General features: G+C 68.7%; 49 protein-coding genes and 1 pseudogene (2 of these 50 cut by a window edge). 28 read left to right on the top strand and 22 right to left on the bottom strand.

The annotated features are described in order from the left end of the window. The 3 genes from MTS1_RS11990 to MTS1_RS16525 form a co-directional block, all read left to right on the top strand. Positions 1-37: the 3' portion of an O-antigen ligase gene (locus MTS1_RS11990; protein ID WP_023954177.1), read on the top strand. The gene continues 1,232 nt to the left of window position 1, outside the view; 37 of the gene's 1,269 nt are visible here — the last part of the coding sequence; the start codon falls outside the window, past its left edge; it ends in the stop codon at positions 35-37. Between the two features lie 43 nt (positions 38-80). Next, positions 81-1,751, top strand: a complete 1,671-nt coding sequence (locus tag MTS1_RS11995; protein WP_023954179.1) for a hypothetical protein — start codon at positions 81-83, stop codon at positions 1,749-1,751. A gap of 144 nt (positions 1,752-1,895) precedes the next feature. After that, positions 1,896-4,082, top strand: coding sequence for a putative dehydrogenase (locus MTS1_RS16525; protein WP_023954181.1), 2,187 nt, complete (start codon positions 1,896-1,898; stop codon positions 4,080-4,082). A gap of 681 nt (positions 4,083-4,763) precedes the next feature. Here the strand turns inward: MTS1_RS16525 and MTS1_RS16340 are convergent. The 6 genes from MTS1_RS16340 to MTS1_RS12030 form a co-directional block, all read right to left on the bottom strand. Next, positions 4,764-5,633 carry a glycosyltransferase gene (locus tag MTS1_RS16340; protein ID WP_081731789.1) on the bottom strand — a complete coding sequence of 290 codons (870 nt, stop codon included), beginning with the start codon at positions 5,631-5,633 and terminating at the stop codon, positions 4,764-4,766. 170 nt (positions 5,634-5,803) lie between these two features. Beyond that, a complete protein-coding gene (locus MTS1_RS16345) occupies positions 5,804-6,964 on the bottom strand; it encodes a glycosyltransferase family 4 protein (RefSeq protein WP_023954187.1) in 1,161 nt (386 codons plus the stop codon). Next, a complete protein-coding gene (locus MTS1_RS12015) occupies positions 6,961-7,974 on the bottom strand; it encodes a glycosyltransferase (RefSeq protein ID WP_233494924.1) in 1,014 nt (337 codons plus the stop codon). Before MTS1_RS12015 ends, MTS1_RS16345 begins: the two co-directional genes overlap by 4 nt. Before the next feature lie 100 nt (positions 7,975-8,074). Beyond that, complete coding sequence (locus MTS1_RS12020; protein ID WP_023954191.1) at positions 8,075-9,031, bottom strand: NAD(P)-dependent oxidoreductase; 957 nt, start codon at positions 9,029-9,031, stop codon at positions 8,075-8,077. After that, a complete protein-coding gene (locus MTS1_RS12025) occupies positions 9,028-10,035 on the bottom strand; it encodes a GDP-mannose 4,6-dehydratase (RefSeq protein ID WP_023954193.1) in 1,008 nt (335 codons plus the stop codon). Before MTS1_RS12025 ends, MTS1_RS12020 begins: the two co-directional genes overlap by 4 nt. Before the next feature lie 32 nt (positions 10,036-10,067). Beyond that, a complete protein-coding gene (locus MTS1_RS12030; RefSeq protein WP_023954195.1) occupies positions 10,068-11,624 on the bottom strand; it encodes a sugar transferase in 1,557 nt (518 codons plus the stop codon). A gap of 140 nt (positions 11,625-11,764) precedes the next feature. Between MTS1_RS12030 and MTS1_RS12035 the strand changes: the two genes are divergently transcribed. Continuing rightward, entirely contained in the window at positions 11,765-13,594 is a 1,830-nt protein-coding gene (locus tag MTS1_RS12035) for a DUF4012 domain-containing protein (RefSeq protein WP_023954197.1), read from the top strand. 217 nt (positions 13,595-13,811) lie between these two features. On the opposite strand, the gene MTS1_RS12040 is transcribed toward MTS1_RS12035, so the two are convergent. Next, complete coding sequence (locus tag MTS1_RS12040) at positions 13,812-15,296, bottom strand: MFS transporter (RefSeq protein ID WP_023954199.1); 1,485 nt, start codon at positions 15,294-15,296, stop codon at positions 13,812-13,814. 140 nt (positions 15,297-15,436) lie between these two features. Between MTS1_RS12040 and MTS1_RS12045 the strand changes: the two genes are divergently transcribed. Next, positions 15,437-16,108: a cysteine hydrolase family protein gene (locus MTS1_RS12045; protein ID WP_023954201.1), complete on the top strand. Its 672-nt coding sequence runs from the start codon at positions 15,437-15,439 to the stop codon at positions 16,106-16,108. A gap of 27 nt (positions 16,109-16,135) precedes the next feature. Here MTS1_RS12045 and MTS1_RS16145 read toward each other — a convergent pair whose 3' ends face one another. Beyond that, positions 16,136-16,717, bottom strand: coding sequence for a PadR family transcriptional regulator (locus MTS1_RS16145; RefSeq protein ID WP_023954203.1), 582 nt, complete (start codon positions 16,715-16,717; stop codon positions 16,136-16,138). 147 nt (positions 16,718-16,864) lie between these two features. Between MTS1_RS16145 and MTS1_RS12055 the strand changes: the two genes are divergently transcribed. From MTS1_RS12055 to MTS1_RS12075, 5 genes are all read left to right on the top strand, one after another. Next, entirely contained in the window at positions 16,865-17,842 is a 978-nt protein-coding gene (locus tag MTS1_RS12055; RefSeq protein WP_023954205.1) for an ABC transporter permease, read from the top strand. Beyond that, positions 17,839-18,726 (top strand): ABC transporter permease, encoded by an 888-nt coding sequence (locus tag MTS1_RS12060; protein ID WP_023954207.1) that lies wholly within the window; start codon positions 17,839-17,841, stop codon positions 18,724-18,726. The genes MTS1_RS12055 and MTS1_RS12060 overlap by 4 nt, the downstream gene beginning before the upstream one ends. Further along, positions 18,723-19,691 (top strand): ABC transporter ATP-binding protein, encoded by a 969-nt coding sequence (locus MTS1_RS12065; RefSeq protein ID WP_023954209.1) that lies wholly within the window; start codon positions 18,723-18,725, stop codon positions 19,689-19,691. The genes MTS1_RS12060 and MTS1_RS12065 overlap by 4 nt, the downstream gene beginning before the upstream one ends. Beyond that, the gene (locus MTS1_RS12070) at positions 19,688-20,443 is read left to right on the top strand and encodes an ABC transporter ATP-binding protein (protein ID WP_023954211.1); all 756 of its coding nucleotides are present in this window, start codon (positions 19,688-19,690) and stop codon (positions 20,441-20,443) included. The genes MTS1_RS12065 and MTS1_RS12070 overlap by 4 nt, the downstream gene beginning before the upstream one ends. A 65-nt stretch (positions 20,444-20,508) precedes the next feature. After that, a complete protein-coding gene (locus MTS1_RS12075) occupies positions 20,509-22,101 on the top strand; it encodes an ABC transporter substrate-binding protein (RefSeq protein WP_023954213.1) in 1,593 nt (530 codons plus the stop codon). Positions 22,102-22,273: 172 nt separating this feature from the next. On the opposite strand, the gene MTS1_RS16150 is transcribed toward MTS1_RS12075, so the two are convergent. Next, a complete protein-coding gene (locus MTS1_RS16150; RefSeq protein ID WP_023954215.1) occupies positions 22,274-22,729 on the bottom strand; it encodes a GtrA family protein in 456 nt (151 codons plus the stop codon). A gap of 64 nt (positions 22,730-22,793) precedes the next feature. Here MTS1_RS16150 and MTS1_RS12085 point away from each other — a divergent pair, with 64 nt between their 5' ends. Together MTS1_RS12085 and MTS1_RS12090 are read left to right on the top strand one after the other, a co-directional pair. Beyond that, entirely contained in the window at positions 22,794-23,585 is a 792-nt protein-coding gene (locus tag MTS1_RS12085; RefSeq protein ID WP_023954217.1) for a glycosyltransferase family 2 protein, read from the top strand. Position 23,586: 1 nt separating this feature from the next. Further along, complete coding sequence (locus MTS1_RS12090) at positions 23,587-25,053, top strand: hypothetical protein (RefSeq protein WP_023954219.1); 1,467 nt, start codon at positions 23,587-23,589, stop codon at positions 25,051-25,053. 77 nt (positions 25,054-25,130) lie between these two features. Here the strand turns inward: MTS1_RS12090 and MTS1_RS12095 are convergent, their stop codons facing one another. Together MTS1_RS12095 and MTS1_RS12100 are read right to left on the bottom strand one after the other, a co-directional pair. Continuing rightward, entirely contained in the window at positions 25,131-26,591 is a 1,461-nt protein-coding gene (locus MTS1_RS12095; protein WP_036304785.1) for a polysaccharide biosynthesis tyrosine autokinase, read from the bottom strand. A gap of 92 nt (positions 26,592-26,683) precedes the next feature. After that, positions 26,684-28,054: a polysaccharide biosynthesis tyrosine autokinase gene (locus MTS1_RS12100; RefSeq protein WP_023954223.1), complete on the bottom strand. Its 1,371-nt coding sequence runs from the start codon at positions 28,052-28,054 to the stop codon at positions 26,684-26,686. 107 nt (positions 28,055-28,161) lie between these two features. Here MTS1_RS12100 and MTS1_RS16720 point away from each other — a divergent pair, with 107 nt between their 5' ends. After that, complete coding sequence (locus tag MTS1_RS16720; protein WP_023954225.1) at positions 28,162-29,409, top strand: hypothetical protein; 1,248 nt, start codon at positions 28,162-28,164, stop codon at positions 29,407-29,409. 109 nt (positions 29,410-29,518) lie between these two features. Here the strand turns inward: MTS1_RS16720 and MTS1_RS12110 are convergent, their stop codons facing one another. Continuing rightward, positions 29,519-30,115 carry a low molecular weight phosphatase family protein gene (locus MTS1_RS12110; RefSeq protein WP_023954227.1) on the bottom strand — a complete coding sequence of 199 codons (597 nt, stop codon included), beginning with the start codon at positions 30,113-30,115 and terminating at the stop codon, positions 29,519-29,521. Between the two features lie 207 nt (positions 30,116-30,322). On the opposite strand from MTS1_RS12110, the gene MTS1_RS12115 reads away from it, so the two are divergent. The 3 genes from MTS1_RS12115 (at position 30,323) to MTS1_RS12125 (ending at position 33,680) form a co-directional block, all read left to right on the top strand. Then, positions 30,323-32,029, top strand: a complete 1,707-nt coding sequence (locus MTS1_RS12115; RefSeq protein WP_023954229.1) for a LuxR family transcriptional regulator — start codon at positions 30,323-30,325, stop codon at positions 32,027-32,029. 176 nt (positions 32,030-32,205) lie between these two features. Then, a complete protein-coding gene (locus MTS1_RS12120) occupies positions 32,206-32,559 on the top strand; it encodes a PadR family transcriptional regulator (RefSeq protein ID WP_023954231.1) in 354 nt (117 codons plus the stop codon). Continuing rightward, positions 32,556-33,680, top strand: a complete 1,125-nt coding sequence (locus MTS1_RS12125; protein ID WP_023954233.1) for a hypothetical protein — start codon at positions 32,556-32,558, stop codon at positions 33,678-33,680. The genes MTS1_RS12120 and MTS1_RS12125 overlap by 4 nt, the downstream gene beginning before the upstream one ends. A gap of 116 nt (positions 33,681-33,796) precedes the next feature. Here MTS1_RS12125 and MTS1_RS12130 read toward each other — a convergent pair whose 3' ends face one another. The 4 genes from MTS1_RS12130 to MTS1_RS12145 form a co-directional block, all read right to left on the bottom strand. Then, complete coding sequence (locus MTS1_RS12130; RefSeq protein WP_023954235.1) at positions 33,797-34,690, bottom strand: carbohydrate ABC transporter permease; 894 nt, start codon at positions 34,688-34,690, stop codon at positions 33,797-33,799. Beyond that, positions 34,687-35,622, bottom strand: coding sequence for a carbohydrate ABC transporter permease (locus MTS1_RS12135; protein WP_023954237.1), 936 nt, complete (start codon positions 35,620-35,622; stop codon positions 34,687-34,689). The genes MTS1_RS12130 and MTS1_RS12135 overlap by 4 nt, the downstream gene beginning before the upstream one ends. Before the next feature lie 71 nt (positions 35,623-35,693). Continuing rightward, a complete protein-coding gene (locus MTS1_RS12140; RefSeq protein WP_023954239.1) occupies positions 35,694-36,953 on the bottom strand; it encodes an ABC transporter substrate-binding protein in 1,260 nt (419 codons plus the stop codon). A 59-nt stretch (positions 36,954-37,012) separates the two neighbouring features. Then, complete coding sequence (locus MTS1_RS12145; RefSeq protein WP_023954241.1) at positions 37,013-38,053, bottom strand: nucleoside hydrolase; 1,041 nt, start codon at positions 38,051-38,053, stop codon at positions 37,013-37,015. 150 nt (positions 38,054-38,203) lie between these two features. On the opposite strand from MTS1_RS12145, the gene MTS1_RS12150 reads away from it, so the two are divergent. Next, the gene (locus MTS1_RS12150) at positions 38,204-39,232 is read left to right on the top strand and encodes a LacI family DNA-binding transcriptional regulator (RefSeq protein ID WP_052007695.1); all 1,029 of its coding nucleotides are present in this window, start codon (positions 38,204-38,206) and stop codon (positions 39,230-39,232) included. A 148-nt stretch (positions 39,233-39,380) separates the two neighbouring features. On the opposite strand, the gene MTS1_RS12155 is transcribed toward MTS1_RS12150, so the two are convergent. From MTS1_RS12155 to MTS1_RS12165, 3 genes are all read right to left on the bottom strand, one after another. Then, the gene (locus MTS1_RS12155) at positions 39,381-39,836 is read right to left on the bottom strand and encodes a MarR family winged helix-turn-helix transcriptional regulator (RefSeq protein WP_023954245.1); all 456 of its coding nucleotides are present in this window, start codon (positions 39,834-39,836) and stop codon (positions 39,381-39,383) included. Between the two features lie 111 nt (positions 39,837-39,947). After that, entirely contained in the window at positions 39,948-40,703 is a 756-nt protein-coding gene (locus MTS1_RS12160) for an SDR family NAD(P)-dependent oxidoreductase (protein WP_023954246.1), read from the bottom strand. A 31-nt stretch (positions 40,704-40,734) separates the two neighbouring features. Then, positions 40,735-41,292 (bottom strand): TetR/AcrR family transcriptional regulator, encoded by a 558-nt coding sequence (locus MTS1_RS12165; protein ID WP_023954248.1) that lies wholly within the window; start codon positions 41,290-41,292, stop codon positions 40,735-40,737. Positions 41,293-41,380: 88 nt separating this feature from the next. Between MTS1_RS12165 and MTS1_RS12170 the strand changes: the two genes are divergently transcribed. Beyond that, on the top strand, positions 41,381-42,328 hold the full coding sequence (locus tag MTS1_RS12170) for a hypothetical protein (protein WP_052007697.1): 948 nt from the start codon (positions 41,381-41,383) through the stop codon (positions 42,326-42,328). Positions 42,329-42,404: 76 nt separating this feature from the next. After that, positions 42,405-42,671, top strand: coding sequence for a hypothetical protein (locus MTS1_RS12175; protein ID WP_023954252.1), 267 nt, complete (start codon positions 42,405-42,407; stop codon positions 42,669-42,671). 39 nt (positions 42,672-42,710) lie between these two features. On the opposite strand, the gene MTS1_RS12180 is transcribed toward MTS1_RS12175, so the two are convergent. Beyond that, on the bottom strand, positions 42,711-43,088 hold the full coding sequence (locus MTS1_RS12180) for a MerR family transcriptional regulator (RefSeq protein ID WP_036304788.1): 378 nt from the start codon (positions 43,086-43,088) through the stop codon (positions 42,711-42,713). 140 nt (positions 43,089-43,228) lie between these two features. On the opposite strand from MTS1_RS12180, the gene MTS1_RS12185 reads away from it, so the two are divergent. Further along, on the top strand, positions 43,229-44,755 hold the full coding sequence (locus MTS1_RS12185) for a SulP family inorganic anion transporter (protein WP_023954256.1): 1,527 nt from the start codon (positions 43,229-43,231) through the stop codon (positions 44,753-44,755). A gap of 27 nt (positions 44,756-44,782) precedes the next feature. Here MTS1_RS12185 and MTS1_RS12190 read toward each other — a convergent pair whose 3' ends face one another. Together MTS1_RS12190 and MTS1_RS12195 are read right to left on the bottom strand one after the other, a co-directional pair. Continuing rightward, a complete protein-coding gene (locus MTS1_RS12190; RefSeq protein WP_023954258.1) occupies positions 44,783-46,756 on the bottom strand; it encodes a sigma-70 family RNA polymerase sigma factor in 1,974 nt (657 codons plus the stop codon). 56 nt (positions 46,757-46,812) lie between these two features. Further along, the gene (locus tag MTS1_RS12195; protein WP_023954260.1) at positions 46,813-47,355 is read right to left on the bottom strand and encodes a hypothetical protein; all 543 of its coding nucleotides are present in this window, start codon (positions 47,353-47,355) and stop codon (positions 46,813-46,815) included. A 200-nt stretch (positions 47,356-47,555) separates the two neighbouring features. Between MTS1_RS12195 and MTS1_RS12200 the strand changes: the two genes are divergently transcribed. The 8 genes and pseudogenes from MTS1_RS12200 to MTS1_RS12235 form a co-directional block, all read left to right on the top strand. Continuing rightward, on the top strand, positions 47,556-48,998 hold the full coding sequence (locus tag MTS1_RS12200) for an HNH endonuclease signature motif containing protein (protein WP_023954262.1): 1,443 nt from the start codon (positions 47,556-47,558) through the stop codon (positions 48,996-48,998). 219 nt (positions 48,999-49,217) lie between these two features. Beyond that, entirely contained in the window at positions 49,218-50,606 is a 1,389-nt protein-coding gene (locus MTS1_RS12205; RefSeq protein WP_233494925.1) for a helix-turn-helix transcriptional regulator, read from the top strand. Positions 50,607-50,705: 99 nt separating this feature from the next. Further along, positions 50,706-51,002: a hypothetical protein gene (locus MTS1_RS12210; RefSeq protein WP_023954266.1), complete on the top strand. Its 297-nt coding sequence runs from the start codon at positions 50,706-50,708 to the stop codon at positions 51,000-51,002. Between the two features lie 118 nt (positions 51,003-51,120). Beyond that, the gene (locus MTS1_RS12215) at positions 51,121-52,608 is read left to right on the top strand and encodes a UDP-N-acetylmuramoyl-L-alanyl-D-glutamate--2,6-diaminopimelate ligase (RefSeq protein WP_023954268.1); all 1,488 of its coding nucleotides are present in this window, start codon (positions 51,121-51,123) and stop codon (positions 52,606-52,608) included. A 70-nt stretch (positions 52,609-52,678) separates the two neighbouring features. Next, positions 52,679-53,047, top strand: coding sequence for a hypothetical protein (locus tag MTS1_RS12220; RefSeq protein ID WP_036304791.1), 369 nt, complete (start codon positions 52,679-52,681; stop codon positions 53,045-53,047). 143 nt (positions 53,048-53,190) lie between these two features. Continuing rightward, positions 53,191-54,210, top strand: a complete 1,020-nt coding sequence (locus MTS1_RS12225; RefSeq protein WP_023954272.1) for an SDR family oxidoreductase — start codon at positions 53,191-53,193, stop codon at positions 54,208-54,210. A 96-nt stretch (positions 54,211-54,306) separates the two neighbouring features. After that, the gene (locus tag MTS1_RS12230; RefSeq protein ID WP_023954274.1) at positions 54,307-55,212 is read left to right on the top strand and encodes an endo-beta-N-acetylglucosaminidase H; all 906 of its coding nucleotides are present in this window, start codon (positions 54,307-54,309) and stop codon (positions 55,210-55,212) included. A 374-nt stretch (positions 55,213-55,586) separates the two neighbouring features. Next, positions 55,587-57,671: pseudogene (locus MTS1_RS12235) on the top strand (glycoside hydrolase domain-containing protein) (its annotated part continues 213 nt past the right edge of the window); the annotation flags it as partial.

Genomic DNA, 57,671 nt, shown 5'->3' on the forward strand with positions numbered 1-57,671 from the left:
CTCACCGAGCGAGTCCCTCATGGGGCACTCACGTTGACGTCGCACCGCGGAGTCTGCCGGGAGCAAAGAAAGCCGGTTAGATGAGTCAGCAGGACACGAACGAGAGCAGCTCCTGGTTCTCGCGTCCTTCCACGCGCCGGGAGACACTACTCGCCGGAGCGTCCATTCTCGCCGTCGGCGGTGTCGGTGCCGCGATCGGCAGCCCACTTGCGCAATCCACCCCGGGGGCAGGTGCCCCGAGTGTGACGGTGGACCCCGGCGGCGGTTGGGGAGTGTACGTCGCGTCTGACGGTGACGACGGCAACGGCGGTATCACCAGAGACACCCCGGTTTTGTCGATATCGCGAGCGGTCGCTATCCTCGGAGCTCAGGCGGGAGTCATCTATCTCAAGCCCGGCGACACGATCCAGCTGGCGAACACGTTGAAGATCGATGTATCGCTCCATCGGATCGTAGGAGAGCGTACGGTCATCGACGCCACTGGACTATCGCCCGCAGACACGGCCGTCCAGCTTTTCTCGTCGATGGTTCAGCCGCTTTTCCAGCCGTGGCAGATCCTGACCGGAGTGCGCCTACGGGGACCGGGCAGGTCCACTGGGTCCGTCGGCATCGAGATGTCGAACCCGACCGTAGAGGGCAAGTCTGCGGTCGCTCACATCATGCTTTCCAACGTCGCGGTCGAGGGCTTCGGAACAGGCGTTGCGATCGGTAGTAACGCCTACTGCGTCACGTTGCTCAACTGCATGATCGGCAAGTCGGGCACTTGCCTGCTCGTGCGCGAGGACACTTTCAACTCGGGCGAACGTATCGAGCTTCTCTCATCCACAGTCTTCGACTCGGAGGTCGGAATCGAGATTCGCTCGCGGTCTGCCGAGGTGTTCGTGATCGGGACTTCCGTCGACTACTGCGACGTGCTCATTCGAGCAACGGAGGGACGTGCCCACGTGGTGGCCTCCCACCTCGAGTACAACAAATCCACCGAAACGGTGCCGATCCAAGTGTCTGGGACCACAGGCGGGGTGGCGATGCAGCTGGGAAAAATCACCGCAGTGGGGAAGTCGGGGCCGGCTGCCACTCCGTACATACTCTCGAACGACTCGTCGGCCGTCGCCGGTAGCATCTTCGAGAACGTCTGGATGACCAACCTTTCAACCACGACCGAGTACTTCGCATCCGGCAAGGGATACACATCGGTAAGAGGCGAGTTGACGGAGGGTGTGAAGTACCGCAGCTTCACAGTTGTCAGTGAGTCGTCGAACCTGCTCGCCGATGGGAACTTCAAGAAGGACGTGGTCGTTGATGACTGGTTCTTCATCCAGGGCGACGTCGTTAGAGCCCCCGGTAAGTCGGAAGGTTTCTCAGTGCGGCAAATCGGGAAGGCCCGCTGTCTGGAGATCAGGAAGCAGAGCTCTCGTTCACTTGAGGTAGGGCTCGCCGTTCCGATGGGCCGAGGCGAGATCCCTAGAGTGCGGCTCGAGTATGGTTTCTCCGATCAGTCCTCGGGCGGGGTCGCGTCGTTCGAGGCCGCGGTTCTGCGAGGGGGGACGCACCAGGTCGTGAGATCAGAGTCGATCGGGCCGTCGACCAGGCTGAAGCCACACGGCGACTCTGATTGGACAGTTCTGAGATCGCCGTTACCGGTATCGCGTCTGCCCGAGTGGGCTACACATCTGGTCGTTCGATTCGAGCTCGACGATCTTCACTCGGGAGAGTCTCTCAGGGTGCGGGAAGCTGTAGTGTCGGCAACCTAGGGATTGTCGTCGAGCTAGACCTCGCTTCGGAGGGTTGTCGTGCATCACACCCCGCATTGGGACCCCGCTTCACCTCAGGGACGTCGTGGCGCGGTCCACGGGCGTCGTGGATTCATAGCCGCCAGCGTCGCAGGCGTCGCGGGAGTGACGGCTTGGGGCACGTTCGGGTCGCCGGAGTCCGCGCGCGCGGCGGGGGAGGTCACTTCGGTCAACGCGCAGACCGGCGACGTGGTCCTGACGGCACAGGACGTGGGCGCCTTATCGAGAGCTGATTACGACGGATTCGTCACTGTTGCGAACCCGGAGTCCTTCCCGGGATTGGACCCTTCAGGCGCGGCGGAGTGTTCAGACGCTATGCAGGCGGCTCTCTCGGCGGTGGCGCCGGGCGGAACCCTTTTCATCCCTCCTGGCCGCTACCGGATGGGTAAGTCGCTGGAAGCTCCCGCGAACATCACGATCTCCGCAGCTCACGGACAGGCTGTGCTCGTTCGTGACGGACACAATGGGATTCAACTGCGCGCGTACGGTTCTCACAGCGCGCCGGTGCCCATCACGGGTCAAGTTGTTACTGAGCAGATAGAGGTAGACGGCGTCGCGACCGGTGTGACGCGGATCACCGTCGCCACCCAGCAAAGCTGGGTACCCGGCGACCTGGTCAAGCTGCTCGGGGACGATGAGATCCCCGGTGCACGAGCCAGACCGGGTGCATCCTCGGTGCCCCGAATCGGCGAGTACATGAGAGTACTGGCGGTCTCAGGTCGAAGCTTGACGCTGTCGGGCCAGCCGATTGAAGACTATAGGACGAATGTCAGAGTCGCGCGTCTAGACGATAAGACGATCACGGTCGTCGGGCTGGCGTTCGACGTGAGTGATGCGACCTACGCCATAAACACAACGCCAGAATGCACCATCAGATGTGATTCGTTGCGAGCGCCTCATCTCGTCGGCGTGCGTATCATCCGCGCCGTCGGCATCGGTATTCAGATGCGATCATGCGTCGGATATCATATAGAGAACGCCGATCTGGGAAATGCGGTGAACAGGCCGGCAGCGTCCGTCTTCGGGTACGGCATCCACGACGTCGGTAGCTCGGGTGGTGTCATCGTGGGTGGCGTCGCTCGGTTCGTCCGTCACGGTTACTCGGACAAGTCCACCGAAACCACTGCGAATTCGCCATACCCTTCGTTCTACGGTCGCACTTTCTTCGCGAAAGTTGTCGCGATGGAAGTGGCACATCCTTCAGGGTCGGCGTTCGATACCCATCACGAGTCTTACGGTGTGAGTTTCGAAGGTTGCGTGGCACGAGTCACCACTTCTTCGGGGTTCGCCCTCCGTGGGTCGGGGCACCGTGTCGTCGGCTGTGCCGTGTACGGTGGCGATGTCGCATTGAAGGTTTTCACGGAGGTCGGTGGCGGAGTTGGCACCGGAGAGAGTCGAGAGATATACGTATCGAATTTTCTCGCGGAAGGATCTCGTGTAGCGCTGCAGACATCCATCAGGGAGAGCTCTCATGTGCGGCAGGGAATCCAGGACGAGAGGCAGAATCTCACTGTAGACGGGATTGTGGCACGCGGGGTGGCGCGGTTCGCAGTCTTCACCAATTCGCGAGTGCGGGTCCGAAACTTCGAAGCCGTCGCTCGTGATCTGCCGATGTTTGTGTTCGTGCAGAACACGAACTCGCGGCTGGAGATCTCCGGGGGTGTTTTCGATTTCGAGGCCGTCGCGCGGGTCGAAAACAACCGCAACCGAATCTTCCGTTCTTCCGCATCAACACCTTCTCCCTACTCCCTCGTGATCATGCGAGATGTTCGCGTGAAAGCAAGCAGCTTCTTTGCGACACAATGCGCTATCGGCCCCTTCGAGACCGACGCCAATACGGATATCGACGCGCGTGTGGAAATGGAGCGTCCATTCCCGGTCATGCCTGGCCCTATCGCCGACACCGCGAGGTGCACATTCGGGTGGAGCACCCTGGTCGTCAACGATTCATCGCGCGCGTCGCTGTCCTCTTCGGGGTCGGTGACCGTGGACAACGCCGGTTTGACGGCCCCGATGAACGCCATCACCCGTGCTCCCGACAGCAATCTTGTGCTACTGGCGAATCTGAGCGATGGCACCTCTCGGGTATTGGGAAAGCTGGGCAAGGCTCGTGCGATCGGTCAAAGGTTGACGATTCTCGTTGCGTCGACGCGGAACGATGCAGTACTCACTGTCAGGAGCGGGTCGAACTACGGTACATCGCTCAACGGCGTAACGAGTCGCGACTTGAGAGCCGGTGGCCAGCTCCATCTCGTTTGGACAGGGACATCATGGCGAGAGCTTTCGGTCTGAGGCCGGCTGTCGGCATCCAGGGGGCCACCACGCCAGGGGGAGGAGCAGAGAGTTGCTTCTCACTGTGACCGTCGCCGCAATAGTCCTGACGCTGATCTTGTGCTCGACTGCAGTTTGGATCGCAGTATCCGGCGATCGTCGTGTAACGGATGGCGAGCTCACATGGCGTCGGTCACGTGTGCTGGCGGCTGGACCAATGAGCCTCACTCTGCTGGGGTTGGGTGTGGTATGCCTCAGCGTTGCCGTAGCTTTGGTCGTGCTTCCCTCGATGCTCCGGCAACTGGCCGAGCCTAGTTCGGCTGAGTCGGCTCCGGTGGCGAGCGTTCCCGGGGATGCGGCGGGTAGTGGTCGGAGCGATCAGCAGGTCGTAGACGAGCTCCCCGTGGACGATCGTGGTGTGCGCGAGATAGAGGAACCTGCCGAAGTCGATAGCACCTCGTCTGAGGACCTCTTCCTCGCTCTGGTGAGAGACGATCTTCCCGCCGATACCGTGCTGGCGCAGGCTTCGGACGCAGACCTCCTGAGCTTCGGCCGCGAGGCGTGTAGTCGCAGGACTGATGCGGACCCGGAGTCCTGGACACAGGTGGTCGATGGGAGCCCTGCGGATGGTCTTGTCGTCTTCAACGCCGCCGTCCGCTCCCTTTGTGTTTGACGAAGCTTGCTCCCGGGTGATCGCCCGCTTCAGCGAGTCATCCGGGCGTCGGCTGCCGCTTGCACCTCCGCGACGGATGCGTAAATGGTCAGACGCCGAGCGTTCTCTTGCGCGTGTAGTGAGGCTTCTGTTCGGAGATCGTCGTCCTGATGGAGTCGAAGGAGAACCCGTTGCCAGGCTCGGGGATCGCGCGACTCCACCACCATCTCGCGCCTGAGCGTGACGTCCGTATAAAGCATCTCCGCGCATCCAAAGGCGTCCGACACGACGGGCGGTACCCCAAGCATGGCTGCCTCGACTGCACTGCGTCCGAATGCTTCGCGAGTGGACGTGCCGACATAAGCTCGTGCTTCACGCCAAAGCGTCCCGCGGTCTGCCCAGCCTGGGACCGAGACATTCGATGGTGCGTAGGCGCGTAGTTCATCTTCCAACGGGCCCGAGCCGTACATCACTCCGCCGAGGGAAGTTCCCCGCAGGGCATCGGCGAAGAGCTGAGGGTCTTTGTCGGCGGAGTATCGAGCCGCCCAAACGAACATTTCGCTTCCGTCGGCCGGGCCATCTGACGAGTCCGGGCTGGCGATTCCGGGAGGCACCAATCGGTTGACGACGGCGCCCGTCTCACGGGCGAGGAGCGGCGTGGTGGCCCAGACTTCACGCGCGCGACGGAGGGCCAGGTTCTCTAGAACGCGCCACACCACGGACTTTGCGAGCCCCGCCTCGCCTCTGGCCGGCCAGGGGAGTCCTCGTAGATAGGCGACCCATGGCATATCGGTGAGAGCCAACGCCATATCACTTTGCGGAACCAGGGTCACGATGAGGTCCGCAGATCTCACGTCCTCGAGAGAAAGAAGTCGGTGGGCGAGCCTCCTCACCCCGACGAAGCCACCCGGTTCGGTCACGATCTCAGTGATGCCTGGCTCATCCCGAGACGAGACACCAGCCGCGGCCGAAGAAACTCCGAGCACGGCGGACCATTCGTACCCTGAACTGCGCGCGGCCCGCACGAGCTCGGTCGCAGAGTTGTAGACCCCGCTCCGAGCAATCAGCGGAGCAGCTACGAAACAGATCTTCACGACCGCCGCCCGCTAGCTGCTTCGAGGACACCCGTGATCTCACGAGCTACGCTGCTGTCGTCGAGGAGGTCAGGAGTTCGTCGCGCTGCGATCGCCAACTTCGAACGCAGCTCCCCGTCCGCGGCGAGGCGCCGCAGCGAGTGCGCGAGAGAAGATCGATCTCGCGCTGAGAACACGAGGCCGTTCACCTCGTCCTCTACCCACTCAGCGGGGCCGCCTTCACTCGAGACGATGCTGGGCTTGCCGGCCGCTAGGTACTGGAGGACGTTTTGGCCCAATGGCTCCGGGCGGAGCGAGCACTGGACGCAGATGTCGAGCGACTTAATGGCTGCTTCAACATCCGACACGTGGCCCGGCAGGTCCAGCCTGTCGGCTACACCACGCGATCGAGCCAGCTCCTGGAGCCGATCGACAAATCCCTCATGTCCGAAGGACGGTCCGCCGAACAGTACGAGTCGCACGTCGCCGTCGGGAAAGGCATCTGCGAACGCATCCACGAGCAGCTCCTGACCCTTCCACGGATCCAGCCGGGCAACCATTCCGATAGTTCTCGGTTCCCTTGAGTCAGGGCGAGGGTCATCGTCCGATATCGTCAAACCGGCCGGGCTCGGGACCACGGCGCCCAACGCGCCTTTGTGAAGGAACGGGGACACAAGCGATAGAGACGCCCGAGAGTTCGCGATCACGGCTGACGCGCGTGGCAATACGATCCTTCTCATCAGGGCAGTGGCAGCGGAACCCACACCGTCGCTGTTCACGAGGTCGCGAATATGCACGACGTAAGGCTTCCTGAGGACTGTGCAAGCCAGCGCGGTATACACGGCGGACCTGGTGGTGTTGGCAACCACCACATCTGCATTCCTGACCGCGCGCGCCGCGGCGAGGGTGGATGCCGACCGGAGTAGACGCGCCGCGAGGAGGACGTTCGCCCTCAAGCCCTTCCCCGTGATACCCCGAGCGGTGTGTCGTGGGCCCCGGCGGAGAACGGTCACGCGCGGGGGAATGTTAGCAAACACATCATCGTCGCCAGCGCTTGCCGGCGGGACGATCAGGGTGGCAGTCCAACTCGGGTCCGCGACAGACAGCAGCCTCGCCAGTGCGAATTCTGCTCCCCCTCGCTCGCTGGAATGGTCCACGAAGACAACGTTTAGAGTCATCGGGGCCTCGAGGCTTCGATAGTCTTAATTTCTTCGCGCAAACGCTGCGCGAAGTGTTCCTCAGAGAACAGCTCGGTGTGGCGGCGAATGAGGTCCGCATCCCAATCGATGGAGCGGCTTGCTTCGACGCCCGCGGCCACTTGCTCAGCTGTGGGCGCGTCGAAGTACACGCCAGTTTCTCCCTCTCGGATGGTGTCGAGAAAACCGCCCCACCTCAAGACGACGGAAGGCTTGCCGTAGGCAGCGGCCTCGATAGGCGTGAGCCCGAAATCCTCGTAGCTCGCAGAGACGACTGCCTCAGATCTCTGATACAGCCATCGGATCTGTCCATCGGTCAAATCCTTCAGCATCACGATATTCGGTCCAGCAAGGCCTGCAAGACGCTTCTCCTCGGGGCCCGCGCCGACGACCACGAGCGGATGCCCCAAGGTGTTGAATGCCTCAACGACGGCATCAACGTTCTTATACGGAAGCAGTCGTGAGATGCAGAGATAGAACTTCTCGGGTGACCCGATCGAGGAGAGATCTGCTGGTTCTTGCGGCAAGGCAATGTCAACTGAATGCGGTGCCGGAAGGACCTCTGCCTCAATTCCGTAGGCGTCTCGTATCCGCTCTTGAACGACTGTCGATATAGCGAAATATTTAGTGGCGGTAGTCGCCTTGCTCCGGTCCCAACGCTTCAGGGGTCCCGATAGAGCGCGCAGCGCCAAGCGCTGCATGCTCATCTTCGTTGTGCCGAGATAGGCGTCACTCTGGTACAGCCAGCGCGCAGGCGAGTAGCAGTAGACGATCTTACTGCCGGTTGTCCGGAACCCGTGAGCCCAACCGCTCGAGCTTACGATCGTGTGTTTCGCGGGAACGCGCACGCTGTTGGCCGCGCGGGCGAGGAAGGGCAACGCGAGTCGATGCGATCTACGGAAGAGGCCGACCCGATTCAGTCTCGAGGGTACGACCTTCACGTCTGCGAACTCTGGGTAGGTGAGGGTGGGCTCATACAGCGTGGTGTACACAGGGGCCTCAGGGAAGGCTCGGTGCAGCGCGAGGACCACCTTCTCCGCGCCCCCGCGCTGCGTTATGTAATCGTGAGCGATTGCGACTGAGCGCACCAGCTCATCCGGGGTAGAAGGCATGACGGTTCTCCACTTTCGATTTTTCGCCCAGGAAGTCGGCGATTGAGCGCTTCCAATGCATCTCCGGCTCCCAGCCGAACTCACCGCGTAGGCGTTCGGCATTGCCCGCAATACGCATGGGATCGGTCGGTCGCAGCTTGCTCGAATCGATGCGAACTTCCGGTACCGGACGTTCCATGAGCTGGCAAAGTGTCTCGAGCACATCGAACCCGCTGTGCGCCACCCCGGACGCGACGTTGTATGTCTGATGCTCGTGAGATGGCGCCAACGCCAATGTGAGATAGGCATTCGCCACGTCTCGGACGTCAGTGAAGTCCCGGGCCGCATGGAGATTCGCTGCGTGCATCACCTCGCCCACTGGCAGTGATTCCAGAGCGAGCGTCAGGTCCGGGACCAGAAATCCGGTGTTCTGGCCGGGGCCGATGTGGTTGAAGGGTCGCGCAACGACCGTGTCGAGTCCGCGATTCGAATAGTAGGCGGCCTGATTCTCCACGAGCATCTTGGCTACCGCGTACGGCGAGTTCGCGATTAAGGGGGAGGACTCATCCAGCGCTTCGTCTTTGTCCTTGGGGGGAGCGTAGACCGACCCCGAACTCACAACTACTATGCGCGGCTTCTTGTCCTGGCGGACAAACGCCTCGCACATGTTGGTCATGATGCTGCTGTTGACAGAGATGTAGCGTTGAGGGCGATCGAAGGAGAGCCCCACTGCTGCGAGTCCCGCTAGATGGACGACATAGTCAGCGCCCTCCGGGATCCGCCACTCTTCGTTCAGATCCCGCGAGAAGTACTCATCGCAGAACGACTCCAATCGTGCTGCGGGGCGCGTTTCGCGGCCGGCTGCCCACACACGCAGTCCCCGCGAGGCTGCCATCGCGGCGACATGCGATCCCACGAAGCCATTCGCCCCGGTGATGAGCAGTGTGGGTGCAGTCACGTCGCGACAGCCGCGATTTGAGACTGCACGGCGACGTCATGCTCTACCATCCGCTTCACCAGGCCGGGGAAGTCGACAGCACGGCGCCACCCGAGAACATCCTGCGCGCGCGACGGGTCACCGAGCAGGATGTCGACCTCTGCGGGCCGGAGGAACGCCGGGTTCTGACGGACGTAGGGACGCCAGTCATCCACGCCGATCTCCGCAAACGCGAGCGCCAAGAATTCCTCAATCGAGTGGGTCTCGCCGGAGGCGAGGACGAAGTCGTCCGGTTCATCGTGTTGAAGCATGCGCCACATGCCGTCCACGTAGTCGCCTGCGTAGCCCCAGTCGCGCTTCGGCCAGAGATCGCCCAGTTCGATGTGTGATTGAAGTCCCAGGCTGATACGCGCCACGGCATCCGTGATCTTTCGCGTCACGAACTCGACACCCCGACGCTCGCCCTCATGATTGAAGAGAATGCCACAGGCGACGTACATGTCGTAGCTCTCGCGATAGTTCTTCGCGATCCAGTGGCCGTACAGCTTCGCGACTCCGTACGGGCTGCGAGGGTGAAAGAGGGACTGCTCGTTATAGCCCGCCCCCGGCCGGTTGTAGTCAAGACCTCCGAACATCTCGGATGTCGATGCCTGGTACACACGCGTGTGACGCGCCCGGTCGGTGATCCGGACCGCCTCAAGGATGTTCAGGACACCTTTGGCTGTAACGTCCGCGGTGAGCGTCGGGTTCTTGAACGAGTATCCGACGTGACTGACTGCAGCGAGGTTGTAGAGCTCGTGGGGGTCTGAAGTCTCGACGGCCCTCACGAGCGAAGTCGGGTCAGTCAGGTCGCCCTCGATGAGGGTTACGTGAGGGAACTCGGCCTCCACCGCAGCACGGCGAGGGTTGTTCTGGCCCCTGATGAGGCCGAACACCTCGTACCCCTTTTCGTACAGCTGTTCAGCCAGGTGGCCACCGTCTTGGCCAGTGATACCCGTGACGAGCGCGCGGCGCTTCTCGGACAAGTTGTGCTCCTTGATTCGGCGGAAGGGGGAGTTCAGAACGCGGTGGCGCCTGGGGCGACGGCGGCCCGGGCGGTCTTGGCGAGAATGACGATATCGCCCAGTAGCGACCAATTCTCGACGTAAGAAAGGTCCAGGCGGACCGAGTCTTCCCATGAGAGGGCGGAACGGCCGCTCACCTGCCACAACCCTGTGATGCCCGGCTTGGCCAAGAAGCGCCTATGAACGTGGTCGGCATACTGCTCTACCTCGCTCGGTAGTGGGGGACGGGGGCCGACGAGTGACATGGAGCCAGCGATGACATTGAAAAGCTGGGGGAGCTCGTCAAGGCTGTACCTGCGCATGAACCGGCCGATAGGTGTGACGCGGGGGTCGTTCTTCATCTTGAAAAGCACCTCGTTGCCCGCATCGCGGTTCTCCGCCATCAGCGTGGGCAGGATCTCCTCGGCGTTGACGACCATGGAGCGGAACTTGAGCATTGTGAACTCGTGGCCACGCAGCCCGACTCGCTTCTGCCGGAACAGCACGGGGCCGGGGGATGTGAGTCGAACGGTGAGAGCAAGCAAGGCGAGGATCGGGCTGATGGCGAGCACACCGAGTGTGCTCGCGGCCAAATCGACCATGCGCTTCACCAAACGTTGCCCGCCGCTGAATCGCGGTGTCTCTACGTGAATCAATGGCAAGCCGGCGACCGGTCGAGTGTGGAGACGTGGGCCAGCTATGTCGACGATGCTGGGGGCTAGGACGAGGTGCTGGCGGCCTGATTCCAACTGCCAGGAGATCTGCTTCACCTTGGCAGCAGGCAGATCGTCGGTGCTGGTTACGGCGACGGTGTCCGCGCCTGTGACTCGCAGGGCCCTTTCGATGTTGCTGACGTGCCCCATGACCGGGATGGACGTTCCGGGTATGACCTGGGCGATTCTCCCGCTCGGGACGCAGGCGCCCACTACTGAGTAGCCGGCCTGCGGTGTTCGCGCGAGCTCGGATGCTATGTGAGATACCGACTGCTCAGACCCGACGAGCAGCACTCGGGCGCAGTACTCGCCCCGGCGCCTCCGGCGCAAGAGCCACTGGCGCCACATCCAGCGTTCGATCACCAGGGCGATGACACCCGCCGGCAGGCTGATCAGAAGGAAGCCCCGCGCGACGTCCACCTGCAAGAGGAAGGCGAAGATAGCAATGAACCCGAACAGGCGGAAGCTCGCATCCACGACCTTCCTGTACTCGTCCATACCGGTGCCGACAACACGGTGGCTGCGAGAGTCAATCAGATGCAGCACCAGCATCCACGCCAGGACGAGGCCGGTGGAGAAGTACCAGTAGGACAGTTCGGAGACGCGATAGTCGGCCCGAATCGCGACCTCGACATTGCCGGTGCCGAACCAGATGACCTGCGCGCCAAACACCACGGCAATGAGGACGATCAGGTCCGTCACCCGTAGGCGCTTCGCATAGGCAGGCCGCCAGTCCTTCGGACCCGCGAATGTGGGCGTTGGGGCTGTTGTGGGAGCGGGGAGTTCACCTACCGCGCTCGGCGACTGATCGTCCGGCGTCTCCGCCGACCGCACCACGTATCCTGCCTCCGACGTCACACCGCACCCCTCGTTCGGTACATCGCAGATACCCAGGCTACCTTCAGGGTGTGTCCAGTGTGTAAACGAGGTGCGGGCGGGCGCTCGACACGCGAAATGCGACCGGTGGACGTGCAGGATCGAGCTTCTAAGATGAGGCAGTGCCCGAAGAGACCCGTCGCAACCGCCAGAAGAGCCGCACGCGCAAGCAAAAACGCCCCCTTTTGCGAAGCTTCCGCCTCTGGGTTCCTGTCGGAGTTCTCGTGCTCATCATCGCGGTGGGGGTCGTTGGCGGACTGATGGCCAAGGGGATCGCCGATCGCGCATTCGCCGCGCGCGACGCGCTCCAGTCCGCGATTCCGCTGGCGTCGACCGCGAAGGAACAGGTGCTCGCCAGTGACACTGACGGCGCGCAGTCGACGGTCGCTCGCCTGAAGGAACTCACAGCCGAGGCCAGGGCGCAGGCTGACGGAGATCTCTGGCGCTTCGGCGAGGTTGTCCCCGTCGCGGGCCAGAACCTTACAGCGGTGAGGGAAGTGGCGGAGACGATCGACGACCTCGTCGTGAACGCCCTCGAGCCCGCCTCGGGTTTGAGTCTTTCGAGCCTCGCGCCGAAGGAAGGGCGCATCGATGTTGTTCAGCTCGATGTTGCGTCCGACATTCTCGACCGGGCGGCATCGTCACTCGCGGAGGCCCGCGCCACCGTCGATGGGATCGACCAGACCGCTCTGGTCGAGCAGGTCGCTTCCGGGGTCGCTCAGCTGGACGATGCGCTCGCCCAAATCGAGCCGATCGTCGAGCCGGCGCAGAAGACGCTATCCGTGCTCCCCGGCATCCTTGGAGCGGAGGGCCCCCGCAACTACCTCGTACTCGTGCAGAACAATGCCGAGTCGCGAGGCACAGGAGGAAACCCCGCCTCTCTTGTCATGATCACCGCGGACAACGGATCGATCGCCATCACGCAGCAGGCTTCCAGCACCGACTTCAACAACGGTCGCGCGAACCCCATCGTGGAGCTCGACCCCGCGGCCGTCGCGCTGTACGGCGACAAGATCGGTCGTTACATGCAAGATGTGACGACGACTCCGGATTTTCCTGACTCCGCACGCATCATGGGCGCGTTCTGGCAGGAGCAGTTCGGCACTCGCATCGACGGCACCCTCTCGATCGACCCGGTCGCGCTGAGCTACATCATGAATGCGACGGGAGCGGTCACGCTTCCCAACGGTGACAACCTTGACTCGTCGAACGTCGTGTCGTCTCTCTTGAACGAGGTCTACTTTCGGTACTCGAATCCTCTCGTGCAAGACGCTTACTTCGCGGCGGCGGCCGGGGCTGTCTTCGACTCCATCACGTCGGTATCCAATCCCCGGGCGCTCGTCGATCAGGTGGCCCGAGCGGCCGATGAGGGGCGGATTCTGTACGTCCCGACGTCGCCAGCGGAGGCTGAGATCATCGCGGGGAGCCGTATGACCGGACAGCTGCCGTCGGACAACTCCGAGATCACGATGGTCGGCTCCTACGTGAACGACATCACCGAGGGAAAGCTCGACTACTACATGGACACCGCCGTGGCTGTGTCGTCCGACGTGTGCAGTGTGGACGCCTCGACCTCGCCTAGCTTCACCGTCTCCTCGTCGTTGACTTCGACCCTGCAACCGGGAGACGTTGATGACCTCGCTCGTTACATCTCCCCGGCGAAGTACTTCCCGAAGGGCGTCATCAGCACGGACCTCGTCCTCTACGGGCCTGTTGGAGCGACCTTCACGTCCGCGGCGGTCGACGGCAATCCGGTCAACGCGACTCCCATCGAGCACTTGGGACGCCCGGCGGTGAAGATCAATGTGGTGAACGACCCCGCCACGTCGCACACGGTGACTGCCAACTTCACCGGCGCCGCAGACCAGCCCTACGGGCCGATTCAGGTGTGGCACACCCCGATGGTCCGGGACACTCCGGTCGCCGTCGACGCCCCGGGCTGCGCCGGCTGAGTCGTCGCTCATCACGGACCCCGGCCACCCGCTCAGGCGGCCGGGGTTCCTCGCGTGGCGTGCATGCGGGCGTCAGCGCACAGGGGTGTCGACCCGAACAGCGGCGCACACGAGATCGACACCGAAAGCCATCATCAGGCTTGATCGTTGCCGCCAAGCTTCCTCGTTGTCTCCCGGGTCATCGGGTGTTCCGGGGCATGCGATGCGATCTGTGTCATCAGCGGGGGACTGATGTGCCGTTGAGCAATTCGCCTCGGGGCGATCCGGCATCCACGGGGTCGCCTATCGAGCCGTGGGGGCCGGGACCCTCCCCAAGCATGTCGACTGTGTGTCGATTGCGTACATGGTCGATCGTCGCGATCACTCCGCCGACGGCGAGGAGGCCGGCGACGACCCACAGGGCGAGCATGGGCCCCGCCGCAGGTTGACCGCCGATCGTGGGCACGGCGAAGAACGTGTAGTAGACGACCATTGCGGCGGCCATGCCGATGGCGGAGCCGGAGCGCTGGGCGAACTGGATCAGTGATCCGGCGACGCTCGAACGGTGCTCCGGTGCGTATTGCAGGGTACGGGCCTGGTTGGCGGGCGCGGCCGCTCCGGCGCCGAGCGAGCTGATGCTCAGCAGTGCGACGACGACCCACGGCAGCTCGTCGGCGGGAACGAAGCCGAAAGCGAAGCCGATGGCCGCGAGGGCGAGGGCTCCGGTGGCGGTGCCGATCGCGACGAGCGGGCCGTTGGTCGCGCCGACGCGCGAGGCGATCCACGCGCCCGCAAGGCTCGCGATGGCCGAGGGGAGCATCCACAGGGCGGTCTCGAGAGGAGACAATCCGACGATCTGCTGGAGCGCGATCGTGACGATGAGCGTGCCACCCGTCGCGGCGGCGTGCATGAACCCCGATACAGCGACTCCGGAGCCGAAGTGGCGAAGCCCGAACAGCTCGGGATCGATGAGGGGCTCTCGGCCACGACGGGCCACGCGGCGCTCGTACAGCACGAAGACGAAGATCAGCACGAAGCCAGCGGCGGTGATCAGATACGGCCAGAGCGTGTCGGGGAGTGATCCGGACGACGCCGACAGCGGCGCGATCGCCAGCACCACTCCCAGTCCGAGCAAAGTCGCTCCGCCCAGGTCGAAGCCCGCGCGTCGCACCGACGGCGGTTCGACGATCATGACCGCGGCGAGCGGGACGACCACAGCGCCGGCGACCACGGTGACGACGAAGAGCAGGCGCCAGCCGAGGGCATCGCCGGCGGCATCCATGATCACCCCGGCCAGCACGGGCGCGCCGAGGGAGGTGACCGTCATGACGGCGGCGAGCGTCGCGAGCGGGCGGGCACGCTCGGCGGCAGGGTAGATGCGCTGGATCAGCCCCAGCACCTGAGGCATGAGCAGGCCGGCCCCGACACCTTCGACGATCCGGCCGGCGACGAGAAGCTCCGTCGTTGGAGCGACCGTGCACGCGATACTCGCAGCGACGAAGATCGATGCGCCGACCAGGAAGACCGTGCGGCGGGGGAGCACGTCGCCGATGCGCCCCGCGGGTACGAGGGTGGCGGCATAGGCGAGGGTGTAGCCGACGAGCATGAGCTGCACCGTGGCGGGGTCGCCGCCCATATCGGCCTGGATGGCGGGCAGGGCGATGCCGAGCTTCGACACGTCGAGGATCGTCAGCGCGGCGGCCGCGACGAGCACGGCGAACACCCGCCGGCGTCTCGTGGGCGAGAGGGGTGCCGACCTCGACGATGCGGACACGCAGACCTCCATAGCGGAAACACTGAAGAAACATCCAGACTCTATAACAGAATTGGACTATCAAACCACACTACGAGATTGGGAACGGCATGACCGCTCGCACCGCGTTGATCATGATCGACATGCAGAACATGTACCTGCAGCAGGAGCGCCGCAGTGCGCTCGGCTGGCCGCCCATCTGGGAGTTCGATCGCGTCGTCGACGAGTGCGCCTCGCTGCTCGCCGCCGCCCGGGAAGCCGGCGTCCCGGTGATCTACACGCGGCAGACGTCACGGGCCGACGGTGCCGACATGACGCCCAGCATGCGCCGCCTGCTCGCCGATGCGCCCGCGCCCGACGAGTCGCCGATCGGCGCCGACAGCGACTGGGGCTCGCGCATCCTCGACGCGGTCGCGCCCGCACCGGGCGACATCGTGATGGAGAAGCACCGGTGGGATGCGTTCTTCAACACCGACCTCGACCAGATCCTGCGCAACCTCGACGTCACCCGCCTCGTCGTCGCAGGCTTGCAGACGAACGTGTGCGTCGAGACGACGTCGCGCACCGGCATGATGAAGAACTTCGACGTCGCGGTTCCCGAGGACGCGGTCTCGACCGACGGTGAGGCCCTGCACCGCAGCGCGCTCGACTCGCTGCGCGTGCTCTACGTCGAGGTCGCCCCCTGGCGCGAGCTGCTCGCGCCCGATGCCGCCTGGGACCGTCGTTTCACCACGCCCGGATACGGGCGCACGGCCGCCGATCTCGGGACGATCGGGGCCTGACCGTCGGGCGGGCGCGGTCGCGAGGAGTCAGACCTTCTCGGGGACCGCGCCCGTCACCAGCTCGGGGAACGGGGTCGCAGGATCGTGGAGCACGGCTCGCAGCTCGTCGAGCCACTCGAGCATCAGGTCGGTCTGGCGCAGCCACAGCGTGTAGAGCGCCCGGCGGCTTCGCCACACGGCACTGTCGGGGTCTTCGCGATCGTCGTCCCAGTTGAGCAGCAGGTGCCGCAGGCTGAACTGGCGCTGGCGCTGGAAGGCGACCTCGGCGTCGAGTAGACGGTCGGCGTCGCCCGGGTCGAGCACCCAGAGGTTGAGCAGGCGCAACGACGCGTCGTCGCGGATGCCGTGATCGGGCTGGTCGTGCAGCAGCCAGCGACGGAGCTCGTCGAGACCCTGATCGTTGATGACGTAACTCGTGCGCCCGCGCTCCGTGCGCTCCGTGATGTCGATGAGGCCGAGGCCCTCCATCTTCGCGAGCTCGGAGTAGACCTGCGACGGGCTGGCGTGCCATGCCCGGTCGTTGACGTCGTTGAAGCTCGCGTTGAGGTCGTACCCGGTGCGCGGGCGACCGCGCGAGAGTGCTGCGAGGATCGCGTGCCGCAGGGCCATCTCAGTCCTTTCGCCGGCGGTGGGAGCGCGCAGCCGCGCGGTGCCGGTTTCGTCGATGCTAACGGGGCGTCGTGTCACGGTGCCGTGTTCGACACTTTCACGGTTCGGAAACCCGGCCGTAACACCGCTCCACTACTAATTCCAATTATGGACTACAAAGCCATAGCGCAAAACCGGCTCATCCGGCTCGTCGTCGGACGGCTCGCGATGACGATCGTCACGGCGCTGTTCATCGCGATCGTCGTGTTCTTCGCGATCCGAGCCATTCCGGGCGACCCGGCGCTCACGATCCTCGGTACCGACAGTACGCCCGACGAGCGGGCGCGGCTGCGCACGGTGATGGGACTCGACCAGCCCCTCCTGGCCCAGTTCACGATCTGGCTCGGGCATCTGTTCTCGGGCGACCTCGGGTACTCGTACAGCCAGGGCCGCCCGGTCACCGAGATCATCGGCCCGGCGCTGCAGAACACCCTGCTTCTGGGCACCGCCGCGAGCGTCATCGCCATCCTCCTGGCGATCGTGATGGGCAACCTGGCGACGTCGCCGTGGCGTGGACTGCGCCGAACCGTCGACGCCGCCGAGGCGCTGTTCCTGTCGGCGCCGCAGTACACCGTTGCCCTGCTGCTGCTCATCGCTTTCGCGGTGCTGGTGCCGCTCTTCCCCGCGGGCGGCATCAGCACGCGCGGGGACGGGTCGCCGGTCGACGTGCTGACGCACCTCGCGCTTCCCGCGATCGCCCTCGCCCTCGCGCCTGGCGCGCAGATGGCCCGGTCGCTGAAGACCTCGATCTCGACCCTGTCGGCGTCCGAGCTGCTGCCGACGCTCCGCGCCCGCGGGCTCTCACCGTGGCGCATCACGGTGCACGCTCACCACAACGCGCTGCCACCCATGATCACCGTGCTGGGCATCCAGGTCGGCACGATGCTGGGCGGCGCCCTCTTCGTCGAGCAGATCTTCAGCATCCCCGGTCTCGGCGCGCTCGTCGTCCAGTCGGTGGGGCTGCGCGATTACACGCTCGTGCAGGCCGTCGCCCTGCTCATCGCCGTCATCTTCGTCGTCGTGCTGCTGCTCGCCGACGTCATCAACGCCCTGCTCGACCCGCGGATCAGAAAGGGACGCGCGTGACCTCCATCCTCATTAAGGAGCGGGTGCCGATCGAGGCAGCTCCCCGCTTCCGCCGCCGCTCGATTCTCCGACGGATGCCGCTGCGCAGCCGTGTCGCGCTGTCGATCATCCTGCTGCTGGCCGTGTTCGCCGTCACCGCACCGCTGCTCCCGATCGCCGACCCGCTCGGGGGCGACCTGTCGGCCCGGCTCTCGCCGTTCCTCACCGACGGGCATCTGCTGGGCACCGACACGCAGGGCCGCGACATGCTGAGTCGCCTGCTGTACGGCACCCGCACCTCGCTCGTCGCCGGCGTGGTGCCGATCGTGATCGCGACCGTGCTCGGACTCGCGATCGGCACGATCGCGGGACTCGCCAACAAGACGGTCAACACGATCCTGATGCGCGGCGTCGACCTGCTCTTCGCCTTTCCCGGGGTGCTGCTCGCGCTGCTCCTCGCGATCTCGCTCGGCGTCGGACTCGGCACCCTCATCCTCGCCCTGACGCTCGTCTGGATCGCTCCGGTCGCGCGCATAGCCGAGACCGAGGTCGCCCGCATCCGCGACCTCGACTTCGTCACCGCGGCGCGGTCGAGCGGGGCGACCGACATCGACATCCTCGTGCGCCAGATCATCCCCGTGGCCCTGCCGGCGGTGCTCGCGTACTCGACGTCGCTCGTCGGGGCCAACGTCGCGATCGCGGGCGGACTCGGGTTCATCGGCCTCGGGGTGCCGTCGCCGCAGCCCGAGCTCGGCTCGATCCTGTTCGAGATGCAGGCGGCGGTCTACACCGACGTGTCGCTCGCGCTCGCGCCGGTCGTCGTCATCCTCATGCTGTCGATGCTCTTCCCCCTCGTCGGCGACGGCCTGCGCGACGCGATCGCCGGAAAGGGAGGCCAGTCATGAGCGATCTGCTCGCCACCGTCCCCGCCGGCGGTCTCGCGCCGACGGTGCCGCTCGTGCTGGACGCCACCGACATCCGGGTCTCGTTCCCGCGCCCGGGCAAGACCCCCAGCACCGTCATCGACGGCATCGGGCTCGGGCTCGAGCGCGGCCAGGTCACCGTGCTGCTCGGCGAATCGGGCAGCGGCAAGACCGTGTTCGCGCGGGCCATCACCGGCCTCGCTCCGCCGAGCGCCACGGTGACCGGCAGTGCTGTGTTCGACGGCGTCGACCTGGTGGCCGGATCGCGCGCCCAGCTGCGGGCGCTCCACGGAGACCGCATCGGCGTCGTGCCGCAGGACCCCAATTCGTCGCTCGACCCGATGCGCCAGATCGGCGCCCAGATCGCCGAGACGCTGCTGCAGCACCGGCAGGTCGCGACCCGGGCCTCGGCGAAGGAGCGTGCCGTCGAACTGCTCGATCAGGTGCAGATCCGCGAGCCGCGTCGCGTCATCCGCTGCTACCCGCACGAGGTGTCGGGCGGGATGCGGCAGCGCATCGCGATCGCCATCGCGATCAGCTGCGGACCCGAGCTCATCGTCGCGGACGAGCCCTCGAGCGCGCTCGACGCCTCGGTCGGAGCCCACGTGGTCGGGCTGCTCGACGACCTGCGGCACCGGCTGCACACCGCCATCCTCTTCATCACCCACGACATCGGGATCGCCGCACGCATCGCGTCGCAGCCGCACGACCGCGTCGCCGTCATGCTGGGCGGCCAGATCGTCGAGCTCGGTTTCGCGCCGGCGCTGCTCGGCTCGCCCCGCCACGACTACACCCGCGCGCTGCTCGCGGCCGAGCCCTCCGCGGGCGTCCCCCGCGGACAGCTCGCCGTCGTGCCCGAAGCGGTGCGGTCGCGCCGCGATTGGGGCCCGCTGCTCGAGGTCGCCCCCGGTCACGCCGTCGCGGCAGAAAGCGAGTTCGCCCAGTGAGCGCCATCCTCGAAGGCCAGGGAATCGTCAAGACGTTCGGCGACTTCACCGCGCTGCACGGCGTGGACTTCCGCATCGAACTCGGCCGCACGCTCGGCATCGTCGGCGAGTCGGGCAGCGGCAAGTCGACGCTCGGCCGCATCGTCATGCGCCTGATGAGGCCGGATGCCGGCACCGTGCGGCTCGCCGGCCGCGACCTGTTCGCGCTCAGCCGCACCCAGCTGCGACGTGCTCGGCGCGATTTCCAACTGGTGCCGCAGGACCCGCGCAACGCCCTGAACCCCACCGCGACGGTGGGGGAGAGCCTGTCGTTCCAGCTGTCGGCGCAGGGCATCGCCCGGCGCGAGTGGCGGGGGCGCATCAACGACCTGCTGCAGACCGTCAGCCTCTCCGAGGACTATGCCCACGCCTACCCGCACGAGCTGTCGGGCGGGCAGGCGCAGCGCATCGCCATCGCCCGCGCCATCGCCGGACGACCCAAGCTCCTCGTCTGCGACGAAGCGGTCTCGGCGCTCGACAAGTCGGTGCAGGCGCAGGTGCTCAACACCTTCGCCGAGCTGCAGTCCGAGCTCGGCGTGGCCATGTTCTTCATCACCCACGACCTGGCCGTCGTCGAGCACATCGCCGACGACCTGCTCGTCCTCAACCGCGGCCGCGCGGTCGAGGGCGGCCGCACCGCCGACGTGCTGAGCGCACCGTCGGACGCGTACACCCGAGAGCTTCTGGCGGCACGTCACCCGATCCCCGCCTGAAGGCACCACACCCCGCACCCACTCACCGGCCCCGTTGCGACGTGGCCTCCACCTCCAGGAGAACCATGCCATCCCTCACCTCACCGCGACGCCGGACGCTGCTCGGCGTCACCGTCGCCCTCGCCGCCGCCCTCGCCCTGTCGTCGTGCGCAGCCGGCACCTCGTCGTCGGAGGACGGCGAGCAGACGCTCGTCATCGGCTCGCAGATGGCGTCGTTCCCGAGCCTCGACACCGGCGCCATCACGACCGCCGGCTACGAGGGGCAGCGACTGATCGGCAACCTCGTCTACGAGGGTCTCACCAAGCGCGACGTCTCCGACCCCAACGCGCCCGCCGGGGTGGCCCCCGCTCTCGCGTCGTCGTGGGAGGTCGCAGACGACGGCCTCAGCTACACCTTTACCCTGCAGGATGGCGTCACCTTCCACGACGGCACCGATTGGGACGCCGACGCGCTCATCTACAACATCAACCGGTACATGGATGAGACCGATCCGAACTACGACCCCGTTCTCATCACCTATTACACGGTGCTGAACTTCGTCGACTCGGTCGAGAAGGTCGACGACATGACGGTGACGTTCACCCTCAACCAGCCTTTCGCGTTCTTCCTCGCCGACCTTTACAACGTCTACTTCGCCAGCCCCACCTCGCTCGACGAGGACGGCGCCGCAGGTCAGGCCACGAACCCCGTCGGCACCGGCCCGTTCGTGTTCGACGAGCTGCAGCAGAACCAGTCGATCTCGTTCGTCCGCAACGACGACTACTGGGGCGAGGTGCCCCAGCTCGACCGGCTGACGGTCGAGCTCATCCCCGACCCGTCCGCCCGCACGGCCGCCCTCCGCTCGGGCCGCGTCGACTGGATCGAGGCGGCTCAGCCCGACGACCTCGCCAGCCTCGAGTCGGCCGGCTTCGTCGCCACCGGCAACGCCTTCGACTGGGAGTGGTCGTGGCAGCTCATGACCGGTGAGGCGCCGTTCGACGACATTCGGGTGCGCCAGGCGATGAACTACGCCATCGACCGCGAGGCCATCGCCGACGACCTGCTGCACGGCACAGCCGTGCCGGCGCACCAGATGTTCGCCAGCGCGAGCCTGTACTACACCGAGGACGACGACCTCTACGACTACGACCCCGAGAAGGCGAAGGCACTGCTCGCCGAGGCCGGCTACCCGGACGGGCTCGACGTCACGGTCGGCTACATCACCGCCGGCTCGGGAGCGATGCAGGCGAAGTCGATGAACGAGGCGCTGCAGACGCAGCTCGCGGCCGTCGGCATCAACGTCTCGCTCGAGCCCGTCGACTTCTCGGGCATGTACGCCAAGCTCGGCGAAGGCGACACCGGCTGGCAGGCCGCCAACCAGGCCTTCAGCCTCGAGCAGCCCTCGAGCTGGAACGGTTTCTGGTTCGGCTGCGACGGCAACTTCTTCGGATACTGCAACCCCGAGGCCGAGGCGCTGTACGACCAGGCGCTCACCACGGTCGACGACGAGGAGCGCGCCGCGCTGCTGACCGAGGTCGGCCATCTCGTGACCGAGGACGCCGCATGGCTGTTCGTCGTCAACGACACCGCGCCCCGTGCGATGTCGTCGGCCGTCACCGGCTACGAGCAGCCGAAGAGCTGGTGGATCGACTTCACCGGCATCTCGATGGGGGACTGACCGAGCACGAGCACGAGCACGAGTCCCCGCGGCCGGACGGCGGTCGCGGGGACTCGCGCGTTCGCAGTCGGCGCGAGATGCGGCGTGGGACGCGAACGCGCACCGTCGACGCGAGCACGCACCGCGGGAGGTGCGTCCTCGGCGGGGGGATGCGTCCTCGGTGGCGGTCGGGCTAGCGCGCGGCCCGCTCGGCGGGTGAGGCCCGGAAGACGACCGAGTGATAGAAGCCGAAGCGGGCGAGCACGACGACGACGATGCTCACGAGGTTGACGACGTTCACGACGAATGGTCCGGCGGGGCGTCCGAGCAGAGCGGATGCCGCCTCGACTCCGCCCCACACGAGGAGCGCACCGAGCGCGGTGCAGACGGCGTTGACGATCACGAACAGTGTGATCTCGACCCAGCGACGCCGACGGGCACGGTCTTTGAACGTCCATTGCCGGTTGCCGAAGTAGGCGTTCACGAGAGCCACGAGCGACGCGACGACCTTCGCGGCGACGGCATCCCAGCCGAGCCCGAACAGCAGGATGTTGAAGGTGACGACCTCGATGAGAGTGCTGATGCCGCCGACGGTGAGGAAGCGCGCGCTCAGAGCGGCAGCGCGCTTCACGCGAGGGGGCAGTGACATGGCTCGACTAGGCTACAGGCGTTGTCCGCGCCCGGGGACATCACCGGAAAGCACGGGGAGCCACGTGAGTTTCACGCATATCGCCATCGTCATGCCCGCGTACAACGAGGCCGACGGGATCGCCGGGTTCCTCGAGGAGATCCACGAGCATCTCGCGTCGCGTTGCGACCGCCTCGACATCATCGTGGCCGACGACCGATCGACGGACGCCACCGCGTCTGTCGTCGCGCACCTCGAGCTGCCCGGCGTCGAGGTGCAGACCCAGCCCGCCAACCGCGGACACGGCCCCACCGCGCTCGCCGCCTACCGTGCCGGGCTCGCGACATCAGCGGACCTCATCGTCCACGTGGACGGCGACGGGCAGTTCACCGGCGAGGACATCGCACGTGTCGTGGGGGCTGTGGAGTCGGAGGGCGCAGACGTCGTGCACGGCGTGCGCCGCGGCCGCGATGATCCCTGGTACCGCCGTATGCTGAGCGCCGGCCTGCGGCTCATCGTCCGCCCATTCGCGGGACGCGCAGTGCCTGACATCAACACCCCGCTCCGCGCCTACCGGCCCGAGGTGATCGCGACGCTGCTCGACGCCGTCGGCGCCGATGCGCTCGTGCCGCACGTGCACTTCTCGCTCGCGGAAGCGCGCGGGCGCATGAGCGTGCGTTACGTCGCCGTTCGGAGTCTTCCGCGCCGCGGCGCTGAGACGACCGGCACGATGTGGGGGACCAGCGGACAGCCGATGCTGCCGCCGCCGCGCCTGCGGGCCTTCGCGCGCGACGCCTTGATCGAGCTGTGGCGGCTCTCGCTGCGCCCGGCTGCCCCCATGCGCGGCGTGCGCGAGCAGGCTCGCCGGGAGGCCTGACGTGACCCGCACGCTCCGGGCCGTCGCATTCTGGATCGTCGCGGCGCTTCTCGTCGCCGCCCACGGGATCGTCCTCTGGCAGAGCATCTCGGCCACGCGGCTCTGGGAGGACGAGGCGTTCAACCTGACCGTGCCCGTCAACCTCCTCCAAGGACTCGGCTACACCAGCGACGGCACCCTCTCGGGCAGCGAGCTGACGCCCTTCGACGCGCGCATCTCGACGGGACCGGTCGTGCTCCTGCCGATCGCCGCCGTGCTCGCGACCGGCGTCGACCTGGTCGTCGGCGGCCGTCTCGTGCCGGCGGCGTATTTCGTCGCGCTGCTCGTCGCTGTCGGCATCCTGGGCCGCCGGATGGGCGGACGCTGGGGCGCGCTCGTCGCCGTCGCCGTCCCGCTCTCCTTCACCGCCGCCGCGCTGCCCTCACCGATCCAGGGTCCCGCCGACGTGCTCGGCGAGGTACCGGCAGCCGCCCTGCTCGCCTGGGCGCTCGTCGCGCTGCGCACGCGCCCGTGGCTGGCGGGGCTTCTCGTCGGACTCGCGATCCAGGCGAAGTACATCGCCCTGCTCTCGCTCCCCGCCTTCGTCGTCGCGGTGCTGCTGCTCCAGCACGGGCGGCCCTGGATGCGGCGCCTGCGCGCCCTGATCGCGCCCGCGATCGCCCTGGCGGTGCCGACCGTGCTCGTCGAGATCTTCGCCTTCATCTCGCTCGGACCCCGCGGCTTCGTCGACCACCTGCGCGCGACCCGCGACTTCATCCGGAGCGGGGGACAGGTCGCGCACACCACGTTCGGCGAGAAGCTGACGACCCTCGCCTCGTCCTGGTACCTGCCCGCCGCTGTCGTCGTCGCCGCCGTCGCGCTCGCGATCGTCGTGCTGATCGCCGGTCTCGTGCTGCGCTACCGGCCGAGCACCGATCGGTTCTGGGCGACGCTCGCCGCGGAGCCGCGCGCGCACCTCGCCGCCGCAGCCGTGCTCGGATTCGGAGCTTTCGTCGGCTGGTGGTCGACCGCCGGCCACCTGCCGCTGTGGGTGCGGCATCCGGCCCCCGGCATCCTCGCGTTCGCTCCCGTGCTCGTGGCGGCGCTCATCCCGGCAGTGCGACAGCTGTGGCGGTCGGGAGCCGCCGCGCGCGCGGCATCTGTGGTGGTGTCCGCCGCTCTCGCGGGCTGCCTCGTCGTCTCCGGGAGCAGCGCCGGGGTCACCGCTGCCGGTCGGGATGGCACGGAGCTCGCGACGCAGCGCGAGCAGGCGGCCGCCGTCGCCTCGGTCGAGGCCGACTGGATCGCGACGCACTGGGGCGGACTCGTCGCGGTCGTCGTGATGTCCGGCGCGCACGTCGCGCTGCTCGACGCTCCGCCCGAGAACATCGCCGGCTACCCCCGACTCGACCTGGGCGGAGCCGACCTGTGCGGTGCTGCGGCCCCGCTGGCGGAGGCGCCGGGCATCGTCGTCTGTCCCGCGGGCTGAGTCATCGCACCGCGTGAACGAACGAGCCCGCGAAGCTCTAAGACTTCGCGGGCTCGTTCGAGCGAGAACCAGGGGCTTCAGCTGCGACGCACGCCCGTCGACTCGGCGCGGTCCGCTCGCCGCTTGGCTTTGGCGTCGGCGCGGCTGAGCTGAACCGGCGCCTGGTCGACGACGTGCGTCGAACCGTAGGTATAGGCGCCGTAGCCGTAGCTGTCGGGTCCCTTGGTCGGGAGCATCGTCACGACGACACCGAGCAGCGTTCCGCCGGCTGTGTCGAGGGTGCGGAACGCTCCCTGCAGCTCCTGCTTCTTCGTGCGGCCCGAGGCGGCGACCATGATGACACCGCGGGTCTTCTTGCTGAGCACCGCGGCATCGGTGACGAGCAGCAGCGGCGGCGCGTCGATGAGCACGTAGTCGAAGTGCTCGGTGAGCGCCGCGAGCACGTTGTCCATCGAGCTCGACCCCAGCAGCTCGCTCGGGTTCGGCGGCACCGGGCCGCTGGGCAGCACGAACAACTGGTTCTGGCCCCACTTCTGCAGCGCGTCGACCAGCGGGACGCGTCCGATGATGACGTCGGTGAGGCCGACGCCGCCCTCGATGCCCATGTAGTCGGCGACGCGGGGGAGTCGCAGGTCGCCATCGACGAGCGCGACCCGGGCGCCGGTCTCGGCCAGGGCGATCGCGAGGTTCGCGGTCGTGGTCGACTTGCCCTCGCCGGGGCCGGCGCTCGAGACGACGAAGCTGCGCGGGCCGTCTTCGACGTTCAGGAACTGCAGGTTCGTGCGGAGGGTGCGGAACGACTCGGCCCGGGGACTGCGGGGATCGGCGTGCACGATCAGGGGCCGCTTCGACGCTTCGTTGTCGAACGCGATGCCGCCGAGCATGGGCCTGTCGGTGAGCTGCTCGATGTCGTGCAGCGTGTGGATACGGGTGTCGAGCACCGACCGCAGGACGGCGAAGCCGACGCCGAGGGCGAGGCCCAGCAGAGCTCCGACGGCGATGTACAGCGGGACGTTCGGGCTCGAGGGTGCTTCGGGCGCGGTCGCGAGCTGGGTCACCGTGACCTGGACGGGGCTCGTCCCCTGACCGTCCGCGGGGCGCTCGATGGTGTTCTGCACCGCTGTGGTGAAGCTGTCGGCGGTCGCGTTCGCGATTCTTGCGGCGAGCTCGGGGTCGGTGTCGGTCACGCCGATATTGATCAGCACCGTGTTCACCGGCGTGGTCGCCGTGATGCGCGACGCGAGCTGAGCGACGGTCTGGTCGAGATCGAGCTCTTCGATCACCGGATCGAGGACGAGCGAGGTCGGGATGACGTCGACGTAACTGGTGACCATCTGGCGGGCGAACGTCGTGCCCTGCACGAGTTCTCCCGTGGCGGCACCCTCGGTGCGGACCGAGACGTACAGGCTGGTCGATGCCTCGTACCGCGGCGTCTGAAGCAGGGCATATGCCGCCCCGGCTCCTGTTCCGATGATCAGGAGAGCGAGAAGGAGAATCCAATTCCTGTGCAGGATGCGCAGGTAATCGCGGAGTTCCACGTAGTAATTCCCCCTATGAGTGTCCGGTGCGACGGCTCTGTCATTGTTCCACACGGCTCATCCGGTACCGGACAAGAGGTGGGTTCGGACGATCAATCGCCCTTTGCGACGTAGGCGTAAACGCCGTACGAGGTCTTGTCGGCACCCGCCGTCGGCAGCATCGTCACGACGGTCCCGGCGATACGCGATCCGGCGGTCTCGATGTTCTTCACCGCCGAGGTGAGGCGCGCGCGGGTGGTGGAGCCCGCCGCCGCGACGAGGATGACGCCATCGACGGCGCGGCCGACGACAGCGGCATCCGTCACCGCGAGCACCGGCGGGGCGTCGATGATGACGACGTCGAACGCGGTTCGCAGCTCGTCCAGGAGCTTGGACATCGTGGTCGATCCGAGCAGTTCCGCGGGATTCGGCGGGACAGCGCCAGAGGGGAGGATGAACAGCGTCCCCTGGCCCCACCGCTGGAGCACGTCGAGCAGGCTCGCGCGGGACACCAGGACGTCGGAGAGTCCCACGCCGCCCTCGATGCCGAAATACTCCGCCGTCTTCGGGCGCCGCAGATCGGCATCCACGAGGACGACTTTCGACCCCGCCTCGGCGAAGGCGATCGCGAGATTGGCGGCGGTGGTGGACTTCCCCTCCGACGGGTTCGCGCTCGTCACGACGAACGCCAGCGGCCCGCCGGTCGTCGTGAGGAACTGCACGTTCGTGCGCAGCGCGCGGAAGGCCTCCGCGCGGGGGTCGCGGGCGGAGGCGGCGACGATGAGGGGCCGCTTCTTCGACTCCGGATCGAGCGCGATTCCCCCCAGCAGCGGAGCGGGCACGATCTTCTCGACGTCCTCGACGGTGCGGATGCGGGTGTCGGCGACCGCCCGCAGGATCGCGACGGCGACACCCGCGGCGAGACCCACCAGCGCGCCGAGGGCGAGCGCGAGGCGCATGTTCGGGGCCGCGGGATCGACCGGCACCTGGGCCGGCTGGACCGTTTCGATCCGCACCGGGCTCGGCCGCTCGGCGGTCGAGCGCTCGAGCTGTTCGGACACGACGGTCGTGAAGCTGTCGGCGATCGCATTGGCGATGCGCGCCGCGCCCTCGGGACCCGGGTCGGACACGGTGATGGAAATGACGACGGTGTTCTGGGTCGCCGACACCGAGACGCGCTCTGCGAGCTGCGCGGCGCTCTCGTCGAGGCCGAGATCGGCGATCACCGGGTCGAGGACGAGCGCCGTCGGGATGATGTTGACGTAGCTCTGAACCGCCTGCCGGGCGAAGTCGGTGCCCTGTCGCAGCTCATTGTTGGACGCATCGCCCGAGGACTGCGTCGCCACGAACAGCTGAGTCGTGGCGTCGTAACGCGGCGGCGTCAGGAGCGCCGACGCCGCGCCCGCGGCGATGCCGATCAGCGTGGTCGCGATGATCAGAACGATGTTGCGGCGCAGGATGCGGATGTAGTCGTGGAGTTCCACGTTTCTCCTGTCGTCGGTGTCGCCGGGTATCCTTTCACGAGACCAGACGCTCCACCGACATCCGCGCGCTTTCCGTGCGCCCGAGTCCGAGTCCGAGGCACTTCCGGATGAACTCTCTCGCCGATCTCTTCACCGACGATCGCCGATCGGGCGACGACGGCATCCGCGCCGCGGACAGCATCATCGACGAGCGCCGCCTCGCCGCGCTCGTCGGCCCCCCGCGGATGGAGCAGGCCGTCCCACTCGCCCGACCCGATGAGACCGGGCAGCTCGTCGCGATGGTCGCCGCCGCCGCACAGTCCGCGAGCCCCGTGCACATCGCGGGTAAGTCGGGTGCGCCGAAGATGCCGCGTCGCGGTCACAAGCGCACCGATTGGCTCAACGTCGCGTTCGCCGTGCTCGCTGTCGCCGTCGTCACCGTGGTCGGCGTGTTCGGTGCCATCCAGTTCGCGAACGCCAGCCCCGCGGCATCCGCTCTTCGAGCGCTTTCGGTCGACGAGGCCTCCCTCGCCAACGGCGAGCAGGCCGTGCAGTCGGGTGTCACCCGCATCGAGACCCTCATGGCCGAGGCGCGCGCCGAGGCCGACGGGGTCGAGCCCGCGCTCGCGACAGTCGCCGGATACGTCGACGAGTCTGCGCGGGCGGCCGCAGTGCAGGCGGTCGCCGACCTCCGGGCCGGACTCGACGCGATCGAGGTGCCGTCGACTCCCGCCGCATATACCCGGCCTGCGATCGACACGGATGACCTCGCGCAGGTCGGAGCCCAGATCGACGTCGTGCGCGAGCGCTCCGATGAGCTGACGGCGATGACCGAGCAGACGCGGGCCGTGCGAAGCCAGGTCGTCGCCCTCCGCGATGCGTTCGTGGGTTCGATCGCGGCGCTGGGCGCGAGCTTCCCGGCCTCCGCGGAGGCAGAGGTGACCGAGTACGCCGAGGCGCTGCCGTCGTTCCGCGACGCCGTGACCGCGGCCGCTGCTGCCGTGCCTGCCGCGCAGGCCGCCGGTGGCCTCGGGGCTGCTGAGATGGTCGCGTATCCGCCGCTCGTCGACGCCCTGCGCCGCGACCACGAACGGGCGGTCGCCGCGATCATCGCCGAGCGCGAGGCCTCGCGGAACACCACCGGCCGCGGGTCGACCAGCCCGGGCACGGGGAGCGGCAACAGCGACACGGGCGGCACGGTCACCCCCGAGCCCACACCGAGCGATCCCGCCACGGGCGGCGACACCGGCGGAGGGGATACCGGCGGAGACGGCTCCGGCACTGGCGACGGATCGGGCGGCGGCGACGGCACGGGCGGGGACGACGGCGCGGGCGGGGGCACTGGCGACGGCACGGGCGGGAATCCCGGAGCGTAGGCACCGGGTTCAGCCCGTCCTCGGTCGGTTCGCCAGGAACTGCGGATGCTCGCGGTGCGGGATCCGCGTTCGGTGGCGAGTCGACCTGGTCGGCGGGACGGTGGGCCTGTCAGGCGGCGACGGCCAGACGGACGGCACGGACGACCTCGTCGATCGCCGGTACGAGCTGCGACCCCGACAGCTGGTAGGTGTTCCACGAGCGGCGGTAGGGGTCGATGACGTCGTCGTCGTCGGGAGACTCGGGCGGCAGCGCCATGCCCCGGTGTGACGCGACGGCGGCGACGGCGGCACGCAGACGCGCCGACGGATCGTCGCCTGCCGCATCCGCGGCGCCGCGGATCTCGTCGTCGCTCGCGTCGGCAGCCAGCCGCGCGAACTCACGAAGCGTGAACGCCGCGCGCAGGCGGCTGGGTGCGAGCTCGACGATGCTGCGGCGGTGCTCGCGCGCCATCGCCAGGATCAGATCCGGCGACGACAGGCGCGCCGGCGAGATGAGCTGCGAGCGGTGCGCGTCGGCCATCTCGGCGCTCACGCCGTTCTCGACCGCGAGGCGCTGGGCTTCGGCCGGCATCGGCGCACCGCCCATGTCGTAGGTGCCGCCGCTGGTGACGGCTCCGGGCAGTCCCGCCAGACGCGTGCGCAGGAGCTGCTCGGCGAGCGGGGAGCGGCACACGTTACCGGTGCAGACGGTCATGATCTCGAACATCGGGAGCTCTTTCCGTCGAGGGCTGGACGACCCCGTCAGCCTAACCGGCGTGTCGGCTCTCCCGCCCCGAGAGCCGTCCGGCGGTCACGGCGTGACGGCGAATGCTACTCGCGACCGGGTGGACGCCGCGACGCGAATTCCGACCGGGCGCTGTGTGGTGTCCCTGGCCATCGGGCCTGGCAGACTGACCCGAACCGAAGGAAGCAGATGGCGACGGACCAGCTCATCATCGAGGCCCGCGCGGCGTGGCGGCGGCGCGAGGCCGTGGTCGCGGTGCGCACCGCGATGAGCGCGCACGCGCAGGGTGACGCCGAGGGGCTGCCTCTCGCCTGCTCCATCGCGCTCCGGGCGTATCGCGCCGACCTGCTGGAAGCGCACCGGGCCGACGTCGCCGCGATGTCCGCGGGCGTCCTCCGCGATGGGGTGCTCGCCGTGCTGAGAATCGGCGCAGGAGACCTCGACAGTGCGATGTCGCGCATCACGGCGGTCGCCCGCGACAGCCTCCCGGGAGCGGACCCCGACCCTCTCGGCGAGGAGGGGCCCCTGCTGCCGTTGCTGCTGACCTACCTCGCCACCGGCGCTGCCGCCTCGGGCGCCTGGGTCCGGGCGCGCGAGTGCATCGATGCGGCGCGTGCCGCGGTGGCGACCGCATCCGCTGATGCCGGCGAGGGCGCGGCCGCGCTTCCCCCGTACCTGCACTTCGACCTGCTCGGCCTCGACGCGCTCGTCGAACTGCACACCGGCGGGGGCATGAGCGCACGCCGCGCCCTCGCCGAGACGATCGCGCCCCTCCGGATGCGCAACACCCTCACCGCCGACCACGCGCTCGCGCTCATCTGCCTCGGCAGCATCGAGCACACCGCCGGCCGTCTCGGTGAAGCAGCGATCAACCTGGGCCGCGGCGCCCGGCTCGCTCCCGAGTGGAGACCCGGCGTGAGGATCCACGGTGAGGTCGAGCTCGCGTTCGTCCGCATCCGGCAGGGCCGGTGGCGGGATGCCGTGGATGTCGTGCGCGCGACCGTCGCGCCCCTCGAATCGGTGGAACACGACTGGCTCGAGCCGCAGGCTCTGGCCGTGCACGGGCTGCTGCTCGCTCTTCGCGGCGACCTCGAGGCCGGCGGGCTCGTGCTCGAACGCGCCGAACTGCTCTGCCGGGACACTCCGTCGTTTCTCGCGCACATGGTGCTGACGCACGCCCGACTGATGGTGGCGATCACGCGAAGCGACTGGACCGGGCTGAGGCGGACGCTCGAGGATGCCGCCGAGCCGGGTTACCGGCGGCCGTACCGGCGCGACGAGTGGTGGATGCTGAACCTGCTGGCCGCGTGGCACCTCGGCCGCATCGACGAGTTCCGCCGCGGCGTCGCGATCTGGGCGCGGATGGAGGGTGCGGAGCAGAGCGCGTACTACTGGGCGTACGTGTCGATCCTGGCCGAGTACGACGGGCGGCACCCCGAGGCGGCCGATGCCGTCGCGCGTTCCCTCGACCGCCTGTCGCCCGACCTCGATCCGCTGGGCCGGGCCTGGGTCCGAACGGTGGCGGGCATCTACTACAGCCGCTTCGGCACGCTCGGGGTGCCCGACCCGGTGCGGGCGCTGGCCGCCTATGAAGAGGCCAGCGCCGAACTCTCCGACCTGGGAGCGGCGGGGCTGGCCGAGAGGTACGAAGCCATCGTGGCGCAATCGACCGCCGAGCTGATGCTCGGGGACCGGAGCGGGCAACCTGCGGCGCGGCTGACCGAGCAGCAGCGCAAGGTCGCCCGAGCCGTCGGCCAGGGATACACGAGTGGTGAGATCGCGGGCATCCTGCACCTCTCGAAACGGACCGTCGACTACCACGTCGCCAACATCATGCGCCGGCTCGGTGTGTCGAGCCGGCGCGAGATCGGCCGCGTGCTCGACGATCGGCCCTGACCTGGACCGCCCTGATCTGTGTCGGCCGATGCGCTGTGTCGGCCGGTGCGCGGATGCAAGCGATCGTGTGCGACGCGCCGGGGGAGCGGCATCCGGGCCGGGGTGTCGAGACGGATGCCTTGCATCTCGGCCCGACTCCCACTCTATCTCTAGGTATATAGAGATAGAGTGCGAGCATGCAGCCGCTCAAACGCATCACGCCGGCCACGGTGGACGTGCTCGAGATTCTGATCCTCGAGGCCGACGGAGTGTGGGGGCTGCGCATCGTCAGCAGAACGGGGCGGCCCGCGGGAACGGTGTACCCGATCCTCGAACGCCTCGAGTCGATGGAGTGGGTCACCTCTGAGTGGGAGGTCGACCCGAGCCGCAGCGGACCCCGGCGGCGCCTGTACCGCCTGACGCCGGACGGCCTCGCCGCAGCCCGCGCCGCCGTCGATGAGCATGCGGTGCGGATGCAGCGACGCCGCGCGCGTCGGCAGGAGCCCGAGCCCGGGCGTGGCCGCGGTGACGCGAGGGGAGCGATCGCGTGAACCTCGACCTCGACCTCGTTCTTCGAGCGGTGAGCCGGACGATGCCGGCCGCGTCGCGCGCACGCCATCTCGAGCAGTGGCGGGCGGATGTCGCGGGGGCTCACGAAGCCGGGGTGCGCCGGGGTGACGTCGTGCGCGGCGCGATCGCGGTCGCGCTCACCGCGGATCGCGACGCTCCGATGCTGACCGGTGAGCCCCGAGGCACCGCTTCGCGGAGGCTGAGCCGGCGGGGTGTCTCGCTGCTCGCCGCGGTCGGAGCGACCTCGGCCGCGCTCTGGCTGACGGCGGATCTCGGCTCGCCTGCGGTCGCCATTCCGGCTGTCATCGAGCTTGCGCTCGCCGTCGGACGCTCCGTGCTCAGCGTGGCCCTCTTCGGGGGAGTGCTGCTCGCCATCGCCCTCTTCATCGGCGCGGCCGCGCTGTCGCGATCGGCGGTCGTGAGGGTCGCGTTCGCGGTCACCGCGTTCGGCATCCTCCTGCTCGCGCTCGCCGCGGCGCATCCCCTGGCAGCGGAGGTGAGCGCGGCGGGCGTCGGCCTCACGGTCGGCGGCGCCGCGGTCGGGCTGGCCGCTGCCTGGCGCTCGACGCCGCTCGTCCTGGAGGACCGGTCTTCGCCGCTCGCCCGGCGGCGGCCGGTCGCGATCGCGGGGCTCGTGTCCATCACGGTGTTGCTCGTGCTCGGCGCGCTCGATCTGCTGGTGTGGAACCCGCTCGCCAAGGTGCCCGGCTACGAGTTGAGCGCCATCTACGCCGAGATGATCGCGGCCGACGGTTTCGATCCGGCGCTGGCTGCACAGTCGGTGGCCGTGTGGGGCGGGGTGTGGCTGGTGGCGGCAGCCGCTGTGACAGTCGCCGCGCTGACGAGGGGAGGGGCATGGCTGACGCCCCGCCGGCTCGGCATCCTGTACCTCTCGATCATCGGGGCCGCGCTGTTCCTGCGGCTGTTCGCCGGATTCTCGATCGGGATGTCGGTCGCCGACACCTTCGGCACCTCGGGTGGTGACGTGTCTGCGCTGTCGCAGATCTTCCACCTGGTCGGGCCGATCAGTTTCGCTGCGGCGCTGCTCCTCTTCGGCTGGGCGCCGGGGCGACAGATGACGGGTGTGCCGCTGACGTCCTGAGCCGGTGCCCCGGGTGCGCGGATGCAAGGGATCGCGGGCGACGCGCCGGGTATGCGGCATCCGGACCGGGGTGTCGGGGCGGATGCCTTGCATCGGGGCACGGGTGATTCGCAGCATCAGCCCTTCACGGCGCCGGCGAGAGCCCCCTGCACGAAGTAGCGCTGGAACAGCAGGTAGACGATCAGCACCGGGATCGCCGACATGAAGATGAAGGCGTTCATCGGACCGTAATCGGTGCCGTGCTGGGTCGAGAAGCTCTGCACGGCGAGCGGGATCGTCCAATTGCCCTGGGAGCGCAACAGCGTCGTCGCCATCGCGTACTCGTTCCACGTCGCGACGAAGTCGAGCACGAAAAGCGCAGCCAGCGCGGGTTTGGCCAACGGCAGCACGATCTGCCGGAAGATCCGGAAGGTCGAGGCGCCGTCGATACGCGCCGACTCCTCCAGTTCTTCGGGGATGCCGCGGAAGAAGCCGTACAGGACGAAGATCTGGTACGGGATGCCGAAGGCGAGGTAGGGCAGGATCAAGCCGTAGAGCGAGTCGAGCAGCCCGAGCTCGAGCATGGTGTTGAACAGCGGGCCGAGCCCGATCTGCACCGGCACCATCGAGCCGACGGCGATCACCATGAGCAGCCCACGACTGCCGCGGAATCGGATGCGGGCGAGGGCATACGCCGCGGCGGCCGCGATCGCCAGCCCGAGCGGCACCTTGATGATCGCGATCAGGAGGCTGTTGCCGGCCGTCACCCAGAAGTCGCCGGTGTCGATTGCGGCGGCGTAGTTGCCGAACTCCCATGACGACGGCAACGCCCACAGGGGTGTGGTGTTGAGGTCGGGCTTGGACTTCACCGAGGTCATGAACATGAGAAACAGCGGCAGGAACCACAGGGCCGCGGTGATGGCGAGCGCCACCCACAGGCCGATGCCGACATAGTCGCGCGGTGGGCGGCGCGGGGCGGTCTGGCCGACGTTCGCCGAATCGAGCACGCGTGGGGCGATGGTGACGCTCATCGGTCTTCTCCCTTCATCGACCAGGCCAGATACGGGATGACCAGGGCCAGAGTGACGATCAGCAGGACGGTGGCGACGGCGCCGCCCATCCCGAATTGGTGATTGGTGAACGACTGCGTGTACGACCAGAGCGCCAGGACCTGTGTCGACTGTGCGGGACCGCCGCCGGTCATGCCCACGACGAGGTCGAACACCTTGAGCGAGTTAATGATGGTGAGGATGACGACGACCACCGTGGTGGGTCGCAGCGCAGGAATGGTGACGGCGCGAAAGCGCTGCCAGGCGTTCGCGCCGTCGAGCTTCGCCGCCTCGGTGAGCTCGGGCGGCACGGTCTGCAGTCCGGCGAGGAAGAGGACCATGCTGAAGCCCACGCTCTGCCAGATGTTGGCGACGAAGACCGAACCGAGCGCGAACTGCGGGTCACCCAGCCACGACTGCCCCCACTCGCCCAGTCCCACCGCGGTGAGCGCCTGGTTGACGAAGCCGAGAGTGGGGTTGTAGATCCAGCGCCACATGGCCGCGACCGTGATCGAGGCGAACACGGCAGGGATGTAGAAGACCGCGCGCATGAGGTTGCGGCCGATGAGCTTGCGGTTCAGGCCGAGGGCCAGGAGGAGGGCGATGACGGTCGGGATGAGGAGGGAGGCGATGACCCAGATGACCGAGTTGCGCAGCGCCGTCCAGAACACCGCATCCTGCGTCAGCAGACGGATGTAGTTGTCGAGCCCGACGAACGTCGCTTCCTGCGTCCGGAAGCCCGACCACTCGAAGAACGACAGGCGCACCGCGTCGAGCATCGGGTAGAGCAGGAACCAGCCGTAGAGCACGACCGTGGGGATGAGGTAGGGCAGCGCCAAGGCGAAGCGATGATGCCGCGGCGTGCTGCTGCGCTGCTTCCGGCGTCCCTGTGTGACGAGGGTGACAGTGGCCATGGGACTTCCTGTTCGGGTTCGAGTCCGCGGGGCGGCGCTCCGGTAGTCGCCGCCCCGCGGAGGGGTCGCAGCTACTGCGCGTCGCGGAACTTCTGGAACTCGGCGCCGGCGTCCTCGGGTGCGATGTCGCCGGTGAGCACCGAGTTCTGGATGCGCCAGTACTCGGTCGTCTCGGCGGTAGAGAAGTTCTGGTCGTTGTTGGTGTAGACGCCGTCTGCTGCGTTGAAGAGGTCGGCCCAGACCGCGTTGAGCGGGTTCGTCTCGTCGACCGGGACGTCCTTGTTCACGGACAGGGCGGCCCAGGCATCGCCGACGATCTCCTGGCCCTCTGCGGAGGTGCCGAAATCGAGGAACTCCGCCGCGAGGTCGGCCTTGTCGCTGGCCGCGTTGATGTAGAAGGCTTCGCCGAAGCCGTAGAGCCGGTCGGTTCCGGTCGGGAACATCATGACCCCGATCTCGGCGGGGTCGAGTCCGTTGTCGACGACCTGCGAGTTGTACCAGGTGCCCTCGAGCGACATGGCCGCCTGGCCCGAGAAGAAGAGCTGGGCCGCGTCGTCATTGTTGATGCCGAGGTAGCCGCTGTTGAAGAAGTCGTCGCCCCAGGTCTTGAGCTCGGTGAAGGCCGCCGTGACGCAGGCCTCGGAGCCCCAATCGCCGTCGCCGGTGTTCAGCTCGTCTGCCGTCTCTGCGCCGCACTCAGTCTCGACAAGCGAGTCGAGCAGTCGCATGACGTCCCAGTTGACGGTGCCGCCGAACTCGATCGGCGTGATGCCCGCGTCGGCGAGCTTCTGCGCCGCCGTGACCAGCTCGTCGTAGGTTGCCGGCGGCGTGGTGATGCCCGCCTGCTCGAAGAGCGTCTTGTTGTAGTAGATGCCTTCGCCCTGCTGGCTCCAGGGGACGCCGTGGAAGCCGCCGTACTGGGTGATGCCGCTGAGGGATGCCGGCGTGAAGCGGTCCTCCCAGCCGTACTCGCTGTAGTAGTCGCTGAGGTCGAGGCTCATGCCGGCATCGATCAGCTCGCCGCCCAGGCCCGACCCCTCCCAGTACCAGTAGATATCGGGTCCGGCGTCGGTTCCAGCGACCTGACGCATCGCGGTCTTGTGCTCGTCGACCGAGCGTTGCTCGAGGGTGACGGTCGTGCCGGGGTTCGCCTTCTCGAACGCATCGATGAGACCGGTCATGGCCTCGCCCTGGCTGTCCTCCTGTGTCGGCATCCAGATGACGAGCTCGTCGGCGTCACCGCTGCCGGTGCCTCCGCTCGAGCAGGAGGCGAGCGCGAGGAGGGTCGTTCCGGCCAGGGCGACGACGCCCAGCTTGGAGATGGAGTGCATCATTGCTTCCTTCGTGGTGATGGGTGAATCGGGCGCGGGTCGTCCCGGAGATGAGTGGGTCAGGCGCGGGAGGTCTGCCAGTCGGAGAACTCGCGGAGCTTCAGGTAGAAGTCCTCGAACATGAGGCGTGTGTCGACCCAGGTGTAAACACGCATGGCGCGTCCGTCGGGTCGGCTGACGTATTGACCGTCGTCTCCGATGCGCGGCGTGGGACGAACCTCGTGGCGGCTCGACGAGGAGTCGGCCTCGAACAGTGACTGCAGTGCTGTCAGGAGGACCAGAGGAGAGTCGCCGAGAGCGTAGGTCTCGGCGGGGCCGCGTCCCTCCGCCTCGGCACGGAGCATCACCTCGGTGATCTCGTCGTAGAGGTACGCGCCCAGCGGACCGGCGGTCGCCACACGCAAGCGCAGCTCGGCATCCGACACCAGGCACTGGCGGTAGACGTCGCGAGGCACCTGCCACAGCGACAGGTCGGAATCGCCGAATACGACCTGGGCGGCCACCGGATCGATGAGCAGGTTGTACTCGATCGGCATGGCACCGGGAGGCGGGACGGCGATCCCCTCGTGCTCGCCGCCGCCGATCCAGACGACGGTCAGTCGTTCGGCGACGCGAGGTTCGAGCAGCCATGCCGACGCGAGGTCGGTCAGTCCTCCGCCCGCGACGAAGTACAGCGGACGAGGATCATCGCGCAGCGCCTCGCTGATGAGGGCATCGACCGCCGGCGCGGGTTGCGGTGTGGTGCGGTCGACGAGAGGCTCCTCCGACCCTCGAGCGATAACTCCCGTCGAGTCGAGCCCCATGCGCTCGAAGACGTCGGCGATCACCTGGACCGCGTGCGTCGCCGTGTCGGGACCTTCGTCGAATGGGTCACCTGCGCGCAGGTGCGATCCGATGACGAGGGGGATCTCGACGCTCGGTGACAGGAGGTGGTGCACGAGCTGGAAGAGATCATCGGGATCGCCCGAGAAGTCGTTGTCGACGATGACCCGTGCTCGCGGCGCACCGAGGGGGGCGATCGACTGCCAGGGAGCGGTACCGAGCGTCCAGCGCGGTGCGTGCGGGTGGGCGGATGCCGTGGTGGCGGGGATCCTCGTCATCGTCGACTCTCTGTTCATGTGGCGTGACCGATGCAATCAAAACCGGTTGACCAATTTCAGTGATCGATAACCTACGGGTAGAGTGATCGATAACCTATCGGGCGGCGGAGCCCGTTACTGAATCGTTACCGACGGCGCGGGGAGGCTGATGTGACGAACACCCGATCGACCGCGGGCCGGCCGAGCATGGCGGACGTCGGACGCGCGGCAAGGGTGTCGGCCCAGACCGTCTCTCGCTACTTCACCGGTACCGGCTACGTCAGCGCCCAGACGAAGGAGCGCATCGCCGCCGCGGTCGACGAGCTCGGCTATCGCTTCAATCAATCGGCGCGGAACCTGCGGACGCGCCGCTCCGACACGGTGGGGGTGCTCGCCCTGGGCGCCCTCAACTACGGGAGCGCGGGCGTGCTGACGGGGCTGAGTCGTGCCGCGCGCGAGGCCGACTACACGCTGTCGATCATCGAGCTCGACCTCGAGTACGACGCCGGCGACTGGCAGGACGAGGCGCAGCGAAGCATCGACCACTTTCTGTCGATCCCCGTGGACGGCATCGTGCTGTCGACTCCCGTTCAAGGCGCCGACGACCTCGTCGCGTCCATCGGCGCCGAGACGCCCATCATCACGGTGTCTGAGCTGCCGCCGTCGATCGATGCATCGGCGAGCACCCACTCGCACGCCGCCGGACTGGACGGGACGCGTCACCTGCTGAGTCTCGGGCATCGCCGCATCCTGCACGTTGCGGGGCCGGGGACGCGCAACGAGGCGGTGGAACGCGAGCGCGGGTACCGCGACGCGATGAGCGAGGCGGGGGTCGAACCGGACGTGCTCGACGTGTCGACGGATTGGTCATCGGTCTCGGGCTTCCGCGCGGGCGAGGTGGCCGACCCCGCCCGTTTCACGGCGGTGTTCGCCGCCAACGACGAACTCGCTCTTGGGTTCATGAGCGCGATGGAGCGGCGTGGCCTGCGGGCGCCGTACGACTACTCCATCGTCGGCGTGGACGATATGCCTGTCGCCGCCTACTTCTCACCGCCCCTGACGACGATGCGCCTCGACTTCCGGGCGCTCGGAGCCGACACGTTCCGCATGCTTCATCACGAAATACGCACAGGACAGCGCCCCACGCACCTTGTGGTCGAGCCTCAGCTGATCGTGCGGGGGTCAACCGCCGCCGTCTAGGCGGCACCCGGCCGGCGTATGTGTCGCGTTGTCCCGCGCTCGAATGCAAGGGATCGCGGGCGACGCGCCGGGGACGCGGCATCCGGGCCGGGGTGTCGGGGCGGATGCCTTGCATCGCGGGCGCGGCGCGCCGCTCGGCCGAGGCGTGTCAGGCCGCTTCGGCGGCGACCCGCATGCGCGAGAGGAAATCGACGAGCACGGCGGCGGATCCGGGCGGCATATGGGCGATGACGTCCTCGACGCGATGCTGCACGTCCGATCCCGACTGGCGCAGGCGCTCGACCGGGCGATCGCCGAGCGTCACGAAGACCTTGCGTCTGTCGGACGGATGCGGCTGCCGCCGGAGATACCCGGAGCGCTCGAGGCGATCGAGCATGGCGGTCGTGCTCGCGGACGAGATCCCGAGCTCTTGGGTGATGTTCGACGGGGTCAGCGCGATGTCGCGGTCCTGTGCCTCGATGAGCTTCTCGAGCGCGATCAGGTCGTTCTCGCACACGAGCATCGAGTCGCGCAGGCGCAGTCGAATGGCGCCCTCCGCGGCCTCGTACGCCCACAGCGCGTCGAGGACTGCCGATGCCGACGATGTCTCACCCTGCACTGCCATGACGACTCCCCGTGTTGATCGACCTAGCGGCTCAGTCTGTCCGAGCCCCGGGTCGAAGGGGAGCCCTTCCCGTGGGAGCGCTCACCTGGTATGGGCGAAGGAAGGTGAGCCTCAGTGGACCGAGAAGCCGCCGTCCACGGCGATCGACTGGCCGGTCACATAGGCCGAGCCCGGGCCGGCGAGGAAGATCGCCGCGGCGGCGAAGTCGTCGGGCAGGCCGTTGCGGCCGACGAAGGTGCGGGCGGCCAGTGCGTCGACGACGTCGGGGTCGCTGGCGAGGCGCTGGTTGAGGCGTGTGAGGACGAAACCCGGGACCAGCACGTTCGAGGTCACCCCGGCTGCCGACCACGCCTCCGCCTGCGAGCGGGCGAGACCCTCGAGGACGGCCTTCGATGCGCCGTAGGCGCCGCTCGACGCGAAGGCGCGGCTCGCCTGCTGCGAGCTGATGGAGATGATGCGGCCGTGCTCGCGCTCGATCATCCCGGGGGCCAATCGCCGGCCGAGGATGAAGGGCGCGTCGAGGTTGACGGCCATCGTGGCGTCCCAGGCGGGTTCATCGAGCTCGAGGAGGGGAGGGCGGATGTTGATGCCCGCCGAGTTCACGAGGATGTCGATGTCGCCGGCCTGATCGGCGAGCTCGTGGCAGCCCGCGCGCGAGGACAGGTCTGCGACGATCCCCGACGCGCGCCCGCCCTCGGAGCGGATGCGCCCGACGGTCTCGTCGATCAGGTCGCGACCGCGGGCGGCGATGACGACCTCGGCTCCCGCGGCCGCCAGTGCCTCGGAGATCCCGCGGCCGATGCCGGAGCTCCCGCCGGTCACGAGGGCGCGTCGGCCGGAGAGTCCGAAGAGGCTGTGGAGGTCCATCGCCTCAGCGTAGACAGATTCGGTCGACGCTTCAGGCGAGCGATCGGGCCTGCGCGACGACGGCGTCTCGGCGGGCGTCCGCGGATGCCGAGCCCGTGATGAGCGTGACCAGGTGGGGGAGGCATCCGTCGGCCGTCGCGATCGCGATGATGCTCACCAGCAGCTGCGCCGCCTCGTCGCGGGAGCGGCCCGGCAAAGCGGCAGCAAGAGCGTCGACCATGGCGGCGCACCCCTCGGCACGGCTGGGCCCCGACACCGGCGCATCGAGCTCGAGACTCTCCCACGACAGCAGGCGTGCGAGCTGCGGGTGCGACGCGGCTCGGTCGTAAAGGTCGTGGGCGAGCCCGCCGAGCGCGTCGGCACCGGTGCCGCGGATCTCGATGCCGTCGAGGAGGCGGTCGACCTCGGCGGCGAGCACGGCGCCGAACAGGCCCGCCTTGTCGACGAAGTACGAGTAGATGCGCTCCTTGTTCACCCCGGCGGTCCGGGCGATCGCCTCGACGCGCGCGCCGGCGTATCCGCGCGCGGAGAAGTGCTCGGTCGCGGCTTCGAGCAGGCGGCGCCGCGTCGCCTCGGTGTCCCACGCCATGATCCGAGCCTAGCAACTCCAACCTTCTGGTTGGCGTGTTCGACGTTCTGTGCGTACGGTGGTCTCCAACCAGACGTTTGGGGTTTTCATGTCACAGCTGTCCGTTCTCGTCCTCGGGTCGCGCGGAGCGGTCGGCGCTGCCGCCGCCGACGCGCTGCGCGCCGGCGGCCATGCTGTCGTGGGTGCATCGCGCCGCCCTGGGCCGGGCGGTCTCGCCGTCGATGTCACGACGCTCGAGGGCCGCGAGGTGCTCGCCGCCGCCGCGCGCCGAGCGGATGCCGTGATCGATACGAGCGGGCTCGAGATCACCGCGGTGCAGGAGGCGGTCGGTTCGACGCCTCTTGTCGACGTGTCGGCGACGGCATCCCACCTCGCTCGGCTCGCGGGCGGCGTCGCCGACGGCGGGGCGGTTCTGCTCGGGGCCGGGATCGCGCCGGGGGTGAGCACCGTTCTGGCGAGCGCGCTCGGTGCCGCCCTCGGCGACGATGTCGACGTCACGGTGATGCTCGGGGCCGGCGAGCCGCATGGTGCGGCAGCCGTCGACTGGACGGTCCGGCTCGCCGGCGCGCCGCTCTACGCCGCGCCGGGGGCTGAGCGGATCGTCAACCTGCGGTCGGTCCGGCGATTCCGGTCGGCGGCGGAGAATCGAAGATATCTCCGTGCGGACTTCCCCGACGATCTGTTGTGGGGCTCGCGGTCGGGCGTCGCCGTCCGGAGCTGGCTGGCGCTCGACAGCAGGGTGGCGACGGCTGCGCTGCGCACCGTCTGGGTCTTTCCACTGCTGGCACCGTTGCTTCGCCGCGCGCCGCATCTCGGCACGAGTCGCTGGCGCGTCGGCGCCGTCCATCGGCAGAGCGGCCGCCGGTTCTCGGCCTCGGGAGAGCGTCAGTCGCTGGCGACGGGGCGGATGGCGGCCCTCGCGGCGACCCGCATGGTCGAGCGCGGTGTTCGCGGGGTCGTGACCATGGCGGACGTCGTCGGCGTCGACGACATCCGAGGCGTGGCGGGTATCGGCGTCGACTGCGGCGAAGGCTGAGCTGACGCGACCGGCGCGCCGAGTGTCGACGGCGCGCCCTGGCGAGTATCGAAGATGTGTTCTATCCTCGGTTGTCATGACCGACACGACGAGCGCCCATGACGTGACCCTCTGGCTCGTCGACGACATCCCCGCGCGGATGTTCTACGCGGGCCGGCGCTGGACCGTCAGCGACATCCCGACCCGTCTGCGCGACTCGGTCTGGTCTCTCGCCGCCGACGATGACCGGCGACGCGGGCTCTACGGCTGGCGCTTCCAGGCGACGGATGCCGACGGCGAGGCGTTCGTGTTCGACGTGTACTGCGGCGCGGGCGGGTGGCACGTGCATCGGGCCTACGCGTGAGCTGCGGCAGCGGGCGGCGGCGTCCCGGTGCGAGACCGGTCAGATGTCGCCGAGTTGCGCGAGGAACTCGTCGGCCATCGCGACCTGGCGGGTCAGCTTCTCGCGACGCTCGGCCGCGCCGGCCCGGATCGCCTCGAGGCGCGCGCGCAGCTCCGCGTCGGCCGGGGTGGCGGTGAGGGCATCGACGACGTCGAGCAGCTCCCGCATCTCGTCGAGGCTGTAGCCGAGGGGCTTCATGCGTCGGATGAGCAGGATGCGGGCGACGTCGGTCTCTGTGTAGAGGCGGAACCCGCCCTCGGTGCGCGCCGACGGGGTGACGAGGCCGATCTCGTCGTAGTGCCGGAGTGTGCGGAACGACATCTCGGTCCGCTCGGTCACCTCTCCGATGCGCATGGTGACCTCATCGCGATTCGACATCAAACCTCACGTTACGTTAGATTCTTGTCGGCGCCGTTCCGCGCCGACCCCCTTCATTCTTCCCGCGTCGGACAGCCGGCGCTGCGCGCGCTCGCGCGATCGCCCGCCCGCCCTGCCGGGCACCGACCGAAAGGCACCGCGTGACCGCCGTCACCCCCGCCCGCGACAGCGCGTCGCGCTACCGCATCGAACCCACCGTCGTGCAGGCCCTCCGCAGCCCTCGGCTGCTGACGCGCGAGGTGCTGGCGGGGCTCGTCGTCGCCCTCGCGCTCATCCCCGAGGCGATCGCGTTCTCGATCATCGCCGGCGTCGACCCCCGCGTCGGGCTGTTCTCGTCGTTCGTCATGGCGGTCGCGATCGCGTTCCTCGGTGGACGCCCGGCCATGATCAGCGCCGCCACCGGCGCGATCGCCCTCGTCATCGCGCCCGTCGCGCGCGAGCACGGCATCGACTACCTCGTCGCCACCGTCCTGCTCGGGGGGGTCATCCAGGTCGTGCTGGCGGTGCTCGGCGTCGCGAAGCTCATGCGGTTCATCCCGCGGTCGGTGATGGTGGGCTTCGTCAACGCGCTCGCGATCCTCATCTTCCTCGCGCAGCTGCCGCAGCTCTTCGGTGCCGGCATCCCGTGGCTCGTCTGGCCGCTCGTGGTCGCGGGACTCGTGATCCTCGTCGTGCTGCCCCGGCTGACGAAGGCGATCCCGGCCCCGCTCGTCACGATCGTGCTGCTCACCGCGGCCGTCGTGGCTTTCGGTTGGCAGGTGCCGGCCGTCGGCGATCAGGGGGAGCTGCCCGCGAGCTTGCCCGAACTGTTCGTGCCCGACGTTCCGCTCACGCTCGAGACGCTCCGCATCATCGCGCCCTACGCCCTCGCGATGGCCGTCGTGGGTCTGCTCGAATCGCTCATGACCGCGAAGCTCGTCGACGACATCACCGACACCCACTCGCGCAAGACCCGCGAGGCGCTCGGTCAGGGGGCCGCGAACATCCTGTCGGGTGCGTTCGGCGGGATGGGCGGCTGCGCCATGATCGGGCAGACGATGATCAACGTGAAGGCATCGGGGGCGCGCACGCGCATCTCGACCTTCCTCGCGGGGGTGTTCCTGCTGATCCTCGTGCTCGCGCTCGGCGACGTCGTCGCGATCATGCCGATGGCGGCGCTCGTTGCGGTCATGATCATGGTCACGGTGGCCACGTTCGACTGGCACAGCATCCGGCCCGCGACCCTCCGGCGGATGCCGAAGAGCGAGACGGCCGTCATGCTCATCACCGTCATCGCGACGGTCTGGACCCACAACCTCGCGGTCGGCGTCATCCTCGGCGTGCTCGCCGCGATGGTGATGTTCGCCCGTCGCGTCGCGCATCTCGTCACCGTCACCCGCCGGCTCGACCCTGCCGGCGAAGAGCCGGTGGCGCGCTACGAGGTCGACGGCGAGCTCTTCTTCGCCTCGAGCAACGACCTCACGACGCAGTTCGCGTACGCCGAGGACCCCGAGCGCGTCGTGATCGACATGAGTCGGTCGCACGTCTGGGATGCCTCGACCGTGGCCGCGCTCGACGCGGTCGTGAACAAGTACGACCGGCACGGCAAGACCGTCACGATCGAGGGGCTCGATGCCGCGGCATCCGCTCTGCACGGGCGCCTGACCGGCAACGTCGGTGGGCACTGACCGCGTGGGCTGCGTTGCGCGGTGTGATCAATACGCCGTGAACGAGACGAAGGATGCCGGCCCGAACCGCCCCGTGGCGGGATCGAGGTAGCGCACCCCGAGCATGACGGGGCCGGGAGCGGGGACGGAGAAGCGCGCGGTCACCGCACCTTCGCCGTCGAGGCGCATGAGCTGGCTGCGCCAGGGCGTGGCATCGCCGACCCTGGCGCGTTGGACCCGGAGGTTCGGCTCTCCGGAGATCCTGAGCTCGAACCCATCGGCCAGGACCGCGGCGCCGGCGAGAGGTGAGGTCGGCACCGGCGGCGGCAGAACGGAGACGGGGGCCGATGCGCTGAGCGGGGAGGTCCGGCCGGCGCTGGTCTGCCGTGCGGACAGCTCATGGTCGCCCGCAGGCAGGTAGGCCGCGGCATCCGTCTGGTCGCGTCCGTTCGAGAGATCTGAGACCGACCATGCACCGGTTTCGTCCGAGGTCGTCCGGGCGCGGACCGTGCCGGTCTCGTCGACGATCTCGATGGCGGCTCCCGGTTCGGCTCCCCCGGAGATGAGCGGGTAGACGCTCGGCCCCGCACCGGTGTCGACCGTCATGGTCGGCGCGGGCAGGATCGGTGCGGGGGTCGGGCTGGGCGCTGGGGTCGGTGCGGGGGTCGGGCTGGGCGCTGGGGTCGGTGCGGGTGTCGGGGTCGGGCTTGCAGTCGGGGTCGGTGCGGGTGTCGGGGTCGAGCTTGCACCCGGGATCGGGCTGCTGGGCACCGTTGGGCTCGGGCTCGGGCTCGGGCTCGGGCTCGGGTTGGGCGCCGGGGTCGGTGCGGCTTCGGCCGGCGACAGGCGGGGGAGGATGCCTGCACGGGGAGCGGTCTCGGCATCATCGGTATCGGACCGGCCGTCGGTGAGCGGTTCGTCCCCGTCGTGGGGAGGCGCGTCGGATGGCGCGGTCGGCGGTGTAGAGGTCTCGGAGGCGGTGGGCGGGTCATTCGCGGCGTCCGTCGCGGGATTCGACGGATGCGGCAGCGCCTCGGTCGTGCTCGCGGGCAGCTCCGCCGGACCGAGGAGCGGCGCGGCGAAGGCGATCGCCGTCCCGGCCGCGGCGACGACCGCGAGGTGAAGCAGGGGATGGCGCCACCCCGAGCGCGCGGCGGAGCTGCCGGGGCGGAGGTGGCCCGGGGTGCTGACCGCGCCGGCTGCGCCGCTCGGGCCGAGCGCGAAGGTCGCGACCTGCGCTGCTCCCGACTGAGTCCAGGCGGCGTACGACGCGGTGGCGGGAATGCCGACGACGAGGGGCAGCAGCACGAGCGCCAGGCGGGACGACACGTCGCGCGCTTCGGCCCACGCCAGCGCGCAGCCGTCGCACTCCGCGAGGTGCTGTTCGACGCGCCGCGCGTCGCGCCGCGCGAGCGCGGATCGCGCGTGGGTGCCGAGCATCTCGAGAGTCCGGCGGCATTCCTCCGAGTCGGCCCGGCGCAGCTGAGCGGAGACCCAGGCATCGCGGAAACCGCGCCGGGCGCGCACGACCAGGGCGGATGCCGCGTTGGGCGCGAGCCCGAGCAGCGGAGCGAACTGCCGCGGTTTCAGGCCATCGACCTCGCTGTACCAGAGCGCTTCCTGCCAGCGGGTCGGAAGCGTCGCGAAGGCCGACGCGACGGCGCTCGACTCGAAGCCCGCGATTACCGACCGTTCGGTGTCGGGCGACGCCTCGTCGGCCGCATCCTCGAGATCGGTCGCGAACGTGCGCTGCTGCTGCGCGCCCCACTCGTGCGCCACGTTGCGCACCGAGGTGAGCAGGTAGGGGCGGAACCCCATCGACGGGCCGCCACCGCGCCGGATCGCCGACAGGATGCGAGCGAACGCCTCCGCGACGACATCGTCGGGATCGAGCGATGAATATGCGCGGGCGACGGCGTGAGCGGCGGCCGAGTGGCGTACCCACAGCTCACCGTAGGCATGCTGATCGTGGTTCCGTGCGCGCTCGACGAGGGCGTCATCGGAGGCCGGCTCCGTGGGCATGGCCGTGTTCCATCCGTTCGAATGCCATCCGGACCCCGACCCGGATGAGAATTCACTCATCGTAGCGAGTCGAACTGAGAGGGCGAGGAGCCCGGTCGCGGGTTCAGGTGCGGTCTCAGCCGGGCGAGCGGGTCTGCCGACGAGCGTTCCGCGTCACCGATCGCCTCGAAATTGCGGAGGTGGCGGGTCAGCGCCGCAAACGTCTCGGGTGTGAACGCATCGCACGAGAGCACTGCCGCGACCGCTCCCTCGTCCCGCAGCTTGTCGACCACGAGGATGAGCTGCGCAGGGCCGGTCTGATCGTCGATCGTGCGGGATGAGCAGACGAAGCCGACGTGACCGCGCTGCCACGTCCGGTCGCGCCAACCCTGCCATCCCCACACCACGCGCACGGCGGCGCCGCGGACCTCGATGCGCGACGGGCGGATCGCGCCCTCGGGGGCAGACTGCCGAGCCGCGCGCGTCCGCCGGCTCGCCCAGAACGGGGCGCGGAAGACGGCGTCGCCGGCCCGGTCGCGTCGGAGTGCTGCGCGGGGCTGCGCGCCGGAGCCGACGACAGCTGCGGGTGATGCCGGAAGAGCGTTGGTCGCTGCGTACATGCATCGAGAGAAGCCGGATGTCGCGAATCGTGACGCGGAACGGTGAAATCTCTTTGCCCGGGTGAGTTCGGCGCTGGCGGGGGTTCGTCGGCTGGTTTCGCTTGCTCGTCGATTCCTCCCCGGAATGGGGCTGGTTCGTCCTATTCTCAGGAGAAGATGTGTCCGATCATAATGTCTGAGGGTGCTGTCACAATGGGAACATGACATCGAATAGCGCTGGGAGGCTCGGAGACGGCGCGGCCGCGGATGCGTCGCCGCACGCCGAGGCCCTCGCGGGATTCGCCGACGCGCTCGACCTGGTCCACGCCGGGGATGTCGCGCGGGTTCGGGCGTTGGCGGAGCTGGGCTGGTCGGCGTTGCGTGAGGCTCGCCGCGATGGGGTGCGGGGGATGGCGTCGGACATGGAGCTGCGTTCGGTCGCGGCCGAGGCGGCGGGGATGGCGCGGCTCACCGACCGGCGGTTGCAGGGTGAGATCGACCATGCGATGACCGTCATCGACGACTATCCCGCGGTGTTCGAGGCGTGGGTCTCACGGCGGATCGAACGCGGACATGTCGATGTGGTCGTGCGGGTCGGCGCGGGGGTGCCGGTCGAGGTGCGGTCGGCGTACGCGGAAGCCGCGATCATGGTGTGCGAGCGGGACGTGCCCTCCCGGGTGCGCGGCGCGCTCGAAGCTCTCGCGGCCCGGCTGCACCCGCAGACATTCACCGAACGGCATAAGACCGCGGCGGCGGAACGGTGCGTGCGGGTGTTCCATGGCACGGACGGGATGTCGAACCTCGTCGCGAACCTGCCCACGGTGATCGCGGCGGGGATGCTCGACCGGCTCACGCAGATGGGACAGTCGGTGAAGGACGCCCGGGTGGAGAGTTCCGGAGCGGACGGGGGCGCGGCTGCTGGCGCGGATGTTGCTGGCGCCGGCGGCGCGGATGGCCCTAACCCGGGCGATCCGGATGCCGCCGGGTCGGGCGAGCCCGCCGACACACGGACCATGGATCAACTGCGGGCCGACATCCTCGGCGACCTCGTCCTCGGCGGAGCACCGGTGGTCGACCCGACCCACGGCACCGACCGTGCCGGTGGACTCGGTGCCATCCGGGCACGCGTGCAAGTCGCCGTCACCGCCGAGACGCTGATGGGGCGCGATGACAACCCCGCCGAAGCTGTGGGCGCTGCGCTGATCGATGCCGAAACGGCGCGGCAGCTCGCCGGGCAGGTCAGCGAATGGGACCGGCTGTTCATCGACCCCGTCACCCGGACCCCGGTCGAGATCGACACCTACCGGCCTACCGCTTCAATGAAGAAGCTTCTGATGGCCCGGGACCAGCACTGCCGGTTCCCCGGATGCCGACGCGCCGCCATCCGCTGCGAAATCGACCACACCATCGATCACGCCCTCGGCGGGCACACCCACATCTTCAACCTCGCCCACCTCTGCCAGCGGCACCATTCGATGAAGCAATTCACGAAATGGGAAGTCCGGCAGCTCGGCGGCGGAGTCCTGGAATGGACCTCACCCCTCGGACAGGTCTACCGCGAAGACGTACCCATACCCGCGGTGTGCTTCACCAGCGACACCGCGAACCCGCCACCGGATGCGGGAACCGGCGGACTGCTCCCGGGTGAGCCGCCACCATTCTGAACCTGCATCCGGGGTGGACAGCCTTCCTCGGCGCGGGCAGTGCGTCCACTGATGCTCCGGATTCGCGTCACGATTCGCGTGACACGGCTTCTCTCTCGCGACGATGCGACAGTCGCGTCGCATCTCGAGCACCTCCGGAGGCCCATCGTGACGATCGAGCGCCGCGCCATCCTGCATCCGAGCCGCACCCATGAACTACGCGCGACGGCACATCGCGTCGTGAGCGGCAGCCTGCCCGGGGCCCGCTCGGGGTGGCCGACTCAGGTCGACCTCGCCCGGCTGCGCACACTCGACGTGGGCACGACGCCGCAGCTGTGGACCGAATCGAACATCCACCTGCTCGAGGGCATGCTCATCGCACACGTGCGGCTCGACGACCTCGATGGCGCGCTCGCCCTCATCGACGCCCACTTCACCGAGGGCCGTCTGCGCGGGCGCGCCGTGCTGGGGCTCGACTCGATGGCGTCGCTGTTCGCCGCCGTCGCCGAGGCCTACGCCTCGGCCGGGCGCCCGCGCGACGCGGGCCTATACGTCTCGCGCGCACTCACGTTCGCCGACAGCGACACCGTGCGCTACCGCGCCGCCGCCGTGCAGACTCTGGCCCTGGCGGTGAACGGCGAGTTCGCATCCGCGAAGTCCGCTCGAGAGGCCTGCGCCGAGCTGTCGCGGTCGAACCGCTGGAACGCCTCGGACACCGACCATGCCCTCGCCCTCGCCGACATCATTCTGGCGGTCGGGGCCGTCGACGCGGCCCGGGTCGAGCGTGCCGCGGCAGTGCTTCGTTCGCTCGCGCCGCGAGATCCGTATGCGCAGCACGCCGCCGCCACCGCCGACGCCATCGCTCAGGTGATGCTCGGCGATGTGGTGACGGGAGCCGCGGGCCTGCGGACCGTGCTCGGTGGCGCCTGGTCGCACCTCAGCCACCGACTCGTGCGACAGCTCGCGCTCTCGGTCCTCGCGGAGGCGACGCTCGCGCAGGGCTCAGCCCGTCGTGCGCTCGCGCTGCTCGACACGCAGGTCCCGCCTGCCAGCCACGCGGTCTGCTTCAACGCTCAGCGCGCGGCAGCGTACCTCGCACTGGGCGACGATCGCGCGGCGCTCGAGGTGACCGACGGATGCCTCGAGCTCGGGACCGAGCACTGCCCGCGCACCCTCGCGATCGTCCTGGTGCGGCGTGCCGTCGCTCGCGACCGCCTCGGGCAGCGCGAGGTCGCCGACGACCTGTTCGACGAGGCGTGCGGCCTCGCCGTGCACGCCGGCGACCTGGTCGGTCCGTTCCTGACGGTCCCGCAGACGCAGCTGACGCCGCTGCGGGAACGGCTTCGCGCGCGCCACCCCGATCTCGCGGCACGGGTCGCCGAGGCGAGTGATCGGTTCCGGCTCCTCGAACCCCGCGCGTCGGCGCAGGCGCTGCCCGCCCTGACGCCCCGCGAGCGGTCCGTCGCCTCCGCGCTCCGCGGCGGCAAGACCTATGCCGAGATCGCGGGCGAGTTCACCCTCTCGGTCAACACGATCAAGACGCAGCTGCGGTCGCTGTACGCCAAACTCGGTGCCTCGACCCGCGACGAGGCGGTGAGCATGCTCGAACGCCACGGCTTCTACCTCTGAGCGCGAGCCTCGCCGTGCCCGGACCGCTCGATGTCGGCTCCTTGCAGCGGCGGACGTCAAGCCGGCCCGCTCCTGCCCGGTCGCGCTTAAGCTCAAGCAGTGGGCAGATTCTTCTACGACAACGCGGCCAACTTCGTCGAGATCGACGATCGTGCGCTCGCACACCTCCGGCTGGTCCTGATGACCAAGCTGCGGCGCGGTGAACCGCTGATGTTCGAGACGACGTCGCCGCACGGCACGAGCCGTCGCGACTTCTGGCTGCACCCCACGATCTCGGTCCAGTTCCAGTTCGCCGGCAGCCGCCAGCCGCAGATCAACCCGAAGTGGATCGACGCACTGATGGAATCGGCCAACAGCGCCGACGGCCTGCGGATGGTGCCCGAGCCCCAGGCTTGATGACCGCAGGCTTACGCGGCACTTACGTTACAGTGCCAATCTCAGGCTCCGACGTGTCCTTCCCGCGGGTGATCACCCGCTCATGGGAGCGTCGGGTCAGAGAGCAGTGGGGCGGTACATGCAAGACGCTGGGGAGGGTCGGAGCCTCGACCCCGATTGGTGGGCGACGGGGGTCGCCGGGGGGAACATCGCCGGCGGGCGGCTGCGCGGCGACAGCCGCACCGTCCGATCGGGCGACGTCTTCGTCGCGCTCGGCCGCGACGAACGGGTCCGCGGCCACATCACGCAGGCGCTCGAGCGCGGCGCGGCTCTGGTCCTGACCGACGCGAGCGTCACGCACGTGGATGCGCGCGTGCGCGGCATCCCGCATCTGGCGACGGTCATCGGGCGGCTGGCCGACAGGTACACCGGGCACCCGTCGGCGAGCATGACCCTCGTCGGCGTCACCGGCACGAACGGCAAGACCTCGACGGTGCAGCTCCTCGCCCAGAGCTGGGAGCTCCTCGGACAGCGCGCCGCGACCATCGGCACGCTCGGCGCCGGCCTGTTCGGCGCCCTCGCCAAGACCTCGCTCACGACGCCCTCGGTGGTCGACATGCACGAGCTCCTCGCCGACATCCGTCACGCCGGCGCCGACGCGGTCGCGATCGAGCTCAGCTCGCACGCCCTCACCCAGGGGCGCGTCGACGGCTGCCACTTCGACATCGCCGCGTTCACGAACCTCACCCGCGACCACCTCGACTACCACGAGTCGATGGAGGCGTACGGTCAGGCCAAACAGGGCGTCTTCCGGCTGCCCGGGGTCCGCGCGGCGGTGCGGAACCTCGACGATCCCTACGTCGCGGCAGTCGCGCTGCCGATCGGGATCGAGGACGTCGGCGTATCGACGGGCGGCGTGCCCACGGCGGCAGTCCGAGCCGACGACATCCGCGTGCGCCCCGACGGCGCCGACTTCGCCCTCACGATCGACGGCGCGCGCTTCGACATCGCCTCGCCGCTCATCGGCCGCTTCAACGTCGACAACCTCACGATGGTCGCGGGCATCCTCCGCGCGCAGGGCGTGGCGCCCGACGCGATCGCGCGAGCGGTGGGCGCGATCGGCCGGGTTCCCGGACGCATGCAGGTCGTATCGCCCGGCGCCGGGCCGCAGGTCATCGTCGACTACGCCCACACCCCCGACGCTCTGCGGCAGGCGCTCATCGCCCTCTCGGGCGGCCCGGGCCGGCTCACCGCGGTGTTCGGCTGCACCGGCGACCGCGACCGCGGCAAGCGGCCCGAGATGGCCGTCATCGCCGAGGAACTGGCGCATGCCATCGTCGTGACCGACGACGATGTCCATCACGAGGACGGCGACGCCATCGTCGCCGACATCCTCGCCGGGTTCCGCTCGGTCGAGAACGTCCGCGTCGTCCGCGACCGTGCCTCGGCCATCGCCGCGGCCGTCGCCGATGCGGGACCCCGCGACACGGTCCTCATCGCCGGCAAAGGCCATGAGTCGGTGCAGATCGTCGGGGACGACGCCGTCGCCTCCGACGACGTCTCGATCGCCGCGGGCGCGCTTCGCGCATGGCGCGAGACGCACGCGCTGCTCCCCGACGGACGGTAGTTCGATTCATCACCGTATCCAGCCGGAAACGGCGGGTTTTTTCATTCGGGATATGACAAAATTCCACGTGATGAGCGACGACATCCCTCGGGTCCCCGTGCGGACCAAGACCCTCCTGGAAGAGTGGGTCGCCGAGTTCCTCGAACAGGGGAAGACGCCCGGCGTCACGGTCAAGGTCGCCATCCAGGACGGCTCGGACGGTCTCGACACCGGACTCGTCATCGTCCATCTCACGAACGCGCCCGCCGACATCTACATGCAGCCGCGAGCCATCGACGATCCCGAGTGGGAAGCGACGCTCACGGCGCGCTCCGACGACCTCACCCTCACGCCGTACCAGATGGCGGGGCTCGCCGCCGAGGTCGCCTTCGCGGGCAACCTCTGCACCTTCCTGCAGTTCAAGTCGATCGAGTGGGACCGCATGACGGGCATGCGCTGAGCGCGCCACGACGGTTCCTCGAGACGCTTCCCCTAGACCATCGCGCCCTGCCTGGCAACGGCTGCGTTCCCCCGTGCTCGCGTGCCGACAATGGTCGCGATCGCGAGCTTCCACCGTGGATGCCTCGGTGGAAGGAGATCGTCATGGCCGCAACGAGCGGGCGCGGAGTCGCCGTCGTCACCGGAGGAAGCGCGGGCCTCGGGCGAGCCATCGTCCGCGAGCTCGCACGCCGCGGCTGGGACGTCGCCGTCCTGGCGCGCGGGCGTGACGGGCTGGACGGCGCCGTCGCCGACATCGAAGCGGCCGGGCGGCGGGCGCACGCGGTGCCGGTCGACGTGGCCGACGCGGATGCCGTCGACCGCGCCGCCGCCGACGTCGAGAGCGCCCTCGGTCCGATCGACCTGTGGGTCAACAACGTCATGTCGGGCGCGATCGCCACGTTCCTCGACACGTCGGCCGACGACTTCGACCGCGCGACGGCCGTGACCTACCTAGGCACCGTCAACGGCACGCGCGCGGCGCTCCGGCGGATGCGCGACCGCGACCGCGGCCACATCATCCAGATCGGATCGGCGCTCGCCCACCGCGGCATCCCGCTGCAGGCCGCCTACTGCGGGGCGAAGCACGCGATCCACGGGTTCACGGATTCCGTCGTCTCCGAGCTCACCCACGAGAAGAGCCGCGTCGCCGTCTCGATCGTCGACATGCCCGCCCTCAACACGACCCAGTTCGGGTGGGTGAAGTCGAACTTCTCGCAGCATCCGCAGCCCGTCCCGCCCATCTTCCAGCCCGAGGTCGGAGCGCGAGCCGTCGCCGACGTCGCCGACCGGCCCCGCCGGCGCACGTGGGTGGGGGAGTCGACCGTCGGGCTCATCCTCGGCACCCGCGTCGCGGGCCGCTTCCTCGACTGGTACCTGGCGAAGAACGCGTGGGAAGGCCAGTTCGCGCCGGGCTCGGCGGCATCCGGGACGGCCCCGAACCTGTACGAGCCGGTGCCGGGCGACCACGGCGCCCACGGTGCGTTCGACGATCGCGCGCGCGGCGGGAGCGTGCAGACCTGGGCCATCCGCCACCGCGGCCCGCTGTACGCAGCGGCATCCGCCGCCGCATCCGCGGCGGTCGTGGGAGCCATCGCCGGCGCGAAGGCCGTGCTGCGGCGGTGACGAGCGCCGGCTCCATCGTTGACTAATCCGGTTAAGTCCGGTTCGCTGGCACGCGTCGGCACCTCGCCGGCGACAGCGAACTCAATGAGGAGCATCATGTCGAGGATCCCCCGTCCCGCCCGCCGTTCCGCCGCGCTCGCCGCCCTGGCGGCGGCCGCTCTGGCCGCAGCCGGGCTCGCGCCCGCGACCGCGGCCACGGCGGCATCGACCGACCCGCTGACCGTGGCGTACGTCGAGGTCAACAGCAACGAGCTGCGCACGGTCGGCGACTACGAGCTCGCCGACGGGTCGAACGCCTTCGATGTCGCGATCATCTTCGCGGCCAACATCAACTCCGACGGCAACGCGGCCACACTGCACCTGAACGATCAGGTGACCGCGACCCTCGAGAACGCCGACACGCAGATCCGGCCGCTGCAGGACAAGGGCATCAAGGTCACCCTGTCGCTGCTCGGCAACCACCAGGCCGCCGGCTTCGCCAACTTCCCGTCGCAGCCCGCGGCCGCCGCCTTCGCCGACCAGGTCGCCGCGGTGGTCGAGCAGTACGGTCTCGACGGCGTCGACATCGACGACGAGTGGGTGTCGTACGGCTCGAACGGCGTGCCGGCGGCGAACGCCGATTCCGCGCGCTGGCTCGTCGACGCGCTCGATGCGAAGCTCCCCGCGGGCAGCATCATCTCGCTCTATGACATCGGGGAGGCGGCCGCGAGCCTGAAGTCGGCTCCGGCATCCGTGCTCGACAAGCTCGACTACATCTGGAACCCCTACTACGGCCAGTACAACGTTCCCGCGTACCCCGGCGTCGGCAAGGACCGGCTCGGTCCCGCCGCGATCGATCTGACGCAGACATCGGCCGCCACAGCGGCGAACCTCGCCCGTCGCACCGTGCAAGAGGGCTACGGCGTCTATGTGACGTACAACCTGACCGCGGGCGACCGCAGCGCCTACGTGTCGTCGTTCACTCGCGAGCTCTCGGGACAGGAAGCGGTCTACGTCGGCTGATGCTTCCCGTCTCTCCGAAGAGCCCCCGGGTCCGCCGCGCCGTCCCCGCTTTCACGCCCGCCGACACCGCCGAGACCGACCCGCGTCGCTGCTTCCGCATCGACGTCGGGGTCGGGGCGGCTCAGACCGACCTGCCGGACGTGAGCGAGCTCCCCGAGCTCCGCGGGCGCCGCGTCGCGGCGGGGGAGCAGCTCGTCGTCGAGATGCTCCCGGTCGCAGTGGACGCCCGTGGCGGCGCAGCGGACGACCGCTATGCGGCGACCGCCGTGACCGTGGACCTCATGTTCGACGACGGGGGCACGCTCTCGGGCGCCGGCGCGCGGGACCAGTACGGCGATGCGCTCGCCCCCGGGGCCCAGGCGCGCGCGAAACGGATGTGGGTCGATCAGTGGAACCGTCGGACGATCGACCTCGGAGCGGTCGCCGGGCGCCGGATCGCGGCCGTCCGCGTCGTGTTCGGCCCGAGCGTGCACCGGCGCACGGTCTTCGTCGCGCCGCCCACCGTCGAGCCCGCGCCGCCCCGTCCGGACCATCTGCTGGGATGGGCCGACACCCGCCGCGGCACCCGGGGGTCGGATCGCTTCTCGCGGGGGAACACCGCCCCCATCGTGACCCTGCCCCACGGCGGGGTGTTCGCCCTGCCGATGACCGACGCCGCGGCGGGGAACTGGCCCTACCGGTACCAGGTCGACCGGCCGGCGATCGAGGCCTTCGCGACGAGCCACATCCCGAGCCCCTGGATCGGCGACCGCGGGGTGTTCGAGATCATGCCGAGCCCGAGCGCGCGACCCCACCGCGACCGCCGGAGGCGGGCGCGCCGATTCGACCGTGCCGACGAGCTCGCCGCGCCGCATGAGTACCGGGTCGAGCTCGACGGCGTGTCGGCGCTGCTGACGGCGGCCCGCCACGCGGTGGGGATGCGGTTCCGCTCGCACACGGACGAGCTCTCAGTGGTCGTCGACCACCTCGGCGAGGCCGTCTCGGCCGCGTGGGCGGAGCGCGACGGGGCGCTGCACCTCGACGTCCACCTCCGCGACGGCGGCGACCGCCCCGACCATCACGTGCACGCCGTGCTGCCGGGCGTCCGTCGCCACGACCTCGCGCTCGCGCGCGGCACGCTCCGCGGTGCCATCGTCTTCGAGCGAGCCGATGCCGACATCGTCATCGGGATGTCGACGATCGACGCCGCGCAGGCGGCCGAGAACGCCCGAGCCGCCGGCGGCATCGACGACATGCGGGCGGCGGCCGAGGCCGCCTGGCGCGGGGCGCTCGATCGGGTCGAGATCGACGGGCTCGACGGCATCCCGGGCGACACCCTGCGCTCGATCGCCGGGTCGCTCGCCCGCGTCTTCAGCTACCCGAACGCTCACGACGAGCCGTCGCCCGAGGGCCCCCGCTACCGCAGCCCGATCGACGGCGTCGTGCGGCCGGGCGTGTATTCGTCGAACAACGGATTCTGGGACACCTATCGCACCGCCTGGCCGCTGATCGGTCTGCTCGCCCCGCGCACCGCCGCGGCCCTCGCCGACGGTTTCGTGCAGCATTTCCGAGATGCCGGGTGGGTCGCCCGGTGGAGCGCGCCGGGCCCGGTCGACTCGATGACGGGCACGACCAGCGACACGGTCTTCGCGGGCCTCGATGCCCTCGACGTCGCGATCGACACGCGGGAGGCCTATCGCTCGGCGCTGCACCACGCCACGGTGCCCTCGACCGACCCGCGTGTCGGACGCAAGGGGCTGCGTCCCGCGATCTTCCGCGGCTTCACCGACACCGCCACCCACGAGGGCATGTCGTGGACGCTCGACAACGCGATCAACGACGCCGCCGCCGCGCGGCTCGCCCACGCGCTCCTGCGTCAGTCGAAGGATGCCGCCGAGCGCGATCGCCTCGCAGCCGAAGCCGAGTACCTCGGGCGCCGCGCGCTGGCCTACCGCTCGGTGTTCCGTCCCGGCCTCCGCCGGCACGGCGACACCGATCTCGGCTTCTTCCTCGGGCGACGCCCCGACGGGGACTGGCGGGTGCGCGCCGAGGATTTCGACCCCGCCGAGTGGGGGCACGACTACACCGAGACCAACGCGTGGGGCACGATGTTCACCGCGCCGCACGACGGTGCCGGGCTCGCCGCGCTGCACGGGGGCGAGGCCGCGCTCGGCGCCGCGCTCGACGTCTTCTTCGCGACGCGCGAGACGGCGGACCCGGGCCTCGTCGGATCCTACGGCTTCGTCATCCACGAGATGAGCGAGGCGCGGGATGTCCGCATGGGCATGCTCGGGCTGTCCAATCAGCCCGCACACCACATCCCGTTCATGTACTGCTTCGCCGGGCGGCACGACGACGCCCACCGCATCGTCGTCGAGGCCCGCGACCGGCTGTTCGTCGGATCGGACATCGGCCAGGGGTACCCGGGCGACGAGGACAACGGCGAGATGTCGGCGTGGTACCTCTTCGCGGTCCTCGGC

The organism is Microbacterium sp. TS-1, from assembly GCF_000509385.1.
Classification (GTDB): Bacteria; Actinomycetota; Actinomycetes; order Actinomycetales; family Microbacteriaceae; genus Microbacterium; species Microbacterium arborescens.

What these genes read in the sequence shown, in the direction of transcription:
- MTS1_RS12130 (WP_023954235.1), bottom strand. Translation starts at nt 34,690, where the DNA reads ATGAGCGTCACCATCGCCCCACGCGTGCTCGATTCGGCGAACGTCGGC.
- MTS1_RS16720 (WP_023954225.1), top strand. Translation starts at nt 28,162, where the DNA reads ATGAACTCTCTCGCCGATCTCTTCACCGACGATCGCCGATCGGGCGAC.
- MTS1_RS12225 (WP_023954272.1), top strand. Translation starts at nt 53,191, where the DNA reads ATGGCCGCAACGAGCGGGCGCGGAGTCGCCGTCGTCACCGGAGGAAGC.
- MTS1_RS16150 (WP_023954215.1), bottom strand. Translation starts at nt 22,729, where the DNA reads ATGTCACTGCCCCCTCGCGTGAAGCGCGCTGCCGCTCTGAGCGCGCGC.
- MTS1_RS12200 (WP_023954262.1), top strand. Translation starts at nt 47,556, where the DNA reads ATGACATCGAATAGCGCTGGGAGGCTCGGAGACGGCGCGGCCGCGGAT.
- MTS1_RS12190 (WP_023954258.1), bottom strand. Translation starts at nt 46,756, where the DNA reads ATGCCCACGGAGCCGGCCTCCGATGACGCCCTCGTCGAGCGCGCACGG.
- MTS1_RS12175 (WP_023954252.1), top strand. Translation starts at nt 42,405, where the DNA reads ATGACCGACACGACGAGCGCCCATGACGTGACCCTCTGGCTCGTCGAC.
- MTS1_RS16145 (WP_023954203.1), bottom strand. Translation starts at nt 16,717, where the DNA reads ATGGCCCTGCGGCACGCGATCCTCGCAGCACTCTCGCGCGGTCGCCCG.
- MTS1_RS12110 (WP_023954227.1), bottom strand. Translation starts at nt 30,115, where the DNA reads ATGTTCGAGATCATGACCGTCTGCACCGGTAACGTGTGCCGCTCCCCG.
- MTS1_RS12120 (WP_023954231.1), top strand. Translation starts at nt 32,206, where the DNA reads ATGCAGCCGCTCAAACGCATCACGCCGGCCACGGTGGACGTGCTCGAG.
- MTS1_RS12075 (WP_023954213.1), top strand. Translation starts at nt 20,509, where the DNA reads ATGCCATCCCTCACCTCACCGCGACGCCGGACGCTGCTCGGCGTCACC.
- MTS1_RS12220 (WP_036304791.1), top strand. Translation starts at nt 52,679, where the DNA reads ATGAGCGACGACATCCCTCGGGTCCCCGTGCGGACCAAGACCCTCCTG.
- MTS1_RS12155 (WP_023954245.1), bottom strand. Translation starts at nt 39,836, where the DNA reads ATGGCAGTGCAGGGTGAGACATCGTCGGCATCGGCAGTCCTCGACGCG.
- MTS1_RS12170 (WP_052007697.1), top strand. Translation starts at nt 41,381, where the DNA reads ATGTCACAGCTGTCCGTTCTCGTCCTCGGGTCGCGCGGAGCGGTCGGC.
- MTS1_RS12135 (WP_023954237.1), bottom strand. Translation starts at nt 35,622, where the DNA reads ATGGCCACTGTCACCCTCGTCACACAGGGACGCCGGAAGCAGCGCAGC.
- MTS1_RS16345 (WP_023954187.1), bottom strand. Translation starts at nt 6,964, where the DNA reads ATGACTCTAAACGTTGTCTTCGTGGACCATTCCAGCGAGCGAGGGGGA.
- MTS1_RS12180 (WP_036304788.1), bottom strand. Translation starts at nt 43,088, where the DNA reads ATGTCGAATCGCGATGAGGTCACCATGCGCATCGGAGAGGTGACCGAG.
- MTS1_RS11995 (WP_023954179.1), top strand. Translation starts at nt 81, where the DNA reads ATGAGTCAGCAGGACACGAACGAGAGCAGCTCCTGGTTCTCGCGTCCT.
- MTS1_RS12115 (WP_023954229.1), top strand. Translation starts at nt 30,323, where the DNA reads ATGGCGACGGACCAGCTCATCATCGAGGCCCGCGCGGCGTGGCGGCGG.
- MTS1_RS12195 (WP_023954260.1), bottom strand. Translation starts at nt 47,355, where the DNA reads ATGTACGCAGCGACCAACGCTCTTCCGGCATCACCCGCAGCTGTCGTC.
- MTS1_RS12145 (WP_023954241.1), bottom strand. Translation starts at nt 38,053, where the DNA reads ATGACGAGGATCCCCGCCACCACGGCATCCGCCCACCCGCACGCACCG.
- MTS1_RS12065 (WP_023954209.1), top strand. Translation starts at nt 18,723, where the DNA reads ATGAGCGATCTGCTCGCCACCGTCCCCGCCGGCGGTCTCGCGCCGACG.
- MTS1_RS12045 (WP_023954201.1), top strand. Translation starts at nt 15,437, where the DNA reads ATGACCGCTCGCACCGCGTTGATCATGATCGACATGCAGAACATGTAC.
- MTS1_RS12165 (WP_023954248.1), bottom strand. Translation starts at nt 41,292, where the DNA reads ATGGCGTGGGACACCGAGGCGACGCGGCGCCGCCTGCTCGAAGCCGCG.
- MTS1_RS12160 (WP_023954246.1), bottom strand. Translation starts at nt 40,703, where the DNA reads ATGGACCTCCACAGCCTCTTCGGACTCTCCGGCCGACGCGCCCTCGTG.
- MTS1_RS12230 (WP_023954274.1), top strand. Translation starts at nt 54,307, where the DNA reads ATGTCGAGGATCCCCCGTCCCGCCCGCCGTTCCGCCGCGCTCGCCGCC.
- MTS1_RS12140 (WP_023954239.1), bottom strand. Translation starts at nt 36,953, where the DNA reads ATGCACTCCATCTCCAAGCTGGGCGTCGTCGCCCTGGCCGGAACGACC.
- MTS1_RS12215 (WP_023954268.1), top strand. Translation starts at nt 51,121, where the DNA reads ATGCAAGACGCTGGGGAGGGTCGGAGCCTCGACCCCGATTGGTGGGCG.
- MTS1_RS12055 (WP_023954205.1), top strand. Translation starts at nt 16,865, where the DNA reads ATGGACTACAAAGCCATAGCGCAAAACCGGCTCATCCGGCTCGTCGTC.